The sequence below is a fragment of the Amnibacterium endophyticum genome (assembly GCF_042680685.1).
In the GTDB taxonomy this organism is placed as follows: domain Bacteria; phylum Actinomycetota; class Actinomycetes; order Actinomycetales; family Microbacteriaceae; genus Amnibacterium; species Amnibacterium endophyticum.
In genome coordinates this window covers 1-54,832 of record NZ_JBHUEA010000014.1, presented here as the reverse complement: position 1 = coordinate 54,832, position 54,832 = coordinate 1, and the positions used below count along the sequence as shown (strand labels likewise).

Annotated in this window: 58 protein-coding genes and 1 riboswitch (1 of these 59 cut by a window edge); of the genes, 30 read left to right on the top strand and 28 right to left on the bottom strand. The window is 73.4% G+C overall.

What is annotated here, in order from left to right; genetic code table 11:
- Positions 1-176, top strand: the end of a protein-coding gene (locus ACFSBI_RS10130) for an SDR family oxidoreductase (protein ID WP_377934565.1). The gene continues 718 nt to the left of window position 1, outside the view; 176 of the gene's 894 nt are visible here — the last part of the coding sequence; its start codon lies off the left edge, out of view; its stop codon occupies positions 174-176.
- A 68-nt stretch (positions 177-244) separates the two neighbouring features.
- Here ACFSBI_RS10130 and ACFSBI_RS10125 read toward each other — a convergent pair whose 3' ends face one another.
- Entirely contained in the window at positions 245-589 is a 345-nt protein-coding gene (locus ACFSBI_RS10125) for a hypothetical protein (protein WP_377934563.1), read from the bottom strand.
- Between the two features lie 253 nt (positions 590-842).
- Here ACFSBI_RS10125 and ACFSBI_RS10120 point away from each other — a divergent pair, with 253 nt between their 5' ends.
- Together ACFSBI_RS10120 and ACFSBI_RS10115 are read left to right on the top strand one after the other, a co-directional pair.
- Positions 843-2,870, top strand: coding sequence for an NAD(+) synthase (locus ACFSBI_RS10120; protein ID WP_377934561.1), 2,028 nt, complete (start codon positions 843-845; stop codon positions 2,868-2,870).
- Positions 2,871-3,095: 225 nt separating this feature from the next.
- Positions 3,096-3,950 carry an endonuclease domain-containing protein gene (locus tag ACFSBI_RS10115; protein ID WP_377934559.1) on the top strand — a complete coding sequence of 285 codons (855 nt, stop codon included), beginning with the start codon at positions 3,096-3,098 and terminating at the stop codon, positions 3,948-3,950.
- Positions 3,951-4,053: 103 nt separating this feature from the next.
- Here ACFSBI_RS10115 and ACFSBI_RS10110 read toward each other — a convergent pair whose 3' ends face one another.
- Both ACFSBI_RS10110 and ACFSBI_RS10105 read right to left on the bottom strand, forming a co-directional pair.
- Positions 4,054-6,936: a DEAD/DEAH box helicase gene (locus ACFSBI_RS10110; RefSeq protein WP_377934557.1), complete on the bottom strand. Its 2,883-nt coding sequence runs from the start codon at positions 6,934-6,936 to the stop codon at positions 4,054-4,056.
- Between the two features lie 67 nt (positions 6,937-7,003).
- A complete protein-coding gene (locus ACFSBI_RS10105) occupies positions 7,004-7,822 on the bottom strand; it encodes a hypothetical protein (protein WP_377934555.1) in 819 nt (272 codons plus the stop codon).
- Positions 7,823-7,913: 91 nt separating this feature from the next.
- Here ACFSBI_RS10105 and ACFSBI_RS10100 point away from each other — a divergent pair, with 91 nt between their 5' ends.
- From ACFSBI_RS10100 to ACFSBI_RS10085, 4 genes are all read left to right on the top strand, one after another.
- Positions 7,914-9,413, top strand: coding sequence for a hypothetical protein (locus ACFSBI_RS10100; RefSeq protein WP_377934554.1), 1,500 nt, complete (start codon positions 7,914-7,916; stop codon positions 9,411-9,413).
- 46 nt (positions 9,414-9,459) lie between these two features.
- Positions 9,460-10,611 carry a low temperature requirement protein A gene (locus tag ACFSBI_RS10095; protein ID WP_377934553.1) on the top strand — a complete coding sequence of 384 codons (1,152 nt, stop codon included), beginning with the start codon at positions 9,460-9,462 and terminating at the stop codon, positions 10,609-10,611.
- On the top strand, positions 10,608-11,600 hold the full coding sequence (locus ACFSBI_RS10090) for an acyltransferase family protein (RefSeq protein ID WP_377934551.1): 993 nt from the start codon (positions 10,608-10,610) through the stop codon (positions 11,598-11,600). The genes ACFSBI_RS10095 and ACFSBI_RS10090 overlap by 4 nt, the downstream gene beginning before the upstream one ends.
- A 98-nt stretch (positions 11,601-11,698) precedes the next feature.
- Positions 11,699-11,908, top strand: coding sequence for a hypothetical protein (locus ACFSBI_RS10085; RefSeq protein ID WP_377934549.1), 210 nt, complete (start codon positions 11,699-11,701; stop codon positions 11,906-11,908).
- A 63-nt stretch (positions 11,909-11,971) separates the two neighbouring features.
- Here ACFSBI_RS10085 and ACFSBI_RS10080 read toward each other — a convergent pair whose 3' ends face one another.
- Both ACFSBI_RS10080 and ACFSBI_RS10075 read right to left on the bottom strand, forming a co-directional pair.
- Positions 11,972-13,516: a catalase gene (locus ACFSBI_RS10080; protein ID WP_377934547.1), complete on the bottom strand. Its 1,545-nt coding sequence runs from the start codon at positions 13,514-13,516 to the stop codon at positions 11,972-11,974.
- Positions 13,513-13,953, bottom strand: coding sequence for a Fur family transcriptional regulator (locus tag ACFSBI_RS10075; protein ID WP_377934545.1), 441 nt, complete (start codon positions 13,951-13,953; stop codon positions 13,513-13,515). Before ACFSBI_RS10075 ends, ACFSBI_RS10080 begins: the two co-directional genes overlap by 4 nt.
- Positions 13,954-14,082: 129 nt before the next feature.
- On the opposite strand from ACFSBI_RS10075, the gene ACFSBI_RS10070 reads away from it, so the two are divergent.
- Positions 14,083-15,027, top strand: coding sequence for a hypothetical protein (locus ACFSBI_RS10070; protein ID WP_377934543.1), 945 nt, complete (start codon positions 14,083-14,085; stop codon positions 15,025-15,027).
- A 13-nt stretch (positions 15,028-15,040) separates the two neighbouring features.
- Here the strand turns inward: ACFSBI_RS10070 and ACFSBI_RS10065 are convergent, their stop codons facing one another.
- Complete coding sequence (locus ACFSBI_RS10065) at positions 15,041-15,754, bottom strand: potassium channel family protein (protein ID WP_377934541.1); 714 nt, start codon at positions 15,752-15,754, stop codon at positions 15,041-15,043.
- A gap of 71 nt (positions 15,755-15,825) precedes the next feature.
- The gene (locus tag ACFSBI_RS10060) at positions 15,826-16,629 is read right to left on the bottom strand and encodes a tryptophan-rich sensory protein (RefSeq protein ID WP_377934539.1); all 804 of its coding nucleotides are present in this window, start codon (positions 16,627-16,629) and stop codon (positions 15,826-15,828) included.
- Between the two features lie 73 nt (positions 16,630-16,702).
- On the opposite strand from ACFSBI_RS10060, the gene ACFSBI_RS10055 reads away from it, so the two are divergent.
- The gene (locus ACFSBI_RS10055; protein WP_377934537.1) at positions 16,703-17,107 is read left to right on the top strand and encodes a MarR family winged helix-turn-helix transcriptional regulator; all 405 of its coding nucleotides are present in this window, start codon (positions 16,703-16,705) and stop codon (positions 17,105-17,107) included.
- A gap of 110 nt (positions 17,108-17,217) precedes the next feature.
- On the opposite strand, the gene ACFSBI_RS10050 is transcribed toward ACFSBI_RS10055, so the two are convergent.
- Together ACFSBI_RS10050 and ACFSBI_RS10045 are read right to left on the bottom strand one after the other, a co-directional pair.
- Entirely contained in the window at positions 17,218-18,054 is an 837-nt protein-coding gene (locus ACFSBI_RS10050; RefSeq protein ID WP_377934535.1) for an alpha/beta fold hydrolase, read from the bottom strand.
- A gap of 111 nt (positions 18,055-18,165) precedes the next feature.
- Entirely contained in the window at positions 18,166-19,824 is a 1,659-nt protein-coding gene (locus ACFSBI_RS10045; RefSeq protein WP_377934533.1) for a cation:proton antiporter, read from the bottom strand.
- 78 nt (positions 19,825-19,902) lie between these two features.
- On the opposite strand from ACFSBI_RS10045, the gene ACFSBI_RS10040 reads away from it, so the two are divergent.
- A complete protein-coding gene (locus ACFSBI_RS10040; RefSeq protein WP_377934531.1) occupies positions 19,903-20,613 on the top strand; it encodes a glycosyltransferase family protein in 711 nt (236 codons plus the stop codon).
- A gap of 107 nt (positions 20,614-20,720) precedes the next feature.
- Here ACFSBI_RS10040 and ACFSBI_RS10035 read toward each other — a convergent pair whose 3' ends face one another.
- Both ACFSBI_RS10035 and ACFSBI_RS10030 read right to left on the bottom strand, forming a co-directional pair.
- Positions 20,721-21,194 (bottom strand): HAD domain-containing protein, encoded by a 474-nt coding sequence (locus tag ACFSBI_RS10035; RefSeq protein ID WP_377934529.1) that lies wholly within the window; start codon positions 21,192-21,194, stop codon positions 20,721-20,723.
- Positions 21,191-22,300 carry a spore photoproduct lyase family protein gene (locus ACFSBI_RS10030; protein WP_377934527.1) on the bottom strand — a complete coding sequence of 370 codons (1,110 nt, stop codon included), beginning with the start codon at positions 22,298-22,300 and terminating at the stop codon, positions 21,191-21,193. The genes ACFSBI_RS10035 and ACFSBI_RS10030 overlap by 4 nt, the downstream gene beginning before the upstream one ends.
- A gap of 139 nt (positions 22,301-22,439) precedes the next feature.
- Between ACFSBI_RS10030 and ACFSBI_RS10025 the strand changes: the two genes are divergently transcribed.
- Together ACFSBI_RS10025 and ACFSBI_RS10020 are read left to right on the top strand one after the other, a co-directional pair.
- Entirely contained in the window at positions 22,440-23,168 is a 729-nt protein-coding gene (locus ACFSBI_RS10025; protein ID WP_377934525.1) for an SDR family NAD(P)-dependent oxidoreductase, read from the top strand.
- A 64-nt stretch (positions 23,169-23,232) separates the two neighbouring features.
- Entirely contained in the window at positions 23,233-23,997 is a 765-nt protein-coding gene (locus ACFSBI_RS10020) for a COG4705 family protein (protein WP_377934524.1), read from the top strand.
- Here ACFSBI_RS10020 and ACFSBI_RS10015 read toward each other — a convergent pair.
- The 3 genes from ACFSBI_RS10015 to ACFSBI_RS10005 are packed head-to-tail and all read right to left on the bottom strand — an operon-like array spanning position 23,954 to position 26,931.
- Positions 23,954-24,934, bottom strand: a complete 981-nt coding sequence (locus ACFSBI_RS10015) for a sensor histidine kinase (protein WP_377934522.1) — start codon at positions 24,932-24,934, stop codon at positions 23,954-23,956. The two genes, ACFSBI_RS10020 and ACFSBI_RS10015, sit on opposite strands and share 44 nt — an antisense overlap.
- Positions 24,931-25,593 (bottom strand): response regulator transcription factor, encoded by a 663-nt coding sequence (locus ACFSBI_RS10010; protein WP_377934520.1) that lies wholly within the window; start codon positions 25,591-25,593, stop codon positions 24,931-24,933. Before ACFSBI_RS10010 ends, ACFSBI_RS10015 begins: the two co-directional genes overlap by 4 nt.
- A 21-nt stretch (positions 25,594-25,614) precedes the next feature.
- Complete coding sequence (locus ACFSBI_RS10005) at positions 25,615-26,931, bottom strand: GNAT family N-acetyltransferase (protein ID WP_377934518.1); 1,317 nt, start codon at positions 26,929-26,931, stop codon at positions 25,615-25,617.
- A 61-nt stretch (positions 26,932-26,992) separates the two neighbouring features.
- Here ACFSBI_RS10005 and ACFSBI_RS10000 point away from each other — a divergent pair, with 61 nt between their 5' ends.
- Positions 26,993-28,030 (top strand): histidinol-phosphate transaminase, encoded by a 1,038-nt coding sequence (locus ACFSBI_RS10000; RefSeq protein ID WP_377934647.1) that lies wholly within the window; start codon positions 26,993-26,995, stop codon positions 28,028-28,030.
- Between the two features lie 46 nt (positions 28,031-28,076).
- Here the strand turns inward: ACFSBI_RS10000 and ACFSBI_RS09995 are convergent, their stop codons facing one another.
- Positions 28,077-28,802: an SDR family NAD(P)-dependent oxidoreductase gene (locus ACFSBI_RS09995; protein WP_377934516.1), complete on the bottom strand. Its 726-nt coding sequence runs from the start codon at positions 28,800-28,802 to the stop codon at positions 28,077-28,079.
- A 187-nt stretch (positions 28,803-28,989) separates the two neighbouring features.
- Between ACFSBI_RS09995 and ACFSBI_RS09990 the strand changes: the two genes are divergently transcribed.
- The 5 genes from ACFSBI_RS09990 (at position 28,990) to ribH (ending at position 33,738) form a co-directional block, all read left to right on the top strand.
- Positions 28,990-30,036 (top strand): GAF domain-containing protein, encoded by a 1,047-nt coding sequence (locus tag ACFSBI_RS09990; RefSeq protein ID WP_377934515.1) that lies wholly within the window; start codon positions 28,990-28,992, stop codon positions 30,034-30,036.
- A 74-nt stretch (positions 30,037-30,110) separates the two neighbouring features.
- A riboswitch (FMN riboswitch) is annotated at positions 30,111-30,245 on the top strand.
- A gap of 120 nt (positions 30,246-30,365) precedes the next feature.
- Positions 30,366-31,358, top strand: a complete 993-nt coding sequence (gene ribD, locus ACFSBI_RS09985; protein ID WP_377934645.1) for a bifunctional diaminohydroxyphosphoribosylaminopyrimidine deaminase/5-amino-6-(5-phosphoribosylamino)uracil reductase RibD — start codon at positions 30,366-30,368, stop codon at positions 31,356-31,358.
- A 3-nt stretch (positions 31,359-31,361) separates the two neighbouring features.
- Positions 31,362-31,997, top strand: a complete 636-nt coding sequence (locus ACFSBI_RS09980) for a riboflavin synthase (RefSeq protein ID WP_377934513.1) — start codon at positions 31,362-31,364, stop codon at positions 31,995-31,997.
- Positions 31,997-33,262 (top strand): GTP cyclohydrolase II, encoded by a 1,266-nt coding sequence (gene ribA / locus ACFSBI_RS09975; protein WP_377934511.1) that lies wholly within the window; start codon positions 31,997-31,999, stop codon positions 33,260-33,262. Before ACFSBI_RS09980 ends, ribA begins: the two co-directional genes overlap by 1 nt.
- The gene (ribH, locus tag ACFSBI_RS09970) at positions 33,259-33,738 is read left to right on the top strand and encodes a 6,7-dimethyl-8-ribityllumazine synthase (protein WP_377934509.1); all 480 of its coding nucleotides are present in this window, start codon (positions 33,259-33,261) and stop codon (positions 33,736-33,738) included. The genes ribA and ribH overlap by 4 nt, the downstream gene beginning before the upstream one ends.
- A 43-nt stretch (positions 33,739-33,781) precedes the next feature.
- Here ribH and ACFSBI_RS09965 read toward each other — a convergent pair whose 3' ends face one another.
- Together ACFSBI_RS09965 and ACFSBI_RS09960 are read right to left on the bottom strand one after the other, a co-directional pair.
- On the bottom strand, positions 33,782-35,149 hold the full coding sequence (locus ACFSBI_RS09965) for an NAD-dependent succinate-semialdehyde dehydrogenase (protein WP_377934507.1): 1,368 nt from the start codon (positions 35,147-35,149) through the stop codon (positions 33,782-33,784).
- An 82-nt stretch (positions 35,150-35,231) separates the two neighbouring features.
- Positions 35,232-36,236 carry a LacI family DNA-binding transcriptional regulator gene (locus ACFSBI_RS09960; RefSeq protein WP_377934506.1) on the bottom strand — a complete coding sequence of 335 codons (1,005 nt, stop codon included), beginning with the start codon at positions 36,234-36,236 and terminating at the stop codon, positions 35,232-35,234.
- Between the two features lie 160 nt (positions 36,237-36,396).
- Here ACFSBI_RS09960 and ACFSBI_RS09955 point away from each other — a divergent pair, with 160 nt between their 5' ends.
- Entirely contained in the window at positions 36,397-37,632 is a 1,236-nt protein-coding gene (locus ACFSBI_RS09955) for a multidrug effflux MFS transporter (protein ID WP_377934504.1), read from the top strand.
- 52 nt (positions 37,633-37,684) lie between these two features.
- On the opposite strand, the gene ACFSBI_RS09950 is transcribed toward ACFSBI_RS09955, so the two are convergent.
- The 4 genes from ACFSBI_RS09950 to ACFSBI_RS09935 all read right to left on the bottom strand — a co-directional run bounded on the left by ACFSBI_RS09950 (position 37,685) and on the right by ACFSBI_RS09935 (position 41,263).
- On the bottom strand, positions 37,685-38,659 hold the full coding sequence (locus ACFSBI_RS09950; RefSeq protein WP_377934502.1) for a hypothetical protein: 975 nt from the start codon (positions 38,657-38,659) through the stop codon (positions 37,685-37,687).
- Positions 38,659-39,009: a GntR family transcriptional regulator gene (locus ACFSBI_RS09945; protein WP_377934500.1), complete on the bottom strand. Its 351-nt coding sequence runs from the start codon at positions 39,007-39,009 to the stop codon at positions 38,659-38,661. Before ACFSBI_RS09945 ends, ACFSBI_RS09950 begins: the two co-directional genes overlap by 1 nt.
- A 209-nt stretch (positions 39,010-39,218) precedes the next feature.
- Complete coding sequence (locus tag ACFSBI_RS09940) at positions 39,219-39,950, bottom strand: hypothetical protein (protein ID WP_377934498.1); 732 nt, start codon at positions 39,948-39,950, stop codon at positions 39,219-39,221.
- Between the two features lie 158 nt (positions 39,951-40,108).
- On the bottom strand, positions 40,109-41,263 hold the full coding sequence (locus tag ACFSBI_RS09935) for a hypothetical protein (RefSeq protein WP_377934496.1): 1,155 nt from the start codon (positions 41,261-41,263) through the stop codon (positions 40,109-40,111).
- A 250-nt stretch (positions 41,264-41,513) separates the two neighbouring features.
- Between ACFSBI_RS09935 and ACFSBI_RS09930 the strand changes: the two genes are divergently transcribed.
- Positions 41,514-42,122, top strand: a complete 609-nt coding sequence (locus ACFSBI_RS09930) for a hypothetical protein (protein WP_377934494.1) — start codon at positions 41,514-41,516, stop codon at positions 42,120-42,122.
- 91 nt (positions 42,123-42,213) lie between these two features.
- Here the strand turns inward: ACFSBI_RS09930 and ACFSBI_RS09925 are convergent, their stop codons facing one another.
- The 3 genes from ACFSBI_RS09925 to ACFSBI_RS09915 all read right to left on the bottom strand — a co-directional run bounded on the left by ACFSBI_RS09925 (position 42,214) and on the right by ACFSBI_RS09915 (position 43,666).
- Positions 42,214-42,858, bottom strand: a complete 645-nt coding sequence (locus ACFSBI_RS09925) for a recombinase family protein (RefSeq protein ID WP_377934492.1) — start codon at positions 42,856-42,858, stop codon at positions 42,214-42,216.
- Between the two features lie 114 nt (positions 42,859-42,972).
- Positions 42,973-43,194 (bottom strand): hypothetical protein, encoded by a 222-nt coding sequence (locus ACFSBI_RS09920; RefSeq protein WP_377934490.1) that lies wholly within the window; start codon positions 43,192-43,194, stop codon positions 42,973-42,975.
- 109 nt (positions 43,195-43,303) lie between these two features.
- The gene (locus ACFSBI_RS09915; protein ID WP_377934488.1) at positions 43,304-43,666 is read right to left on the bottom strand and encodes a hypothetical protein; all 363 of its coding nucleotides are present in this window, start codon (positions 43,664-43,666) and stop codon (positions 43,304-43,306) included.
- Between the two features lie 969 nt (positions 43,667-44,635).
- On the opposite strand from ACFSBI_RS09915, the gene ACFSBI_RS09910 reads away from it, so the two are divergent.
- Positions 44,636-45,082, top strand: coding sequence for a GNAT family N-acetyltransferase (locus tag ACFSBI_RS09910; RefSeq protein ID WP_377934486.1), 447 nt, complete (start codon positions 44,636-44,638; stop codon positions 45,080-45,082).
- 45 nt (positions 45,083-45,127) lie between these two features.
- On the opposite strand, the gene ACFSBI_RS09905 is transcribed toward ACFSBI_RS09910, so the two are convergent.
- Positions 45,128-45,688, bottom strand: coding sequence for a histidine phosphatase family protein (locus ACFSBI_RS09905; RefSeq protein WP_377934484.1), 561 nt, complete (start codon positions 45,686-45,688; stop codon positions 45,128-45,130).
- Positions 45,689-45,844: 156 nt separating this feature from the next.
- On the opposite strand from ACFSBI_RS09905, the gene ACFSBI_RS09900 reads away from it, so the two are divergent.
- From ACFSBI_RS09900 to ACFSBI_RS09880, 5 genes are all read left to right on the top strand, one after another.
- Entirely contained in the window at positions 45,845-46,360 is a 516-nt protein-coding gene (locus tag ACFSBI_RS09900; RefSeq protein ID WP_377934482.1) for a GNAT family N-acetyltransferase, read from the top strand.
- 210 nt (positions 46,361-46,570) lie between these two features.
- Positions 46,571-46,888 (top strand): PadR family transcriptional regulator, encoded by a 318-nt coding sequence (locus ACFSBI_RS09895; RefSeq protein ID WP_377934480.1) that lies wholly within the window; start codon positions 46,571-46,573, stop codon positions 46,886-46,888.
- Positions 46,819-48,006: a hypothetical protein gene (locus ACFSBI_RS09890; RefSeq protein ID WP_377934649.1), complete on the top strand. Its 1,188-nt coding sequence runs from the start codon at positions 46,819-46,821 to the stop codon at positions 48,004-48,006. The genes ACFSBI_RS09895 and ACFSBI_RS09890 overlap by 70 nt, the downstream gene beginning before the upstream one ends.
- Before the next feature lie 80 nt (positions 48,007-48,086).
- Complete coding sequence (locus ACFSBI_RS09885; RefSeq protein ID WP_377934478.1) at positions 48,087-48,875, top strand: alpha/beta hydrolase; 789 nt, start codon at positions 48,087-48,089, stop codon at positions 48,873-48,875.
- A gap of 423 nt (positions 48,876-49,298) precedes the next feature.
- The gene (locus tag ACFSBI_RS09880; RefSeq protein WP_377934476.1) at positions 49,299-49,967 is read left to right on the top strand and encodes a hypothetical protein; all 669 of its coding nucleotides are present in this window, start codon (positions 49,299-49,301) and stop codon (positions 49,965-49,967) included.
- Positions 49,968-50,009: 42 nt separating this feature from the next.
- Here ACFSBI_RS09880 and ACFSBI_RS09875 read toward each other — a convergent pair whose 3' ends face one another.
- A complete protein-coding gene (locus tag ACFSBI_RS09875) occupies positions 50,010-50,198 on the bottom strand; it encodes a hypothetical protein (RefSeq protein ID WP_377934474.1) in 189 nt (62 codons plus the stop codon).
- Positions 50,199-50,605: 407 nt separating this feature from the next.
- On the opposite strand from ACFSBI_RS09875, the gene ACFSBI_RS09870 reads away from it, so the two are divergent.
- The 3 genes from ACFSBI_RS09870 (at position 50,606) to ACFSBI_RS09860 (ending at position 52,320) form a co-directional block, all read left to right on the top strand.
- Complete coding sequence (locus tag ACFSBI_RS09870) at positions 50,606-51,424, top strand: hypothetical protein (protein WP_377934472.1); 819 nt, start codon at positions 50,606-50,608, stop codon at positions 51,422-51,424.
- Positions 51,425-51,539: 115 nt separating this feature from the next.
- The gene (locus ACFSBI_RS09865; protein WP_377934470.1) at positions 51,540-51,728 is read left to right on the top strand and encodes a hypothetical protein; all 189 of its coding nucleotides are present in this window, start codon (positions 51,540-51,542) and stop codon (positions 51,726-51,728) included.
- Positions 51,729-51,780: 52 nt separating this feature from the next.
- The gene (locus tag ACFSBI_RS09860; protein WP_377934468.1) at positions 51,781-52,320 is read left to right on the top strand and encodes a P-loop nucleotide/nucleoside kinase family protein; all 540 of its coding nucleotides are present in this window, start codon (positions 51,781-51,783) and stop codon (positions 52,318-52,320) included.
- Here the strand turns inward: ACFSBI_RS09860 and ACFSBI_RS09855 are convergent.
- Positions 52,310-52,957: an NUDIX hydrolase gene (locus ACFSBI_RS09855; RefSeq protein WP_377934467.1), complete on the bottom strand. Its 648-nt coding sequence runs from the start codon at positions 52,955-52,957 to the stop codon at positions 52,310-52,312. The two genes, ACFSBI_RS09860 and ACFSBI_RS09855, sit on opposite strands and share 11 nt — an antisense overlap.
- Positions 52,958-53,088: 131 nt before the next feature.
- Between ACFSBI_RS09855 and ACFSBI_RS09850 the strand changes: the two genes are divergently transcribed.
- Positions 53,089-53,403, top strand: coding sequence for a hypothetical protein (locus ACFSBI_RS09850; RefSeq protein WP_377934465.1), 315 nt, complete (start codon positions 53,089-53,091; stop codon positions 53,401-53,403).
- A 793-nt stretch (positions 53,404-54,196) separates the two neighbouring features.
- Here ACFSBI_RS09850 and ACFSBI_RS09845 read toward each other — a convergent pair.
- Positions 54,197-54,685 (bottom strand): hypothetical protein, encoded by a 489-nt coding sequence (locus ACFSBI_RS09845; protein WP_377934463.1) that lies wholly within the window; start codon positions 54,683-54,685, stop codon positions 54,197-54,199.
- Between the last annotated feature and the right edge of the window lie 147 nt (positions 54,686-54,832).

The window sequence follows — 54,832 nt, the reverse complement described above, 5'->3', positions numbered from 1 at the left end:
AGCCGGCGGGCGGCCAGCCGCCGGAGGCGCTGCCGGACGCGGGCTCGCAGACCCCGGTCGGCCGCTGGGGCCAGCCGGCGGAGCTCGCGGGCGCCTACGTCTACCTGGCGTCCGCCGAGGCGAGCTACGTCGTCGGCGAGACGCTGAACGTGAACGGCGGCATGCCGACGCCGTAGGCCCTTCCGGGTCGCGATCCCGGCCGCTCCGCCGTCACGGCAGCGGCCGGGATCGCGGTGCCGGCGCCTCAGGCGGCGTCGAGCACGTCCGGGGCGACGCGCAGCGCGCTCGCCCCCCAGTGCCGCTCGAGCGCGGCGAGGTCCTCGTCGGACAGGTCGCCGGAGTCCGCGAGGCGCGGCGCCGCCGCCACCTGCTGCCGGGTCGCGGCGACGCGGACCTCCCGGCCGACGAGGTCGGCGGCGCACGCCGGCACGAGGACCTCGCGGAGGTCCAGCAGGCGGCTGCCGACGCCGAGCAGCAGCGCGACGCCGACGCCGTCGGTGAGCACCGCGCAGACGTGGCCCACGACCGCGTCGTCCGCGGTGCGGACCGCCGCGCCGTGCAGCCGGTCGGTGTCCTGGAGAGCGAGCACGACGACTCCTTCGTCGGGAATGGTCCGCGGCGGCGGCGTGGCCCGAGTGTGGCGCCTCGCGGTGGCCGCTTCCAGGCGGCGCGCGGGTGTGGCGGTCTCGATCGCGCAACGGTCGTGAGGCCCGACGGCCGTCGCGGTCGATCCGTCACCGATCCCCGGTGGGCCTCCGGCACCGGCCGGGATCCGCCCGCCCGGACGCGCTCCGGACCCGCGTCGAGCGCGCGGTGCGGCGGACGCGGAAGGATGCCTGTCCATGGGCTTCTTCTCGTCGACCGAGCACGGCTTCGTCCGCGTCGCCGCGGCCAGCGGCGCCGTCGTCCCAGGCGACCCCGCTGCGAACGCGGAGGCGGCGGTCACGCAGGCGCGCCGGCTCGCCGGCGACGGGGTGCACCTCGTCGTGCTGCCGGAGCTCTGCCTCTCCGGCTACGCGATCGACGACCTGCTGCTGCAGGACGCGCTGCTCGACGGCGTGCTCACGGGGCTGGAGCGGGTCCGCTCGGGCACCGAGGACCTCGGCGCGGTCGTCGTGGTCGGCGCCCCGCTGCTGCACCGCAACCGGCTGGTGAACTGCGCGGTCGTCCTGCACCGCGGGCGCGTGCTCGGCGTCGTGCCGAAGTCGTACCTGCCCAACTACCGCGAGTTCTACGAGCGGCGGCACTTCGCGCCGGGCGACGACCTGCGCGGCGGCACGCTCCGCCTGGGCGTCGAGGACGTGCCGTTCGGTCCCGACCTGCTGTTCGACGCCGTCGACGTGCCCGGTCTCGTGCTGCACGTCGAGATCTGCGAGGACATGTGGGTGCCCGTGCCGCCGAGCGCGGAGGCCGCGCTCGCGGGGGCGACGGTGCTCGCGAACCTCTCCGGCAGCCCGATCACCGTGGGCCGGGCGCGCGACCGGCTGCGCCTCGCGGAGAGCGCGTCGGCGCGCTGCATCGCCGCCTACGTCTACGCGGCCGCGGGGCGCGGCGAGTCGACCAACGACCTGTCCTGGGACGGGCAGACGTTCGTGCTCGAGAACGGGACGCTGCTCGCCGCCGGCGAGCGCTTCGCGACCGAGGACCAGGCCGCGGTCGCAGACGTCGACCTCGACCTGCTGCGGCAGGAGCGCGCCCGCACGGGCACGCTCGACGACAACCGGCGCACGCACGCGGCGCGCACGGACGGGTTCCGGCGGATCGCGTTCGAGCTCGCTCCCGCGTCCGCCGACGACGGGCTGCGGCGCGCGGTCCGCCGCTTCCCGTTCGTTCCGCCGAACCGCGCGCTGCTCGACGAGGACTGCTACGAGGCGTACGGGATCCAGGTCGCCGGGCTCGTGCAGCGGCTCGAGGCGATCGGCCGCCCGAAGGTCGTGATCGGCGTCTCCGGCGGGCTCGACTCCACGCAGGCGCTGCTCGTCGCCTGCCGGGCGATGGACCGGACCGGGCGGCCGCGCAGCGACGTGCTCGCGTTCTCGCTGCCGGGGTTCGCGACCGGCGACGAGACCAGCGGCAACGCGCGCGCCCTGATGGCCGCGCTCGGCGTCACCGCGGGCGAGATCGACATCCGGCCGACCGCGCGGACGATGCTCGCCGAGCTCGGTCACCCGTTCGCCGACGGCGAGCCGGTCTACGACGTGACCTTCGAGAACGTGCAGGCGGGCCTCCGCACCGACTACCTGTTCCGCATCGCGAACCAGCGCGGCGGGATCGTGCTCGGCACCGGCGACCTGTCCGAGCTGGCGCTCGGCTGGTCGACCTACGGCGTCGGCGACCAGATGAGCCACTACAACGTGAACGGCGGCGTCTCGAAGACGTTCATCCAGCACCTGATCCGCTGGGTCGCGGCCTCCGGCCAGTTCGAGGCGGACACGAACGACCTGCTGCGGCGCATCCTCGACACCGAGATCAGCCCGGAGCTGGTGCCGGGCGACGAGCTGCAGTCGACGGAGTCGAAGATCGGCCCGTACGCGCTGCACGACTTCTTCCTGTTCCACGTGCTGCGCTACGGCTTCCGGCCGTCGAAGATCCTGTTCCTCGCGTGGCAGGCCTGGCACGACGCGGGCGCGGGCGCATGGCCGGAGGACCTGCCCGAGGGCAAGCGGGTCGCCTACGACCGGGACGAGATCCGCCGCTGGCTCGAGGTGTTCCTGCGCCGCTTCTTCGCGTTCGCGCAGTTCAAGCGCTCCGCGATGCCGAACGGTCCGAAGGTGCTCGCGGGCGGCTCGCTCTCCCCGCGCGGCGACTGGCGCGCCCCCTCCGACGGCACCGCATCGGCCTGGCTCGCCGACCTCGCCCGCTTCGACTGACCCCGCCTCCATCTCCCGAACGACGGAGTTCCTCCCAAACGACGGCGAACTCCCTGATCGACGGAACGACACGCCGGTCTGACCGGCATGACCGGGCGGAACTCCGTCGTTCGGGTGCGGCGAGTCGGGCGGATCGCTCCTCCCCAAGGGCGGATCCGGGCGCTTGCGAGATGCGGGCACCGGGTGCCCCTCCTGCAGCCCTCCGGTGCGGCACGGTGACCGGCCGTGACTCCCTTGCAGCGGCACGTCGAGGAGCTCGGCGGCCTGATCAAGACCGCTGAGCTGCACGCCTACGGATTGAGCCGCGACGGCATCGCCGCCGCCGTTGCACAGCAGGAGATCGAGCGGCGACGGCAGGCCTGGTACAGCAACCCGTGGCTGCCGCTCCTGCAGAAGAAGGCGGCGCGCATCGGCGGGCAGCTGACCTGCTCGAGTGCGGCCAGGGCCTTGGGCCTGTGGGAGCCGCGGTTCGCCACGGTGCACGTCGCAGTCGCTCCTGACGCACGGGCGCTCCGCTCGCCGGACCGCTACCGCGATCGTCTGGCTGAGGGGCAGGCGGTCGTGCACTGGACGGGCATCGACCCGAGGGGCACGCGAACGCTCGTGTCCGTCGCCACCTGCGTTCGACAGATCGCACGCTGCGAGTCGGCGGTCGTCGCCCTCATCGTGGCGGAGTCGGCCCTGCAGCGGGGTCTGATCTCACGAGCGGACTTCGCGATGCTCGTCGGCGAGCTGCCGCGTCATGTGCGACGGATCCTCGAGCAGGCTTCCGACCGCTCGGAGAGCGCGTCGGAGACGGTGTTCGCGCATCGGATGGCGCAGGCCGGGGTCGTCGTGCGGCAGCAGGTGGTGATTCCCGGCGTCGGTCGGGTCGACGCGCTCATCGGCGACCGGCTCGTCGTCGAGCTCGACAGCTGGGCGCACCACCGGAACGCCGCGGCCGATCGGGAACGCGACGCGCGCCTCTCCGCGCTCGGCTACCGCGTCCTGCGCTTCATGTACTCGCAGGTGATGGAGGAGTGGCCCCTGGTGCAGGCCGCGGTCCTCGCCGCGCTCTCCCGCGGCGACCACCTCCTTTGAGCCCGCTGCCCGAACGACGGACTTCCGCCCGCCATGTCCGGTCAACGCGGTGTGGCGTTCCGTCGATCAGGGAGGACTCCGTCGTTCGGAAGGGCGAAGGGCTTCAGGAGAGGAGGGTGCGGATGTCGGACTCCGTCAGGGCGGCCGCGAAGGGCTCGCCGTCGTCGACGACCGCGTCGAACAGGTCCTGCTTGCGCCGCTGCAGGGCGAGCACCTTCTCCTCGATCGTGCCCGCCGCGACGAGGCGGCGGACGGTCACCGGCTTGTCCTGCCCGATGCGGTGCGCCCGGTCGATCGCCTGCTGCTCCGCCTGCGGGTTCCACCACGGGTCGAGCAGGTAGACGAGGTCCGCCTCCGTCAGGTTCAGCCCGAAGCCGCCCGCCTTCAGGCTGATGAGGAACACCGCTGCCTCGCCGCTGCGGAACCGCGCGATGACCGCGTCGCGGTCGCCGGTCCCGCCGTCGAGCTGCGCCCACGGCACGCCCTCGGCCGTGAGCCGCTCGCCGACCAGGCGCAGGTAGGAGGGGAACTGGCTGAACACGAGCGCCCGGCGCCCCTCGGCGACCGCCTCCCCCAGCTCGTCGGCGAGCAGCTCGCGCTTCGCGGCGCGCAGCCCCGCGTGCTCGTCGTCGATCAGCGCGGCGTCGAGCGCGAGCAGCCGCAGCAGCGTCAGCGACCGCAGCACGATGAAGCGGTTGCGGTCGAGGTCCGGCAGCAGCCCGAACAGCTTGCGGCGCTCGCGCTGCAGCGTCACGTCGTACAGCGCGCGGTGGTCGGGCGCGAGGTCGACGTGCACCACCTGCTGCTCGACCGGCGGCAGCTCGGGCGCCACCTGCTCCTTCGTCCGCCGCAGCACGAACGGCCGGATCCGCCGCCGCAGCCGCGTGAGGCGCTCGGCCCGGTGCGCGGCGTTCGCCTCCGGCGCGCTCCCCGCCCCGACGCCCTCGGTGTACCCGGTGCGCAGGCCCTCGATCGGCCGCACGAACTCCTCGCGGAAGCGGCGCAGCGACGGGAACAGCCCGGGCGACGTCAGCGCGAGGACCGCGTGCAGCTCGGTGAGCGAGTTCTCGAGCGGCGTCCCCGTCACCGCGACGGTGCGGAGGCCGAGGTCGCGGGCGGCCCGGTGCGTCACCGCGGCGGCGTTCTTCACCGCCTGCGCCTCGTCGAGCACCAGCGCGGCGAAGCCCGGCGCCGCGCGCCGGAACGCGTCGGCGTCGAGGCGGAGGCGCGGGTAGGTGGTGACGACGAGGTCGACGTCCTCGGTCATCCCCGGCACCTCGGCCGCGTCCCGGACCAGCCGCACCCGGAGGCCCGGCGCGAAGCGCGCCGCCTCCGCCACCCAGTTCGAGGCGACGGAGACGGGCGCGACGACGAGGTGCGGCCGCGTCTCGCCCGCCTCGAGCGCGTGCTGCACGAGCGCCAGGCACTGCAGCGTCTTGCCGAGCCCCATGTCGTCGGCGAGCACCCCGCCGAGCCCGTGCCGGGCGAGGAAGACGAGCCACTCGAACCCCCGCTGCTGGTACGGCCGCAGCGTCGCGGCGATGCCGGTCGGCGGCGGGACGGGCTCGGGCGCGGCGGCGACCGCGTCGCGGAGCGCCCGCCAGGACGCGACCTCGTCGGTCTCGTCGGCGAGGTCCTCGAAGTCGGTCCAGCGCACCGCCCGCGCGGCCGGGAGGGCGAACCCGGACGCCCACTCCGGGATCTCGGCGGACTCCTCGACCAGCGCCACGAGCTCGCGGAGGCGCGGGTGGGCGAGGGACAGGAAGGTCCCGTCGACCAGCTTCAGCCGTCGCTTCCCCGCCGCGATGTGCTGGAACAGCGGGCCGAAGGGGATGTCGCGGCCGTCGATCGTCACCGTCACGCCGAGGTCGAACCAGTCCGTGCGCTCCGTGGGCGCGACCTTCACCTCGATCCGCGGCTCGCCCGTCAGCACCCGCGGGGCCTCCCCGACCTGCTCGACGTCGACCTCCCCGCCGGCCGCGATCGCCGGCAGGACGTCCACGGCGAGGTCGACCGCCGCCTCCGCGTCGAGCACGCGCGTCGCCGGGAGGCCGCGGGCCGGCCACCAGCCCGCCGGGAGCCCGGCGGGTGCGGGCACCTGCGGCGCCGGTGCGCCGCCGAGCCGCTCCCACCGCCAGGACAGCGTCGCCCCGCCGGCGTCCCCGCTCCGCACCGTGAGCACGAGGCGGGGCGGGGACGGCGACGGGATCGGCGTCGAGCCGTCGGTGCTGCGCACCGGGAACCGCTCCTGCAGCGCGGGCAGCCACCGCCCCCGCAGCTCGTCGGCGGCGTCGGCCGGCACCGTGACCGCGTCCCGGCGCAGCAGGTCGGGATCCACCCGGCCCGGCGCGAGCAGCACGTGGGCCGGGGAGGCGCCCGTGGCCCACACGCCGTGGCCGCCGACGGCGTGCGCGGCAGCCGGGTCGATCCCCTCCTCGTCGACGGTGAGGCGCGGCGCGATCCGGAACCCGCCCTCGTCCCGACGGACATCGAGCACCAGCCGCGCCGCTCCCGCGAGGCGCGCCGAGCCGCTGCCGGGCGCCACGAGCGGCACCCCGAGCGCCTCACCCTGCCGCAGCAGGTCCCAGATCAGCGGGTTGGGCGCGTCGTCGAGGAACAGCCAGTCCGGGTCCTGCCCGGCCGCGGCCGGCACGGCGGCGCGGAACACCGCGCCCAGCTCGCACATCCAGCGGTGCTGGGCGGCATCGAGCCCGAGCCGCCCCTGCACGTGCGGGAGCGACTGCCAGGTCAGCCCGCCGCGCGCCCAGCCGGCGCCGCTGTGGGCGACGGGTCGCAGCCCGAGCCGCAGGTCGTGCACCGAGTCCGCGGCCGCGGCCCGGGTCGTCGGCCCGTTCCAGCGGTGCGCGGAACGCGGCAGCGTCTCGCGCGCCTGCACCTGCAGCGCGAGGGTGGCGGGCGCGGCCGGCTCCGCCTCGCGCGGTACGAGGAGGCCGTCGAGCGCACCCCGCCAGTCGTCCGCGCCCACGGCCTCCACCGTGCCACGCGCCTCCGACGCGAGCGGGAGTGCGGCTCACGCGGATCGGCGGAGGGCCTCAGCGCAGCCAGGCGTCGACGAGCAGCGGGCCGCGGATCTCGCGCAGCCGGTCGAGCAGCCGGTCCGCGAGCGCGTTCGACACGGACGCCGCGGTCAGGTCGAACGGCCCGATCGGCGGGAGGGGGTCGAGCCGCACCCGCACGACCTCCCAGCCGACCCGGCGGATCAGCCGGTCCTTGCGCAGGTCGACCGCCTCCCGCTTCCCGGAGTGCTCGAGGCCGTGCCGCCCCACGGTGTCGAGCTCCACCGCGACCCGCAGGTCCGCGAGCAGGATGTCCGGCCACGCCTCGAGGTGGTCGAAGAACGGCTCCCGCAGGCGGATCGCGGTCGGCGCCGGGTCGAACTCGAGGCGCCGCGCGAGCCGCTGCCGCAGCGCCGGCTCGGCGGCGGAGGCCGGCTTCGGCGCGCAGACGCTGACGAACGCCTCGCCCGGCGGGAGGTCGGGGGTCTTCGTGCAGAGGGTCGCCGTCCGCCGCTTCGGCGCCGGTGCGCCCGTGCCGACGGGGCGCCCGAGCGCGCCCTCCGAGCAGCGCGGGCACCACGTCGACCTCCGCCGCCGCCCGGCGCCCGGCTTCATGCGCTGCTCCTCCGGCGTCGCGATGAAGCGGTGCCCCGCGTCGCACTGCCACTGCAGCCAGACGTCCGCGGACAGCGGCACCTGGCTGAGCGCGATCCCCCGGTTGAGGTCGGGGTGGTACTGCCGGGCGAGCACCGGGTAGCGGCTCCACTGCTCGCGGTAGGTGCCGCGGGCGTAGGGCACGTCGCGTCCCGTGGAGGCGCGGCGGCGCTCCCACCAGGCGTCGACCGGCTCGGGCACGCGCGCACCGTACGCCGCCCCTCCGTCACCCGTTCGCGTGTCGCGGCGGGATGGTCGCGACGGAACGCGATGCGGGTGGCACCATCCCCGGGTGACCGCGCTCCCCCTCGACCGGCGCCGACTCCGGCTGCCCCGCCGCGAGGTGCTGCTGCTCGTCGCGATCGGTCTCGTCGCCTTCGCGCTGCGGCTGCAGATGGCCGTGCGCGGCGGCGGGCTGCTCGGCGTCGGCGCCTACGACGACGGCGTCCACTACGCGGCCGCGGCCTCCCTGCTGCACGGCCGGCTGCCCTATCGCGACTTCCTCTTCCTGCAGCCGCCCGGCATGGTGCTCGCCGCGTCGCCGTTCGCGGGGATCGGCGGGCTGCTCGGCGACCCGGTCGGCCTGCGCGCCTTCCGCGTCGCGTTCCAGCTGGTCGGGGCGGCGAACGCGGTGCTCGTCGCGCTCGTCGTGCGCCGGTGGGGCGTGCCCGCGATGCTCGTCGGCGGCATCGGCTACGCCGTGTTCTTCCCCGCCGTCTACGACGAGCGCACCGCGCTGCTCGAGCCGGTCGGCACGACCGGCATCCTCCTCGCGCTGCTGCTGACCCGGCACGGCGCCTCGCACCGCGCGCACCTCGTCGCGGGCCTCGCGCTCGGCGTCGCCTGCGGCTTCAAGATCTGGTACGTCGTGCCCGCCCTCGTCGTGCTCGCCTTCGCGCACGGCGGCCGGCTGCGGGTGCTCGCCGGCGCGGTGGTCGCGGGCCTCGTCGTCTACCTGCCGTTCTTCGCCGCGGCGCCCGCCACCATGTGGGCGCAGGTCGTGCTCGCGCAGGCCGGCCGCGGCCGGTCGGACGCGAGCGGCTTCCTCACGCGGGCCCGGACCCTGCTCGGCGCGGTCGGGGTGCACCGGCACGGGGCGCTGCCGGGCGTCGACGTGCGGGCCCTCACGATCGTGCTGCTGCTGCTCGTCGTGGCGGGGCTCGTGATCGCCGTGCTCACGCCCGGCGCGCGGGTGATCGCGACGATGCTCGTCGCGGACTGGGCGGTCGCGCAGGCGTCCCCGTCGTTCTTCGCGCACTACGCCGGGCTGACCGCGCCGGTGCTGATGCTGCTGCTGGGCGTCGCGGTGGGCCGGGTCGTGCCGCTGCTCAAGCACCGCGGCGCGGCGGCCGGCGCCGTCACGCTGACGCTCGTCGCGGTCGTCGCCCTGAACGCTCGGCACGACCTGGAGCGCGTGGACGTGCGACCGCCGGGCGCCGCGCTGCAGGCGGCCGCCGCCCGCATCCCCGGCTGCATCGCCTCCGACGACCCGACGCTGCTCGCCGTGATGGACGTGCTGAGCCGCGACCTCGACGAGGGGTGCCCGCTGCGGCCGGACACCGGCGGCTACAGCTTCGGACCGGAGCGGCTGGAGGCGGCCGGCGGCGGGCTCGTGGGGCGCCGGCAGAACCCGGGCTACCAGCGCTCGACGACCGACTACCTGCTCGACAGCGCCGCCTTCATCCGCTGGCGCCGCAACACGGCGCTGAACGCCGAGTCGCTCGACCGGCTTCGCGAGCAGCCCGTGCTCGCGAAGCACGGCATCTGGACGATCCGCGCCGGCACCCGCTGAGCCGCCGGTCGCGCGGCGGGCGCGCCCGGAGGGCCAGGATGGCCCCGTGACGTCTCCGCTCGTCCGGGGCGGGCTGCGACCGATGCGCCCCCGCGACCCCACGGAGCCGCACCGCGCCGCCAGCAGCCTCGAGCTGTTCTTCGACCTCACCTTCGTCGTCGGCGTCTCCGTGGCGGCGACGTCGCTGCTCCACGCGGAGGCGGACGGGTTGCGCGGCGGCCTGCTGCCGTTCCTCGTCGCCTTCTTCTCCGTCTGGTGGCCGTGGGTGAACTTCACCTGGTTCGCCTCCGCCTTCGACACCGACGACTGGCTCTACCGCGCGCTGACCGTGCTGCAGATGGGCGGCGTGCTGATCGTGGCCGCGGGCATCCCGCGCTTCGTGGAGTCCGGCGACCTCACCGTGCCGGTGGTCGGGTACGTCGTCATGCGGCTGGCGCTCGTCGTGCAGTGGCTGCGCTCGGCGCGGGCGCCGGAGTACCGGACGACCGCGATCCGCTACGCCGGGGGCGTCGCGCTCGTCCAGAGCTGCTGGGCGCTGCTGCTGGCGGTGCCGCCCGGGCTGCGCACCGCCGGCGTCCTGCTGCTGGTGGCCGCGGAGCTCGCGGTGCCGGTCTGGGCGGAGCACCGCCGCACGACCCCGTTCCACCGCCGGCACATCGCGGAGCGGTACGGCCTGTTCACCCTGATCGTGCTCGGCGAGGGCCTGCTGTCGGTGTGGACGGCGCTGAACGGCGCCCAGGGATCGACGCGCGGCGCGGACCTCGTGCTGCTCGGCGCGACGGCGCTGGTGCTCGTGGCCGGCATGTGGTGGGTCTACTTCAGCCGCCCCTCCCCCGTCGCGGGCGCCGCGATGCGCGGCACCTTCGCCTACGGCTACGGCCACTACGTCGTGTTCGGCTCCGCCGCCGCGCTCGCCGCCGGGCTCGAGCTGGCGATCGAGCACCTCGCCGACGAGCACGACGGCGCCGTCGCGGTGACGGCCGCCGCGACCGTCCCGCTCGCGCTCTTCCTCCTGTCGACCTGGGCGCTCGTGCTGCGGCATGCGCTCGGGCCCGTCGCGCGGGTCGCGCTGCCCGTCGTCGCGGTGCTCTGCGCGCTCGCCGCCCTCGTGCCCGCGGGCCTCCAGGTCGCCGCACTGCTCGTCGTCGCCGCCGTGGTCGTGCTGGAGGTGGACGCGCGGCGCCGCGCGGCGTCGTGAGCGGGGCGCGGTCCGGCGGGCTCGACGCGGTGCGGGTGGCCGCGCTGGTCGCGGTCGTCGCGGGGCACGTCTGGCTGTCCTCGCGCGTGCTGCACGACGCCGTGTTCGCCTGGCACGTGCCGGTCTTCTTCTTCCTGACCGGGCTGCTCGAGCGGCCGGGCCGCACGACCGGCGAGGAGGCGCGGAAGCGCATCCGCTCCATCGGCCTGCCCTACGTCGTGTGGCTGGCCGTGCTGCTCGCGGCGTACGCGACGGTGCAGGGGCCGGGGTCCTGGCCGTCGCTCGGCGGGATCGCGAGCGGGCTCGAGGCGGCGCACCGCCCCTTCCACACCTTCTGGTTCCTGAGCTCGCTGCTGGTGACCGCGGTCCTCGCGCGGCTGCTGTCCCCGCTGGCGCTCCGCTGGCAGCTGGTCGTCGCGCTCGGCGGCGCGATCGCCGGCACGCTGGCCGGGCCGGCGCTCGCGCGGACGCCGCTCGCCGTCGGCACGGCGGTGTTCTGCCTGCCGTTCGTCATCGCCGGCGTCGCGGCGCAGCGCGTGCTGCCGCGGATCCGACGCCGTGCGGCGGTCGGTGCGGCCCTGGTGGCGGCGGGCGCGATCGCGCTGCTGCTCGGCGCCCAGCCGGTGGACCTGAAGGCCGGGGACGTCGGCACACCCGTGCTCGGCTACGCGCTCGGCGTCGCGGTGCCCGCGGGGCTGGTGCTGCTGGCCGAGGCGCTGTTCGACCGCCTGCCCGAGGCGGCGGGACGCGTCGCGACGGCGCTCGCCCTCCCGGCCGTCGTCGTGCTGCTGCTGCACCCCGTCGTCCTGTGGCTGCTGCGGACGCCGAGCTCGGGGCGCGTGCTCGACTTCGCCCTCTGCCTGCTGGTGCCGTGGGCGGTGGGCCTGCTCGTGGTCCGCAGCCCGCTCGCCCCGGTGCTGGCCGGGACCGCCCGAGTCCGCCGGCCACGCCGCGGCGGCGTCGGCCGCTCGAGCCTGTCAAGTCCCTGATAACAGGGGAAGGGGTGTGATATCGCTCTGCGTGTCCAGGACCGCGAAGCCGTAGCGTCCCCCCGTCCGGGGACGGGCCCGGACCCGAGGAGGACAGCGTGAGCAGCACGGATTCCGACACGATCGTCGACCGGGTCGAGCGGGTGAAGCACAGCCTCGGGGCGACGACCGGCGATCCTTCGACCGTCCAGGCCGCGGTCGACGGCCCCTGCCCCGCGGAGGGCTGCGACGGGCGCGTGGTCGCGGTGGTGCACGCGGATTCGTCCGTCGTGCACTGCGACACCTGCGGCGGCGACTTCCGCGTCTGACCGCGGACGGGCTCCGCGGTCGGTGGGGTGTCGCCCCACCGACCGCGGAGAGTCGGCCCGCGGCTACTTCGCGGGAGCGGGCTCGGGCGCGTCCGCGGTGTCGACCGCCCAGTCGCTGGCGGCGGGCGACGGCTTCGCCCACTGCTCGCCGACCGGCTGCGGGTTCTCGATCGGCGGCAGCGCCGCCTCGAGCTTCGCGCCGAGGTCCGCGTCGACGCTGCGCCAGTACTCCACGGCCCGGTCGCGGATCGCGGGGTCCTTCACGCCGCCGACGTGACCGGTGATCGTGACGAGGAAGCGTTCGCGCGCCGCGTCGTCGAAGACGTCGCGGTAGAGGGCGCCGGCCTGGCCGAAGTCGTCGTCGTCCGCGTGCAGCGTGACGGCGCTGCGCACCAGCTCGCCGTCGGAGTGGAACGAGCCGGTGCCCGCCGCCTGCGGGTCGGCCGCGGGGCCGCCGTAGGAGTTCGGCGCGTAGACCGGGTGCGAGGCGGGCGGGAACGAGTAGTTCATCGCGCCCTCCTTCGAGTACGAGTGGATCTCGTTCCGCGGCGCGTTGACCGGCAGCTGCTGGTAGTTGGTGCCGACGCGGTAGCGGTGCGCGTCCGCGTAGCTGAAGATGCGGGCCTGCAGCATCTTGTCCGGCGACGCGTCGATGCCCGGCACGAAGTTCGAGGGCGCGAACGCGACCTGCTCGATCTGCGCGAAGTAGTTCTCCGGGTTCGTGTCGAGCGTCATCCGCCCGACCTCGATCTCGGGGTAGTCGCTGTGCGGCCACACCTTCGTCACGTCGAACGGGTTGAAGCGGTACGACTTGGCGTCCTCGTAGGGCATCACCTGCACCTTGAGCGTCCAGGTCGGGAACTGCCCGTTCTCGATCGCGGTGTACAGGTCGCGGATGTGGTGGTCCGCGTCCGCGCCCGCCATCTGGTCCGCCTGCTCCTGCGTCAGCGTCTGCGCGCCCTGGTCGGTGTGGAACGCGTACTTCACCCAGAAGCGCTCGCCGTCGGCGTTGATCCACTGGTACGTGTGCGAGCTGTAGCCGTTCATGTGGCGCCAGGTCGACGGGATGCCGCGGTCGCCCATCAGCCAGGTCACCTGGTGCGCGCTCTCGGGCGAGAGGGTCCAGAAGTCCCACTGCATCGTGTTGTCGCGCAGGTGGCTGCCCGGCAGGCGCTTCTGCGAGCGGATGAAGTCGGGGAACTTGATGCCGTCGCGGATGAAGAACACGGGGGTGTTGTTGCCCACCATGTCGTAGTTGCCCTCGGCCGTGTAGAACTTGATCGCGAACCCGCGGGGGTCGCGCCACGTGTCCGGGCTGCCCTGCTCCCCCGCCACGGTGGAGAAGCGGATGACGAGCTTCGTGTCCGCGCCCGGCTGGAACAGCGCCGCGCGGGTGTACTGCGAGACGTCCCCGGTGACCTCGAAGTGCCCGAACGCGCCGCCGCCCTTCGCGTGGACGACGCGCTCCGGCACGCGCTCGCGGTTGAACTGGGCCAGCTTCTCGACCAGGTAGTGGTCGGTCAGCGCGATGGAGCCGTTCGCGCCGACGCTCTGCGAGTACTCGTCGCTCTCGACGGGCGCCCCGCTGTTGGTGGTGGTGTGGCTCATGCCGCTCCTCCTTCTTCGTGTGCGCCCGAGGCGCAGTCGGGGCAGGTACCCCAGAACGTGATCTCCGCCGTGGCGACGGAGAAGCCGTGGGTGTCGGCCGGGGTCAGGCAGGGCGCCGAGCCGGTCGCGCAGTCGACGTCGACCACCCGGTCGCACCCGGTGCACACCAGGTGGTGGTGGTTGTCGCCGACCCGCACCTCGTACCGGGCGGGGCCGCCCGCCGGCTCGATCCGGCGCAGCAGCCCGCGGTCGGTCAGCACCGACAGCGCGAGGTAGACGGCGGCGAGCGTCATCGGCACCCCGCCGCCGGCGATGCGGCCGTGCAGCTGCTCGGCGGTCGCGTGCGAGTGCTCGGTCAGCACCTGGAGGGTCGCGACGCGCCCCCGGGTGACCTTCAGCCCGGCGGCACGGAGGCGCTCGGCGGGCTCGACATACATCGATGACAGCCTGCCGAGACTGGAACGGATCAAGAAATCGCAGGCGAGTGCCGGGCGTGTTGCCAGGCGCACCACGCGCCCCCGAACTGGAGCGCGCGGGCGAGGCGGGGAGCACGGGAGCATCGCCGGATGCGGATCCGCCTCGCCGCCCTCGTCACGGCGGTCGCGACCCTCTGCGGCCTGCTCGCCGCGGCCCCGGCGATGGCGACGGCCGGGACGCCGTACACGAACGTGCTGACGTTCCACGGGCTCGCGCTGAACGGCTACGCCGCGAGGGCGCAGACCGCCGGCTCGGGCAGCGTCTTCCGCGTCTCGGCCGGCTGGAGCTCGCGCCACTACCTGCCCTACGAGGCGCCGCGGGTCGTGCTGCAACGCCGCATCGGCGGCGGGGCGTGGCGCGACGTGCGCCGCGCGTCCTTCACCGACTCGGGGATCGCGGCGAGCACCGGCGTCGTGCGGGTGCCGCGCTCGACGGAGCGCCGCGTCGTCCGCTACCGCTTCGTCAGCCTCGCCGGCACGACATCGCAGGGCTTCCGCTGGCAGCGCGCCGTCTCGGCGCCGGTGCGGATCGTCTACGAGAACCAGCAGCGGTACACGGGTCTCGCCCGCACGGCGTACCGGGCGATGCGGCCCTACTGCCCCGCCGCCTCGGTGCACGTCGTCGACCGGATCGCGGGCGACGACGGGTTCGCCGGCGTCTACCGCGAGGGCGGCACCCGCATCGACCTCGCGCGGGCGATCGGGCGCTACCCGGCGGCCGCGATCCGCGGCGTCGCGCTGCACGAGTGCGCGCACCAGCGGCAGTTCCTGAACTGGGGCGCCTCGCCGCAGGGATGGACGCGGATGACCGCCGCGATGGACCGCCGCTTCGTCGACGACGCCGCGCCGGCCGGCACCGCGCCGACGCGGAGCGGGGAGGGCGCCTCCCTGCCCTTCGACCCGGTCGAGCACGCGGCCGACTGCGCCGCCCTCTCGGTCGAGCGCGGCGCCTACCTCGGCTACGGCGGGTGGTGCAGCCCGAAGGAGCTGCGCGCGGGCCGGGCCCTGCTGCAGGGCCGCACCGCGGCGCGGTAGGCGCCGGGGTCGCTCACTCCCGGCCCGCGGCCTCCAGCCGGCGCCGCAGCTCCGCGATCTCCGCATGGAGGTCGGCCTCGGTGCCGCGCGGCGTGCGGGCGGCCGTCTGCTGCGCCACCGCGGCCTGGGCGACCCAGGCCGCGAGCGAGGCGGTGACCGCGCCGATCAGGGCGATGCCGGTGATCATCACGCCCGTCGCGATGATGCGGCCGCCGACCGTCACCGGGGTGTAGTCGCCGTAGCCGACCGTCGTGACGGTCTCGATCGCCCACCACAGGGCGTCGCCGAAGCTGCGGATGCTCGCCCCCGGCGCGTCGTGCTCGGCGCTGTACTCCGCGAGCGCGCCGACGTAGACGACGAGCGCGGCGCCCGATCCCGCGATCGCCAGCGTGCCGCCGCCGACGAGGTTCACCGCCCGCGACTTCGCGAGCGCCATCGCGGAGCGCAGCAGCACGAGCAGCCGTAGCGGCCGGAGCCACGGCAGCGCCACGGTCAGCAGGTCGAAGGGATGCCGCAGGAACCACTGCAGCCGTCGCTCGGCGAGCCAGAGGTTCGCGAGGTAGTCGACGAGGAACACCGCCCATACGACCCACACCACGACGCCGAGCACCGCCTCCAGGCCGCGGTCCGACGGCAGCAGCACCTGGAGCGAGTAGGCGGCGAGGTAGACGAGGGCGGCGCCGAGCAGCGGCCACTCGGAGAGGCGGCGCCAGCGATCCTGATCCATGCGCCCGATCCTGCCCGCCGCGCCGCACCCGCCACCGGATGCCGACCTGCGGGCGGCCGGGACGCGGCGGCTCAGACGAGCGCGGGGCGCCTGCTGCGGGCGGTGGCTCGGCGGAGCCGGAGCACGATCGGCGCGAGCAGGACGACCGCGGCGGCGACCCCCGCGGCGACCGCGACGGGCGCGGACTGCGGCTCGGCCGTGGAGCGGGCGACCGCGATCCAGGCGAGGCCCCAGGCGAGCGCGATCGCCGGTGTGAAGCGGGCGCCGTCGCGCACCGCGGTGCCGACGCCGATCGCGGCGGCGACGAGCAGGACGACGAGCGCCCACGCCTCCGGAGCGAGCCCGAACCCGGCGAAGCCGCGGTACTGCAGCAGCGCGGTGACGTTCGCGACGGTCGCGATCGTGACCCAGCCGAGGTAGAGGCCGAAGGTGCCGTCGCCCACGACCCGGTCGACGATCGAGGCGGGCGGGCCGAGCCGGAGGACGATGACCACCAGCACGGCGAGCAGCAGGGCGATCACCGGCACGGAGAGGGCGAGGAGGCCCGCCTGCACGACGAGGATCCACGCGGCGTTCAGCAGCATCGACGCGGCCGCCCACCACCCGATCCGGCGGTGCCGCTCGCGGGCCGCCTGCCCGGGGAGCGCCTGGTACAGCCCGTAGGCGACGAGGCCCAGGTAGATCACGCCCCAGATCTGGAACGCGCCGCGCCCCGGAGCGAGCAGCGTGGAGTCCGCGTCGAGCGCACCGCCCGCCGCGTCCTGGATCGGCGTGCCGATGAAGGCGCCGGAGCCGATGGCCGCCAGTGCGAGCGCCAGCACCGTCGAGACGGCGACGACCGCCTGCCGCGTCCTGTCCGACATGCGCACGTCCATCCCGGCTCCTTCCCTCAGCCTGCTGAGCATCAGCGTTCCTCAGCAGGCTGAGGATCCGCCGTACGATCGAGGCGTGGACGCACCCGACGAGTGGCCGACCGGCCGGCTGCTGTCGACCGCGGCGCGGCTGGTCGAGCACGCGTGGACGGCGCGGCTGGAGGAGCTGGGGCTGACCCACGCGGGGCTCGTCGCGCTGCACCTGCTGCAGGACGGGCCGCGCAGCCAGACCGCCCTCGCCCGGGCCGGCCGCGTGCAGCAGCAGACGATGGCGCGGACGATCGAGCGGCTCGAGCGGCACGGGCTCGTGACGCGGGACCGCGACGCGGCCGACGCGCGGCGCATGCTCGTGGCGCGCACGGACGCGGGGGCCGCGGCGGTCGAGCAGGCGCAGGACCTCGAGGCGCGGGTCTTCCCCGACGTGGCCGACCCGGCCGCCTTCCGCGCGGCGCTGCTGCAGATCCTCGCCGCCGCCCGCTGACTCCTCGCGGATCCGCAGAAACGACACGACACGCCGCCGCGGAGCGCTCCGCAGCGGCGTGTCGCGCCGGAAATGCGGATCCGCGCAGGAACTGCGGATCCGCGAGGCCGCTAGCGCTGCAAGAAGTCGAGCACGACGCGGTTCCACTCGTCCGCATCGGTCGTGATGACGCCGTGCGGGCCGCCGTGGATCACGTGCAGCTCGCTGCCCGCGATCGTCTCGTGCGTCCGCTCCCCCGACCCCTCGAACGGCACGACGCCGTCGCCGGAGCCGTGGATGACGAGGGTCGGCACGTTCACCTTCTGCAGGTCGCCGCGGAAGTCGGTCGTGGCGAACGCCGCCATGCAGGCCAGCGCCGCCTTCTGGTCCGACTGCTCGCAGAGCGCGACCGCGTCGGCGACCTCCTGCTGCGACGCCTTCAGGTCGTCGCCGACCGAGTAGAACTGCCGCACGAACTGCGGGAAGAACGCGTCGCGGTCGTCCTTCAGCCCGGACGCCATCTGCTCCGCGGTCGCGTCGTCGAGCGGGCCGTCCGGGTTGTCGTCGGTCTTCGCGAGGTACGGCGGCACCGCGGAGGCGAACACGGCGCTGCGGAGGCGCTCCGACCCGTACTTCCCGAAGTAGCGCGCGACCTCGCCGCCGCCCATCGAGAAGCCGATGATCGTCACGTCCTCGAGGTCGAGCGACTCGATGATCGAGTGCAGGTCCTCGGCGAGGGTGTCGTACTCGTAGCCGCGGCCCGGCTTGTCGCTGCGACCGAAGCCCCGGCGGTCGTAGGTGATCACGCGGTAGCCGGCGTCGGCGAGCGCGGGCACCTGCTTGACCCAGGCGGCGCCGCTGAGCGGCCAGCCGTGGATGAGGACCACGGGGCGCCCGGTGCCGCCCGTGTCCTCGACGTGCAGGTCGACGTCGCTGAACAGCCCTCGGTGGACGGTGATCTCTGCCATCGGTGGTTCTCCTTCCGCGCGGAGGCGGATGGCCCCGGCGCGCCGTCGAAGGTAGGGAGACCGCTCGTGCGGTCGCCGTGCGACTCCTGGGCGGGGGCTGGAGGACACGCGCTATCCGGCCGGGCCGCCCTGCATCTCGAGCGTGATCTGGCCCGAGTCGACGGTGGCGAGCACGTGCCCGAGCACGGCCGAGTCGTACACGCCGAGGTCGCGGGCGTCGAGGAGGGCGGCGCGCGAGGCCTGCAGTCGCCGCAGCCGGTCCTGCTTCGGGGACTCCCCCTCCCGCGCCGGCACCGCAGCCGCCGCGTCCTTCGCCAGCTGCAGCACCTTCCGGCGCTCCTGGTCGAGCTGAGCCGGGTCATCGGTCGCCGGCCGCAGCCGCCGGATCAGCACGGCGAGCGTGCCGCCCTGCAGCAGCAGCGACAGCGCGGCGGTGCCGAACGCGACGAGCACGAGCAGGTTCCGCACGTCCTCGGTGAGGCCCGCCGCCGCCTCCGGGATCGTCTGCGCGGCCGCGACGGTGACCGCGCCGCGCATGCCCGCCCACACGATGACGGCGCCCTCCTTGGGGCCGAGCCGCGACGACGCCAGGTAGTCGATGTCGGCGAGCACCTGCGTGATGCGGCGCTGAAAGCCCTGGCGGTCGAACGGGCGCCTGCCCGGGCCGCGCGGCTCGTCGAAGCGGCGCTCGCGCCCGAGCGGGGTGCGCACGACGACCGGCTCGCCGGACTCGAGCTGCCGCTGCATCCGCTCGACCCGCTGCCGCGACTCCGGTCCGCGCCGCGCGTTCACGGCCAGCAGCCCGAGTAGGGGCGCGACGAACGCCGTGCGCACGACCAGGGTGCCGACCACGGCGACGGCCGCGAGCCCGAGCGCGGTGCCGACCGTCGCGGCGCCGCCCGCCGCGTCGACGATCCCGGCGATCTGCAGCCCCATCAGCAGGAAGACCGCGCCCTCCAGCACCAGGGAGACGCTCGACCAGTTGTTCGCGTCGTTCTGCCGGGTGCGCGGGCTGAGCACGCGGGGCGCGCGACGGCCGACGACCAGGCCGGCCGCGACTGCCGCGACCAGGCCGGACGCACGGAGGCCCTCGGCGGGCAGGGAGGCGACGAACGGCACCGTGAACGAGAGCACCGTGCTGACGGTCGGGTCGGTGATCCGCGCGCGCAGCCACAGCGACAGGCGCCCAACGACCGCGCCGATCACCACGGCGCCGAGGACCGCCCAGGCGAACTGCAGCACGACCCCGCCGAAGGACACCGCGCCGGCGGCGCCGGCGATCGCGGCGCGGAGGATCACGAGCGCGGACGCGTCGTTCAGCAGGCTCTCCCCCTCGAGGATCGCCGTGACGCGGTGCGACACCGGGGTGCCCTTCACGATCGAGGTCGCCACCGCGTCGGTGGGGCTGACGACGGCGCCGAGCGCGACGCCCCACGCGTAGGGCAGGCCGGGGATCAGCAGGGTGAACAGCCCGCCGAGCAGCAGCGCGGAAACGACCACGAGCACGACGGAGAGGATGCTGACCGTGCCGAACTCGCGGCGCAGGTCCATGGCGGGCAGCGACACCGAGGACGCGTAGAGCAGGGGCGGCAGGACCCCGGCGAGCACGAGCTCCGGCGGCAGCGCCGTGACGCCCACGCCGAAGAGGCTGACCACCACGCCGAGCACCACGAGGATGAGCGGCGCGGGGATCCCGAGCCGCGGCCCGAGCGCGGCGGCCCCGGCCACCACGAGCATCGCCGCCGCGGCGAGGGCGATCCCGATCTCCATGGCCGCCAGCGTGGCACCGGACGCTCACGCAGCGCTCACGCGGGTCGTGAGCAGGGGCGCCGCGGCAGACTTCGCATCGTGCGTCGCGCCGTGCTGCTGACCGTCCACGACCGCCTCGACGTGCTGCGCGAGGTCGTCGCGAGCTGGGCGGAGGTGCCGGCCGCGGGCTGGCACCTCCGGGTCGCCGTCGAGCCGAGCGAGGTGCAGGACGAGGTGCTCGCCGTCGTCGCCGGGCTGCCGTTCGCGGACGCCGAGGTCGTGGTGAACGAGCGGCGGCTGGGCGTCGCGGAGAACCCCTACCGCCACCTGTCGGCGCTGTTCGACGCCGGCTACGGCTTCGTCGCGCGCACGGAGGACGACCTGCTCGTCGCGGACGACGTGCTGCGGCTGCTGGAGCACTGCGCCGACGCGTACCGCGACGACCCGGCCGTCGCGGTCGTCTGCGCTTTCAGCCGGGCCGCGGCCGGCGCGGACCCGGCGCTGCTGCACCGCACGGAGGCGTTCATCCCGTGGCTCTGGGGCACCTGGGCGCACCGGTGGCACGGGCTGATCGGGCCGACGTGGGACCGCGACTACTCGACCTGGAACGACTCCCCCGGGTTCGAGTCGGGGTGGGACTGGAACCTCAACACCCGCGTGCTGCCGGCGCACCGCCTGACGACGGTCGCGCCGCTGGCGAGCCGGGTGCAGAACATCGGCGTGATCGGCCAGCACGGCACCGCCGAGAACCACGAGACCGCGCCCTCGTTCCGCCCGTCGTTCCCGGCGGTCGCCTTCCACGAGCCCTGACCGCGCCCACCGCTGGTCGAGGTGCGAGCGCAGCGATGGGCCCCACGGCCGGTGTTCCCGGCCGAGGGACTCGAGACCACCCCGGCCCGCCGCTCCTGCGTCCCGACTCAGGCGCCGGCGGCGAGGAACTGCTCGACGAGGTCCACGTGCGCATCCTGGAGCCCCTGCACGGGGTCGGGGCGTACCAGCTGGACGAGGAACGGCTGCTCCCGGGCCCACGCGCGGGCGTCGCCCTCCAGCTCGTCGTCGATCCAGGCGACCGCGCGCCAGCCGCCCGGCGGCTCGTGCACGGTCAGCCAGGCCGAGACCGCCGGCAGGTTCGGGCTGAGGGGCCGGACGAAGGGGTCCTGCGCGGTCGCGGCGCGGAACGCGGGCAGCCCGAAGGTCGCGGTGATGGTGGCGCGGGTGCCCGCGTCCCAGGTCGTCGCCCACACGACCTCCGCGAGCCCGGCGAGGCGCCGCACCCGCGCACCGACCGCGGCGTCGATCCGCATCCGCGTCGCGGCGGCGCCCGGGCGCCACAGCGGGTTCACCACGCCGTCGACGTCGAGGAGGACGACGGCGCCCGTCGACGCGCTCACGTCCAGTAGAGGAGCCGGGCCGCGGGCAGCCGCTCGGGCATCGCGCGCTCGAACCAGCCGCGCAGCTCGGCCATCGTCTCCTTCGGGTAGACGTACTTCACGCCGCCGAACTTGGAGCGCTTGGCCGCGCGCTGCGTCTCGTCCATCTCCAGCTTCGTCCGCGGGTACCAGCCCTCGATGACCTGCTTGCTGCCCGGCGTGAAGCGGTGGGTGATGATCTCGGCGGTCAGGTCGAGGTCCGGCACGTCGGCGACCGCCTCGGCGACGTCGTCGAGCAGGCGGCCGTACTCCTGCCGCCACCCGTCGACGGGCATGACCGGCGCGATGGTGAGGCCGACCGGGTAGCCCGCCCGGGCGAGCGCGCCGAGGGCGGCGATCCGCTGCGGCATGCGGGCGGTGCCGCCCTCGAACCGCTCGACGCCCGCCGCGTTCACCGAGAAGCGGACCCGCGTGCGCCGGCCGTGCGGCAGCGCCAGCAGCGGCTCGACCGCGTCGAACTTCGTGGTGAACCGCAGGGATGCGCCGGCGCCGTGCTCCCCCGTGCCGACCTCGGCGATCGCGGTGGCGAGCGAGCCGGTCAGGTGCTCGATGCCGAGCGGGTCGGTGTAGCAGGAGAGCTCGAAGGTGGTGCCCTCGCCGGCCCGGTGCGCGCTGCCGGTCGTGACCGAGCCGCTGCCGGTGAGCGACCGGATCGGGGCGAGCACCGCCCCGAGGTTCGCGTGCACGCGGGTGACGGGCGGGCCGGAGAGCGAGCCCGCCAGGTAGCAGTACTGGCAGTGCGCCGGGCAGCCGCGCGCCAGGTCGAGCCGCCAGTCGGCCGACGGCGGGATCGGCTGCGGCTTCAGCATCGACGGCGGCGCGACGACGACCGCCATGGTCGCCTTCGCCCGGGCGTACGCCTCGCGCTCCGTCTCCCCCTTCGGCGCGGTGGGCAGGCGGTCGGCCGTGAGCAGGCGGACGTCCTCCACCCCGGCCGCCTCGACGCGGCGCAGGATCTCGGCGGTGTGCGCCTCGTCCTGCGCGCTGCGGGTGACGAGCACGTGCTTCGGCGTCCACAGGCGCGGGGCCGTGGAGCGCGAGGGGCGGTCGAGCAGCTGTGCGGGCATCCCTTTCGACAACGCCCTGCTCGTCGCCGCTCTTCCGTTTCGAAGGTGATCCGGCGCCGCAGGTCGAGCCACCCGCGGGACGCTGCGCCGGATCACCTTCGAAACGGAACGCCCAGGGCGGGAGGCGCAGGGTGGGGGCATGGCACGCGTCTTCGTCACCGGATCCGCCGACGGCCTGGGGCTCGCCGTCGGGCAGCGGCTCATCGAGCAGGGCCACGAGGTCGTCCTCCACGCCCGCAGCGACGCCCGCGCCGCCGACACCCGCGAGGCGGCGCCCGGCGCCGCGGACGTGCTGGTCGGCGACCTCGCGGACGAGCAGCAGGTGCGCGGGCTCGCCGCGGCCGCGAACGACTCGGGCCGCTTCGACGCCGTGATCCACAACGCGGGCGTCGGCGGCGGCGCCGGCGGTGAGGCGCTGCTCGCGGTGAACGTCGTCGCGCCCTACCTGCTCACCGCGCTGATGACCGACCCGGACCGGCTCGTCTACCTCTCGAGCGGCAGCCATCACGGCGGCAAGGCGGACGTCGGGCCGGTCGAGGGACGCGGCTCGCTCTCCTACAGCGACAGCAAGCTGCTCGACGCGGCGCTCTCGGCCGCCGTGGCGCGGCGAAAGCCCGACGTGCTCGTGAACGCGGTGGACCCGGGCTGGATCGCGACGCGGATGGGCGGCTCCTCGGCTCCCGGCGACCTCGATCAGGGCAGCGCGACGCAGATCTGGCTCGCGACCTCGGACGATCCGGCCGCCACGGTGACGGGCCGCTACTTCAAGGACTCCGCGGAGGCGCGGACCGAACCCGCCGTGACCGACGAGGCGTTCCAGGACGAGCTGCTCGCGGCGCTCGAGCGCCGCACCGGCGAGACGATCTGACCCGGTCAGGAGACGCCGCCCGCGTCTTGGCGGAACCTTGGCCGCCGGCCACGACGATCCCGGCATGCCGCCGCTGACCCGTCCCGCCTCCCGCGTCGCCGCGCCCGGCGCGGCCTTCTGGGTGATCAAGGTGCTGACCACGGGCACCGGCGAGACGACGTCCGACTTCCTCGTCCGCCGCTTCGCGCCCGAGGTCGTGGTGCCGCTCGCGCTGCTGGTGCTGGTCGCAGCGCTCGTCGTGCAGCTGCGGGCGCGGCGGTTCCACCCCGTCCGCTACTGGACCGCCGCCTTGGCCGTCGCGGTGTTCGGCACGATGGCGGCGGACGTGCTGCACGTCGGGCTCGGCGTGCCGTACGCGGTGTCGAGCGCCGGGTTCGCCGTCGCCCTCGCGGCCGTCTTCGGGCTCTGGTGGTGGTCCGAGCGCGACCTGTCGGTGCACGACGTCACGACGCTGCGGCGGGAGTGCTGGTACTGGGCCGCCGTGCTCGCGACCTTCGCGCTCGGCACCGCGGTCGGCGACTGGCTCGCCGCGCTCGGGCTCGGCTACCTCGGCTCGGGCGTGCTGCTCGTCGTCCTCTTCGCGGTGCCCGGGATCGTGCACGCTACCACCCGCCGGTACGCCGTCCTCACCTTCTGGACCGCCTACGTGCTGACCCGGCCGCTCGGGGCGTCCTTCGCCGACTGGACGGCGGCGCCCGCGGCGCGCGGCGGGCTCGGTCTCGGCACGGGCACGGTCAGCGCGGTCGGGCTGGTCGCGGTCGCCCTGCTCGTGGGCGCGACGGCCGTCAGGCCCGCGCGGGCCGGGCGACGGGCAGCTCGAGTCGCATGACCGTGCCGGCGGCCGAGGTGCGCTCCACCGCGATCTCGCCGCCGTGCCGCACCGCGAGGTCGCGGACCAGCGCGAGCCCGAGCCCCGAGCCGCGGCGCTGGATCGCCTCGCCGCGCGCGAACCGCTCGAAGAGCCGGTCGACGTCGATCCCGCGGATGCCGTCGCCCTCGTCGCGCACCCGCACGACCGCGCGCCGCCCGACGACCCGGGCCTCGACCTCCACGCGGGCGCCGGCCGGGGAGTGCTGCACCGCGTTGTCGACGAGCACGACGACCGCGCGCTTCAGCGCCGCCTCCGGCAGCCGCAGGCGGGCCTCGTTCCGCACGTCCGCGACGAGCCGCACCCCGTGCTCCGCGGCGAGCGCGGCGAGGTCCGCGGTCGCCCCCTCCACCGCCGGGCGCAGGTCGCACTCCTCGTCGGCCGAGGCCGCCTGCTGCTCCGCGGCGAGCAGCAGGTCGGTGACGAGCGCGGCCATCGCGCCGACGTCGCGGCGCGCGGCCCCCAGGTCGTCGCCGACGGGGTCGCCCCGGTCGAGCGCCGCCTGCACCCCCTGCAGCCGGACGTCGAGCACCGCGAGCGGCGTGCGCAGCTCGTGGCTCGCATCGGCGACGAAGGCGCGCTGCATCCGCAGCACCGCCCCGAGCGGCGCGACGGAGCGGCGGCTGATCCACCAGGCCGCGACGCCCACGACCGCGACGGCGAGCGCGCCGAGCACCGCGAGGGCGAGCAGCATCTCCTTCGAATCGACGTAGATCTTCGTCTCGCCGGGCGCCGCCGGCTCGAGCAGCTCGGACGGGCGGGACTGGTAGACGACGAAGAGGGCCGCGAGCCCGAGGATCCCGACGACGATCGCGGCGGACACCCCGGCGATCGCGATCCCCGTGCGCCGGGCCGCGATCCGCACCGAGCGCGCGTCCGGGTCCTCGACCCGCGTCACGGCTGGCCGAGCCGGTAGCCGCGGCCGCGGACGGTGGTCACGATGTCCCGCTCCGTCTTGCGCCGCAGGTAGTGCACGTAGGTGTCGACCGTGCCGACGCTGTCGCCGGCCGGGAACACCTCGCGGAGGATCCGCTCGCGGGACAGGGTCTCGTCCCGGTGCCGCACGAGCAGCAGCAGCAGCTCGGTCTCGGTGGCGGTCAGCACCTTCCGCCCCTCGTACGGCGAGTTGATCAGCCGGCTCTCGGGCCGGAACTCCCAGTCGCCGATGTAATGCAGGGTCTCGGCGGCGCCGTGCACGCGGCTGAGGGCGCGGAGGCGCGCCGCCAGCTCGTCGACGTCGAACGGCTTGACCAGGTAGTCGTCCGCGCCCGCGTCGAGCCCGTCGATCCGGTCGGCGACGGCGGCGAGCGCGGTGAGCATCAGCACCGGGGTGGCGACGCCCGCGGCGCGGAGCCCCCGCACCACCTCGACCCCGTCCAGGCCGGGCAGCCGGCGGTCCAGCACGATCGCCGCCCAGTCGCCGGACCGGCCGAGCGCGAGGCCGGACTCGCCGTCGCGCACGAGCCGCACCGCCCAGTCCCGCTGCAGCGCGGACACGAGCAGCGGGCCGAGGTCGGGGTCGTCCTCGATCACCAGCAGCGGCGCCGGGCGGGACATGGGGCCTGATCCTGCCAGCCGTCAGAACCAGGTGGCGAGCAGCGGCGGCTCGCTGCCGCGCAGCAGGCGGTCCGCGGCGAGCGCGGCGCCCGGCGTCACCTCCGTGATGCGCCCCGCCCGGGCGAGCGTGACCGCGGACACCCCGCCGAGGTAGAGCGAGCCGAGCAGGTCGACCGGCAGCTCGAGCGTCGGGACGTCGCTGCCCGCACCGGCCCGGGCGACCCGCGGCGCGAAGCCCTCCGTCGCGTGGATCACGAAGGAGCCGTCCGCGTAGCCGGCGGGGTCCGTGACGCGCAGCGCGAGGCGCCCCGACGCGCCGTAGGTGCGGGCGGAGAAGGCCGCGACCGGGTCGAGCACCCGCACCCACAGGTGCTCGCGCAGCTCGGTCGTGCGGATCGCGCGCTGGTCGCGCACGAGCCAGCGCAGCGGCTCGTCCGTGCTGCGCAGCGGCGCGCGGACGGTGCGGACGAGGTCGAGCTCGAGCAGGTAGCGCCAGAGCGCCCGGTAGGCGTCGTCCGTGGTGGTGGCGAGGTGCCGGACCTCGACGACGTGGGAGGTGAAGTCGGCCGGGTCCTCCTCCCCGACGACGTACACGGCGAGCCCGCGCGGCACGCCGTCCTCGTCGTCGTACCGGACGAAGCGGCGGCGGCGCAGCTCCGGCTCGTCCGTCCGCGAGCCGAACAGGCGGTCGAAGCGGTGGCCGACGACCTGCACGTCGCCGGGCGTCGCGCGGCGTGCGGCCGGCAGCAGCTCGCGGGCCGTCTCCATCGCGGTGGCGCGCTCGACCAGCTGCACGCGCCCCGGCGTCTCGGCGCCCAGCCAGCCGGCGCGCTTCGCCTGCACCTCGAGCGCGGCCGTCCACGCCGCGGGACCGAAGCCGTACCGGGTGTAGATCGTCGCCTCGGACACGGTCAGGATCGCGACCGGCAGCTCGGCCGCGACGGCGGCGCGCAGCTCGGCGTCGACCATCGCCCGGGCGATCCCGCGGCGACGGTGCGTGGGCGCGACGGTGACGCCGCTGATCGCCCAGCCGGTCACCTCGCCGCCCGGCACGGTCATCGCGGCCGGCCAGGAGGTGATCGTCCCGACGGGGACGCGCGGGTCGGTCAGCGAGTCGTCGCGGACGGCGACGGTGCGCGAGCCGGCGAAGTCGCCGCTGACGAGCTCGATCGTCGCGTCGTCCGGGGCGGCGTCGTGGAAGCCCCGAGAGTCCGCCTCCATCCAGGCGCGCACCTGCGCGTCGTCGCCGGGGTCGAGCAGCTCCATGCGGAGGCCGTGCGCGGCGAGCGCCGCCTGCGCCTCATCGTCGACGGGCAGGGTGAGCGGATCGGCAGCCACCCCTCGAGCGTAGGGACCCCGCGCTCCGGAGCGACCCGAATAGGGTCGAGCCGTGATCCGCATGCGCCCCGAGATCGCCGCGCTGCCCGCCTACCGCCAGGGCCGCCCGGCCGTGTCGGACGGGTACAAGCTGTCGTCGAACGAGAACCCCTTCGGGCCGCTGGCGGCGATCGTGGAGGCCGCGAGCGCGGCGACCGTGAACCGCTACCCGGACGCGACCGGGCCGGAGCTGCGCGCGCAGCTGGCCGAGCGCTTCGGCGTGACGGCTGAGGAGGTGCACCTCGGCGCGGGCTCGGTCGCGCTGCTCAGCCAGTTCATGCTCGCGGTCTGCGGGCCGGGCGGCGAGGTCGTCTACGCCTGGCGGTCGTTCGAGGCGTACCCGGGGCTCGTGACGGTCGCGGGCGGGCGCAGCGTGCAGGTCCCGCTCGCCGCCGACGGTCGGCACGACCTCGCCGCGATGGCGGACGCGGTGGCGGACGCGACGCGCGCGATCGTGGTCTGCTCCCCCAACAACCCGACGGGGCCGGCGGTGCGCGCCGACGAGTTCGAGGCGCTGATGGAGCGGCTGCCGCCGGACCTGCTCGTGCTGCTCGACGAGGCGTACGCGGAGTTCGTGCGTGACCCGGCCGCGGTCGACGGCGCGCGTCTGCTTCGCCGCTGGCCGAACCTGGTCGTGCTCCGCACCTTCTCGAAGGCGTGGGGGCTCGCCGGGCTGCGGCTCGGCTACGCGATCGGGCCGGAGGCGGTGCTCGACGCGGCCCGCGCGGTCGCGGTGCCCCTGTCCGTCACCGGTCAGGCGCAGCGGGCCGGCGCGGTCGCGCTCGCGCACGAGGACCTGCTGCTCGAGCGCGTCGAGCACATCGTCGACACGCGCAGCCGCGTCGTCGAGGGCCTGCGGGCGCTCGGCCTCGACGTGCCGGACGCGCAGGGCAACTTCGTCTGGCTGCCGCTCGGCGACCGGACGGCGGAGGCGGACGACGTGCTGCACGCGCACGGCATCACCGCCCGGGCGTTCCCGGGCGACGGCATCCGCGTCTCGATCGGCGAGCCCGAGTCGGTCGAGCGCCTGCTCGCCGCCGCTGCCGTTTTCATCTTGTAGGCAGATCTGGCCGGAGCGGCCAGATCTGCCTACAAGATGAAAAGGGTCAGCGGCCGCCGGCGACGCGGAGGGTGGTCGCGGTCGTGTACGACGCGTCCGCGGAGAGCAGCCATGCGACCGCCGCGGCGATCTCGTGCGGCTCGCCCACGCGGCGCATCGGGACGGTCGGAGCGATGCGGGCGGGACGGTCCGGGTCCAGGTGGAAGCCCGTCTCGACGAGCCCGGGCGCGACGGCGTTGACGCGGATGCCGTCCTCCGCGAGCTCGCGACCGAGCCCCAGCACCATCGTGTCGACCGCGGCCTTCGCCGCCGCGTAGTGCACGAACTCGCCGGGGCTGCCGAGCGTCGCCGCGCCGGAGGAGATCGCGACCATCGCCCCGCCGCCCGCGCGGCGCAGCGCCGGCACCCCGCGCCGCAGGGTCAGCAGGGTGCCGAGCACCAGCACGTCGAGGTCGCGGCGCACCGCCTCCACCGGCACGTCCTCGAGCCGCCCGGTGACCGTCGCGGCGCCCGCGTTCGCGACGACGCCGACCACCGGGCCGAAGGACTCCGCCTCGTCGAACAGCGCGTCGACCGAGGCCGGGTCGGCGACGTCGACCTGCAGCACCGCGGCGTGCACGTCCGCCGCCCGGGCGTCGCGGGCGCGCGCCTCCGCGGCCTCGCGGTCGCGGCGGTAGCCGACGACGACGTCCCGGCCGCTCGCGGCGAGCCGCCGCACCACCGCTGCGCCGATCCCCCGGCTGCCGCCCGTCACGACCGTCCAGCCCGCCATCGGCCCTCCCGCCCCGCACCGCCTCCGCGTGCTCGCGGACCGATCCTGCCATCGGCGCGAAGGAGGGGCGGACGCCCGCCCGGAGCCCGCAGGGAGCGCGCCGGGCGGGACCCGATCGGCGGTTTGCCACCCGCTTCACACCCGCTCCGTGCGACGCTACGACCTTTCCGGTCCGGAGGGCGGTGGGGTGGAGCAGGTCGCGCGCTTCGAGATCGCCCGTCTCTCGGGCTCCGACGCCGCCTCCCGCAGGCTGCTCGTGATCGGCGACGCCGCCTATGTGGCCCCGCCCGAGCGCGGCGGCCCCGCACAGGGCGCCCTGCCCGGGGCGCTGCTGCGCGCCCCCGGCGCTGCGCACCGCCGGGATCTCGACGTCGACGTGCTGTGGGACCTCGGCGCTTCCCTCAGCGCGATCGGCGGCGCGCTGTCGTCGTGGCGGCTGTGGCGCTACGACGCGGTCGTGATCGTGGTCGGCGGCCTGCCGACGGGCCTGCGGATGCTGCTGCTGCAGCGGGCACTCGCCCGCGTCGTGTCCGACCTCGGGGACGAGGAGCGGCTCGTCGTCGTGCTGGCGGACCCGGAGGGCCGCGCCCGCGAGCACCGCGTCGCCCGCGCCCGCACCGCGCGGGTGGCCGACCGGCTGGTCGCGCACGGGCTCGACGTGCCGTTCGTGAGCGCGCGGATCGGGCGCTCCGGCGGCCTCCTCGACGCCGAGACGACCGCCGAGGAGGTGCTCGGCCTGCTGCCGGACCGGCCGCGGGAGCCCGACCCGGACGACGAGCAGCAGCGGGAGGCCGTCGTCGACCGGTCGCTCGAGGCCGTCGGCGGGGTCACGACGGACCTGCAGCGCGTCGCGGTGCTGGCCCGCAACTCGTTCGACGTCCCGTACGCGCAGGTGAACCTGGTCAGCCGCGGGCGCCTGCACAGCCTCGCGTTCGCGGGCCGGTCGAGCGATGCGATGCGCAACACCCTCTCCGAGTTCGCGGTGCAGCAGCGCGGCCCGACGCTGGTGCCGGACACCCAGGCGGACCGGCGGTTCGACGGCGTGCCCGAGACGCGCGGCCCCGACGCCATCCGGTTCTACGCCGCGCACCCGATCGAGTCGATGAGCGGCTTCCGGATCGGGGTGCTCTGCGTCTTCGACACCGAGCCGCACCCGATCGAGGACGGGGACGAAGCGCTGCTGCGCGACGTCGCCCAGCTGGCCGAGGCGGAGCTGATCCCGCTGCTGCGCTGACGGCGTCCCGAGCCGTCAGCCGGTTCTCTGGACGTCCGGTGCGAGGCGGCAGGACTATACTCCAGCGCCAGCAGCACGTGCTCCGGGGTCGGTGGAAGTCCGAACCGGCGGTCAAAGTCCGCGAACCCGCGTCGCCCGCAACGGCGGCGCGGGCCGATCCGGTGGAACTCCGGGACCGACAGTCAGAGTCTGGATGGGAGAAGCACGAGGGCCGTCCCGCGCGCCGGGGCGCCCTGCGGAGCCGTTCCGCGAACCCCGGGAGCACCCGATCCGGGAGGGGACGCGTGGACGCCGTCGCGGTCGACACCGACGCGCCCGTCGTGCGCGCGATGCGCCGCGCCCTCGAGCTGGCGCAGCGGGGCCCGGCCGGCGACGCGAACCCCCGCGTCGGCTGCGTGCTGCTCGACCGCCACGGCGACGTGCTCGCCGAGGGCTGGCACCGCGGCGCGGGCACGCCCCACGCGGAGGCCGACGCGCTGTCGAGGGTGCCGGCCGGTGCGGCGGAAGGCGGCACCGCCGTCGTCACGCTCGAGCCCTGCGACCACACGGGCCGGACCGGACCCTGCTCCCTCGCTCTCGTCGAGGCGGGCGTCCGCCGCGTCGTGTTCGCGCAGCCCGACCCGAACCCGCTGGCGGCCGGCGGCGCCGGGCGGCTCCGCGCCGCGGGGGTCGAGGTCCGCACCGGCGTGCTCGCCGAGGAGGCCGCCGCGCTGAACGAGCGGTGGGCCGCGGCGCTCGCGCTCGGCCGGCCGTGGGTGACCGCGAAGTGGGCGTCGAGCCTCGACGGCCGCGTCGCGGCGGACGACGGCTCGAGCCGCTGGATCACCGGGCCCGAGGCGCGCGCCGACGTGCACCGGCGGCGGGCCGAGCACGGGGCGATCCTCGTCGGCACCGGCACCGCGCTCGCCGACGACCCGGCGCTCACCGCCCGCGACGGCGACGCGCTCCTGCCCCGCCAGCCCCGCCCCGTGGTCGTCGGGCTCCGCGACGTGCCGTCCGGCGCGGCCCTCCGCCGGCATCCCGAGCCCCTGCTCGCCGTGCGGTCCCGCGACCCGAGGCAGGCGCTCGCCGCCGTCGAGGACGCGGGCGCCACGAGCGCGTTCCTCGAGGGCGGGCCGACGCTGGTGTCGGCCTTCCTCGCCGCGGGCCTCGTCGACGAGGTGCTCGTCTACCTCGGGCCGACGCTGCTCGGCGGGGGCCGGCTCGCGACCATCGACCTCGGCGTGCGGACGATCGGCGACCAGCGCCGGCTCGCGGTCCGCGACGTCGTCCGGCTCGGCGACGACCTGCTGGTCGTCGCCCGTCCCGCCCAGGAGGAGTGAGCAGTGTTCACCGGCATCATCGAGGAGCTCGGCCGCATCACCGGCTGGACCCGCACCGACGACGGCGGCGCGCGGCTCGTCATCGACGCGCCGCGCGTGACCGAGGACGCCCGGCACGGCGACTCGATCGCGGTCAGCGGCGTCTGCCTGACCGTCGTCGACCAGGGCCCCGGCCGCTTCACCGCCGACGTGATGGGGCAGACCCTCGCGGTCAGCGCCATCGCGGACCTCGGGGAGGGCGACCTCGTCAACCTGGAGCGGGCCGCGAAGGTCGGCGACCGGCTCGGCGGCCACATCGTCCAGGGCCACGTCGACGGCGTCGGGGTCGTGCTCGAGGTGCGGGACGAGGGATCGTGGCGCGTCGTGCGCGTCTCCCTGCCCGACGACCTCGCGCCGCTCGTGGTCGACAAGGGGTCGATCGCCGTCGCCGGCACCTCGCTGACGGTCTCCGCGGTCGGGCAGGGGGCGGGCCACTGGTTCGAGGTGAGCCTGATCCCCGAGACCCTGACCGCGACGACCCTCGGCGCGGTCGCCCCCGGCGACCGCGTCAACCTGGAGACCGACGTGCTCGCCCGGCACGTCGCCCGCATGCTCGGATTCCCGCGCGCCGCCGTGGCCGCGGAGGAAGGGGTGGCGTGATGCCGCTCGCACCGGTGGAGGAGGTCGTCGCGGCGCTCCGCGAGGGCCGCGTCGTGATCGTGGCCGACGACGAGGAGCGCGAGAACGAGGGCGACGCGATCGTCTCCGCCGCGCTCGCGACGCCCGAGACGATCGCGTGGATCGTCGCCCACTCGTCGGGGTTCATCTGCGCCCCGATGCCGAACGCGGTCGCGGACCGCCTCGACCTGCCGCTGATGGTGCGGGACAACCAGGACCCGCGCGGCACCGCCTACACGGTGAGCGTCGACGCGGCGGACCGGCTGTCGACGGGGATCAGCGCCGCGGACCGGGCGCACACGTTGAACGTGCTGGCCGACCCGGGCGCGACACCCGCCGTCGTCACGCGGCCGGGCCACGTCCTGCCGCTGCGCGCGGTCGAGGGCGGGGTGCGGCGGCGCGGCGGCCACACCGAGGCGGCGGTCGATCTGATGCGCCTGGCCGGGCTCGCGCCGGTCGCGGCGATCGCGGAGATCACCTCGCCGGACGGCACCATGACGAGGCTGCCGGGCCTGCTCGAGCTCGGCGAGCGGGAGGGCGTGCCCGTCACGACGGTCGCCGCGATCGCGGCGCACCTCGCCGCGCACCCGGTCGAGGCGGGCGAGGCCGCCGAGCCGGGCACCGCGCCGCGCGTGCGGTTCGAGGTGGAGACGGCGCTGCGGACCGCGCACGGCGTCTTCCGCACCCGCGCCTACCGGGACCTGCTGACCGGCGACGAGCACGTCGCGCTCGTCGCGGACGGCGACGGCACGCTGCCGCCGCTCGTGCGCGTGCACTCGGAGTGCCTGACCGGCGAGGCGTTCGGCTCGGTGCAGTGCGAGTGCGGCCCCCAGCTCGCCACGGCGCTCGACGCGGTGCAGCAGCAGGGCGGTGCCGTCGTCTACCTGCGGGGCCAGGAGGGGCGCGGCATCGGCCTGATCGACAAGCTGCGCGCCTACCGGCTGCAGGAGGACGGGCTCGACACGCTCGACGCGAACCTGGCGCTCGGTCTGCCGGTCGACCGGCGCGAGTACGCGGCGGCCGCCGCGATCCTCGCCGACCTCGGCTTCGACGAGGTGCGGCTGCTGACGAACAACCCCGACAAGATCGCCCAGCTCGAGGCGAACGGGGTGCGGATCGCGGCGCGGGAGCCGCTCGTCGTCGGCGTCGGGGCGGCCAACGAGCGGTACCTGGAGACGAAGCGGGACCGCATGGGGCACCTCATCGGGCGCCCGCACGCGGTCGACACCGGACGGAGGGCGGGATGAGCGGAGCAGGACGGCAGCAGGGCGGCGCGCCGATCGACGGGAGCGGCCTCACCGTCGCGATCGTGCACGGCACCTGGCACCCGGTGATCGCCGGCGGGCTGCTGGAGGGCGCCCGCCGCACGATCGCCGAGGCCGGCGCGACCGCGGTCGAGCACGCGGTGCCGGGCAGCTTCGAGCTGCCCGTGGTCGCGAAGGCGGCGCTCGAGGCCGGCGCGGACGCCGTCGTCGCCCTCGGCGTGATCATCCGCGGCGGCACGCCGCACTTCGACTTCGTGGCGAAGGCCGCGACCGACGGCCTCACGCGGGTCGCGCTCGACACCGGCCGGCCGGTCGGCTTCGGCGTGCTGACCCTCGACGACGAGCAGCAGGGCCTCGACCGAGCCGGGCTGCCCGGCTCGCACGAGGACAAGGGCGCCGAGGCCGCCGACGCCGCGATGCGGACCGCGCTCGTGCTGCGGGCGATCCGCGACGCCTGACGCCCGCCCCGGAAGCGAGGCGGAGGTCGGCGCCGCCGACCCGTCAGGCCGTGCGGATCAGCTTGCGGTTCACGAACTCGTCGGCGGCGAGCATCCCGAGCTCGCGCGAGGTGCCGCTGCGCTTCACCCCGCCGAACGGCAGCTCCGGCGCGTCCGCGAGCACGAGGTTCACGTAGACCATGCCCGCCTCGATGCGGTCCGCGACCCGGTCCGCCTGCGCCGCGTCGGTCGTGAACAGGTACGAGCCGAGGCCGTAGCCCGTGTCGTTCGCGAGCGCGACCGCCGCGTCCTCATCCGCGACCTTGAACACCATCGCGACCGGCCCGAACAGCTCCTGCCCGTACACGTCGGTGCCGGGCTCGACCCCGGTCAGCACCGTCGGCGGGAAGAACGCGCCGTCGCGCCGCCCGCCGGCGACGACCGTCGCGCCCTGCTCGACGGCCCGGTCGACCTGCGCCTGCAGCCGCTCGGCGGCGGCGAGGGAGGACAGCGGCCCGAGCTCCGCGTCGTCGTCGGTCGGGTCGGTCGGGGTCACCGCGGAGAAGACGCTCGTGAATCGCTCGAGGAACGGCTCGTACAGGTCGTCGACGACGATGAAGCGCTTCGGGGCGTTGCAGGACTGCCCGTTGTTGTCGAGCCGGGCGTCGACGCCCGCGCGCACCGTCGCGTCGAGGTCGTCGGTGGACAGCACGATGAAGGGGTCGGAGCCGCCGAGCTCGAGCGCGACCTTCTTCAGGTGCCGCCCCGCGACCGCGGCCACCTCGGCGCCCGCGCGCTCGGACCCGGTCAGCGAGACGCCGCGCACCCGCGGGTCCGCGATGATCGCCGCCGCCTGCTCGTTCGACGCGTACACGTTCACGTAGACGCCCTCGGGAGCGCCCGCGTCGCGGAACACGGCCTCGATCGCAGCGGCGGACTCCGGGCACTGCGGCGCGTGCTTCAGGAGGATCGTGTTGCCGACGACGACGTTCGGGCCGGCGAAGCGGGCGACCTGGTAGTAGGGGAAGTTCCACGGCATGATCCCGAGCAGCGGGCCGAGCGGGCTGCGGCGCACCACCGCGGCGCCCTCGCCGCCGAAGTGCGCCACCGGGGTGTCGCCCGTGACCTCGTCGGCGTGGTCCGCGTAGAAGTCGTAGATGTCGGCCGCGAAGTCGACCTCGCCGAGCGCCTGCGCGCGGGGCTTGCCCATCTCGCGCACGACGAGGTCGGCGAGCGCCTCCCGCCGCTCGCGGTGCAGCCGCGCGACCGCGTGCACGAGCGCGGCGCGGTCCGCCGGCGCCGTGGTCGGCACCCACCGGCGGAAGGCGCCGTCCGCGGCGGCGATCGCCCGCTGCACGTCCTCGTCGCTCGCGCCCGGGTACTCGGCGACCCGCTCGAGCGTCGCCGGGTTCGTCACCGCGTAGTCGGACATGCACCGCTCCCGTCCACCGCGGGCTCGTCCCCGCGCGTGCTCGGACGGTACCGCGCCCGGCCGACCGCGACCGGTCCGCGGCTCAGGCGGGCGGCGCCGTCGACGCGCGCTGCACGAGCTCGAGCGGCGTGGCGGCGGGCACGGCGCCCCGGCCGACCCCGAGGCCGCGCAGCAGCACGAGGGCGGCCCGCTCCCCCTGCTCGCGCGGCGACTGCCGCACCGTCGTCAGGTCGTGCGCCGCGGCGAACGGATGGTCGTCGATCCCGGCGACCGAGACGTCCTCCGGCACCCGCAGCCCGAGCGCCTGCGCGGCGAGCAGCACCCCGAAGGCGCTGATGTCGGACGCGGCGAAGACCGCGGTCGGCCGGTCGGCCGCTCCGAGCATCGCGAGCGCCGCGTCGCGGCTCGCCTCGATCCGGAAGGCGCCCGACCCGAACCACTCGGGCCGCGACTCGAGACCGAGCCGCGCCACCGCGGCGGCCCAGGCGGCCCGCCGGGCCGCGCCGACGGCCGGGTTCATGCCCTCCTCGCGGTCCGCGCCCACGTGCCCGATCCGGCGGTGGCCGAGCGCCGCGAGGTGCTCCACCACCATCTCGGCCGCACGCTCCTCCGGGATGCCGATGCCCGGCACCCCCTCGATCCGCGCGCCGACCGTCACGATCGGCGCCGACGCCTCCCGCAGCAGCGCCTGCTCGGCCGCGTCGAGCTCGAACCCGACGACGACGTGCCCGATCGGGCGGGCGGAGCGCAGCTCCCGCGCCGTCAGCCGGCGGCGCACCCCGTCCGCCTGCGCCAGATCGATCAGGGCGGCGCTGAACCCCGCCGCCCGCAGCGTCGCGTCGACGCCCTCGAGCACGGAGCCGTAGAACCACGAGACGACGCTCGGCACGACGACCGAGACCAGGCGGGTGCGCCCGGTCGCGAGCGCGGCGGCGCTGTCCGACGGCGTGAAGCCGAGCGCGGCCGCGGCCGCCTCGATGCGCTGGGCGGTCGCCGGCGCCACGTGCGGCAGGCGCCGCAGCGCGCGGGAGACGGTCGCCTCGGAGACCCCGGCCGCCCGCGCCACGTCACGGATCGTCGCCGTCACACCCGATGTTCCCACGATGGAACCCGCGCGGCGCGCCGGGTTGCCCCGCAAGCGCTTCCGGAGGGACGCTCCCGCCGACCTCCTGCGCCGCCGCCGGGTCCCCGGCCGCGGCGGACCCGTGTCGGACGCCCGCCACCTCTCGATCCATGAGGGATCCGCCGTGACCTCCGCCGCCCTGCCCGTCGTCTCCCCCGGCGACCTGCTCCGCCCCCGCACCCGCGCCGCCGTCGTGGTGATCCTGGGGCTGCTCGTCGCGCTCGGCCCGTTCACCACCGACCTGTACCTGCCGGCGTTCCCCGCCGTGCAGGCCGCGTTCGGCACCACCGACGTCGCGATCCAGCTGACGCTCTCGGCGACCGTGCTCGGCTTCGCGCTCGGCCAGCTGCTCGTCGGCCCCTGGAGCGACCGCATCGGCCGGCGCATCCCCCTGCTCGCGACCGCGAGCCTCCACGTCGTCAGCTGCCTGGCGGCCGCGTTCGCGCCCGACGTCACCGTGCTCGCGGCGCTCCGGCTGCTGCAGGGCATCGGCGCCGCGGGCGGCGGCGTGGTGGCCGCGGCGATGATCCGCGACCTCTTCCACGGGCACCGGCTCGTGCGCATGCTCGCGAACATGGGCCTCGTCATCGGGGCGGCGCCGGTGCTCGCGCCGCTCGTCGGCTCCCAGCTGCTGCACGTGCTCGACTGGCGCGGGCTCTTCGTCGCGCTCGCGCTGTACGGCGCCGCGGCTCTCGCGCTCGCCGCCTTCGCGATCGGCGAGACCCGCTCCCGCGTGGAGCACGGCGCCGAGCGGATGAGCGCCCGCGAGCGGTTCGGCCGGGTGCTTTCCGACCGCGTCTTCGTGGGCGCCGCGGTCGTCGGCGGCATGCAGTTCGCCGGGATCTTCTCCTACCTGTCGATCTCGCCGTTCCTGCTGCAGCAGGTCTACGGCCTGGACCCGCAGCAGTACGGCTTCGTGTTCGCCGTCAACTCGGTGGGGCTGATCATCGGCGCGCAGACCTCCGCCCGGATCATGCGGCGGGTCGGCCCGCAGTGGATCCTGCTCGGCACCGTCAGCGCCCAGCTCTGCGCGGCGGTCGCGCTGCTGACGATGCCGGGCCACAGCGCGCCGCTGCCGGTGCTGATCGTGCCGCTGTTCGTCTTCATGACCGCCTGCGGCTTCGCCTTCCCGTGCGTGCAGGTGCTCGGGCTGATCCACCACGGCGAGGAGGCCGGCACCGCCGCGAGCCTGCTCGGCGTCGGCAACTTCGGCCTCGCGGCGATCGTCAGCCCGCTCGTCGGCGTGATCGGCTCGCAGTCGGCGTCGTCGATCGGCATCATCGCCGTCGTCGGCGGCACGCTCGCCATGACGGCGCTCTGGGTCCTCATCCGACCGCGGACGGTGCCGCCGATCGCCTGATGGACTCGGAGTCGGCGGGAGGGTCGGGACGTCGGCGTCCTCGGCACCCGGCTCAGCGGCGCTCCGGCGCGCTGCCGCTCGATGCGAGCCGGCTGAGGGTGTTGGCGACCGCGGCGGGGTCCTCCGGTCGGTCGACGGTGATCGCGACCGCGGTGCCGTTGCGGCGCTTGACGACGATGCCCGGGCCTCTGCGTGCGACGTAGGCGATGCCGGCGCCGGAGACGCGGTAGCCCCAGCCGCCCCAGCGCGCCGGCTCGATCGTGTCGGTGACGACCTCGGCGATGTCGCTCAGGCGCACCCGGATCAGCGGGACCCGGAGCAGCGCGGAGCGGAGCCGGACCCCTCGCCGATCGACGGTGAGGCGCACGGGCTCGAGCAGCAGGGCCGCGAGCGTGGCGAGCAGCAGGACGACCGCGCTGATCACGACCGCGGGCTCGCGGCTGATCACCGCCGCGGCCAGCATCGCGGCGAAGAGCAGCGCCACGACCGACACGACGACCGCGAGGACGGGGCTGCCGGTCGTCCCCGACCACGCCAGCCGGTCGCCCGAGCCGGCGGGGAGCGCCGGAACCGTCGCCGCTTCGGTCTCCTGCACCGGGGTGGCTGGCAGGAGGAGGTAGACGCAGACCGCGAGCGCCGCGGGGATCAGCATGATCGCGAGCCGGGCGCCGAGCGCGGCGCGCTGCACGTCGGCCGCATCGGCCGTGGCCCACGCGGCCGCGATCCAGGCGCAGGCGGTGAGGCCCGCCGCCAGGCTCGCAACCGCGGGCCAGACGCGGGACCCCCGACCGCGCGCGACGGCCACCACGCCGACCAGCCCGCCCACCCCGAGGACGGTCGTGATCGCCGCGGAGGTCCAGAACATCGGCTCGGTCGAGGTGAATCCGTCCGGGCGAACCGCGGTCCCCGACCAGTGCGACGCCGTCACCGCGCCCAGCCGGGGCTTCAGCACCACACCGGCGAGCACGATCGCGGCCAGGGGCGCGCCTGCGAGCAGGAGCGCGACCGACGCCTTCAGCGCGCGCATCAGCCGATGCCCTTCACCAGCGTCGACAGCTCGCCCGGCTTGATCCCGAGACGCCCGGCGTCCTCGACGAGCGCGGCGACGGACTCGAGCAGCGTCCGCATCGCCGGCACGTCCCCGCCGACCACGACCGCTCCGCGACCGCGCCGCAGATCGATCACGCCCGCTTCGCGCAGCGAGTCGTACGCGCGAAGGACGGTGTGCATGTTGACCCCGAGCGACTCGGCCAGGTCCTTCGCCGACGGCAGCCGTTCGCCCCGGACGATGTCGCCCCTCGCCGCCCCGATGCGCACCTGCGCGACGATCTGCTCGGCGAACGTCGCAGCCGAGCCCTCCACGAGATGGATGAGCATAGTTTGCATGCTATGCGAACTATAGATCGGCGGCAAGCCCGGATGGCGCGGGCGCGACGACCCGCTCGGACGGCGGAGGCGTCGCCGGTTCCCGAGGGGCTCATCCGCCCGCGCCCCGTGCCGCCGATCGCCCTATCCGCAGGGTCGACCCGTGCGCACCGGTGGAGGGTCCGGCTGGTGCTGCTCGGTTCCGGCGAGCGGCAGGCCCATCAGTCCAGGCGGGCGTCGACCTTGGGCACGTCGTTGCAGTGGCTGCCGCGGGCCTGCTGCACGCGAGGGTCCGAGGGCTTCAGGTTCGACCAGCGCACCTCGGTGCTGCCCTTGCCGCCCTGCCGCTTCGCGGTCCTGCCGTCCGCGCTGACATCGATGACGGTCCGCACGATGTCGTAGTTGCCGTTGCTGCGCTTCCGCGCGGTCGCGCGCTCGAGCAGGACACCGCCGTTCTGGTCGTTGCACGCGACGCCGGTGGCGCCCTTCGCCCGGGCTCCGATCTTCATCACGTACGCGCCGCCGCCGACGTGCTGCGGCTGGATCAGCCGGCAGCCGCGGAAGGCGTAGAGGGTGGCGGTCTCGGTGTCGTCGATGACCGCCACGAACCCCATCCCGTCGGTGCCGGAGAACCAGCCGCCGTGCACGTTCATCCCCGTCATCCGGTCCCGGACCTTGATCACCCCGCCGGCAGCGGTGTGGATGCCGTAGTCGTAGTGCCCGTCGGCGTCGCTCGTGCCGGGGATTGCCGCGTAGAAGGCGGTGTCGTCCTTCCCGTCGTGATCGACGTCGCCGATGTCCACCGTCCGAGCGTGCTTCGGCACGGTCCCCTTGTTGGTGCACCCCTGCGCCGCCGCCGGAGCGGCTGCGGACCCCGGCGCCGCCCAGGCCGGCGCCGCCAGCCCCGTGACCAGCAGCAGCGCCGCCCCGCACGCCCCGACCGTCGTACGCATGCCTCGACCCATGGCGCCATCCCCTCCGTCGGCGGCCGATCCGGACGATCCGGCCGTTCACTGAGGGAGTGTTCGGAAGGCGTCGTTCGGTTCCCTGCGCGCACCCGTGTCGGCAGCCGCCGTGGTTGCGAGGTCCGTCGTGTCGGGTCTCTGGACGGTCAGCTGCCGTCGAGCGAGGCGCGGGCGAGGGTCGCGGCCCAGCGGACGCCGGGGTCGGCGGTGATGTCGACGAAGAAGGGCTCGTCGGGTGCTCCGACGCTCGTGCGCAGGTGGTGGGTGAGGGTGCTGGTGCACTCGAAGCGGTAGTCGGTGTCGCGGAGGGTGACGGTGACGCGTCCGGTCCCTTGGCAGTCGAGGGCGATGTGGACGCCGCTGCTCTTGAACAGGTTCGGGTCGTGCCGGACGGGGCCGTCGGCGCTGTTGTAGCTCGCAGCGGCGGTGCCGGGGCTGCTGGGCTGGGCGAGGCGACCGGTATCGGCGGTGCGGTAGTCCGTGACGGAGCGGGCGATCGCGGTGGCCTCGTCGAGGGTCCACTGCCGCTTCGGACTGTTGGACAGCTGCACGGTGATCGTCTGCTCCCGGTTCGGGGTCCACACGACCTGGGTGGTGCCGTACTCCTTCCCGCCGGTGGCGTAGACGGTGGCGGGGCTGCCGTGGATCTGCCGCTGCCGGACGGTGCGGCCGTAGGGGCCGACGTCGCTGGAGGGGCGCGGCTGCTGGACCTGCAGCGTCAGGGCGCGGCCGTCCGGGTAGGTCCAGCGGCGCTGCACGGGCCCGTCGCCCCAGCCGGGCTGCAGCACTGCCCTGGCCGGAGCGCCGGGCGGGACGGGGATGTCGGGGTAGTCGGTGCCGACCAGCAGCGTCGCCGCCTTGCCCGTGTGGGCGTCCACCAGCCGGCGGTCGCCGAGGGGTGACTCGAGGCGGACCGGGTGCGGGGACGGCACGTAGCCGATGGCCGCGCAGGCGAGGTTCTGCGGCCGGGGCTGCTGGTAGCCGGCGACGAGCACGCGCACGGTCTCGGCGGTCTCCTCGACGTGGAAGCGCAGCACCGCCGGCCCGCACGCGCTGCCGCCCTCGTCCGTGGAGCCGGTGGCGAACACCTGGAGCGTGCGGCTGGACCGCGCCGGGATCGAGGCGACGGTCCACCGCTGCGGTTCCGCGTACGGCACCGTCTTCCCCTCCACCTGGACCGACTCGGGCAGATCGTCCGGAGCGCTTCCCGCGACCGCTGCAGGGACGGCCGAGCAGCCGGTCGACGCCAGGAGCACGATCGCCGCTGCGGCGACGACCCGACCGATCCGCTGCGCTCGCATGGCTGGAAGTGTCCGCTGGACCACGAGCACTCTCAAGAAGGCAGACCGGGACGGCGAGGTCGACCGCGGCGACGGCGCTTCTGTACGGTCGGGCCGTGGCCGCCCCCTCTCCAGCCGAGTCCGGGCGCGGGCCTGCCCGGTCATCGACGTCAGAGCAGAAGGCGGCGCTGCGGCACCACGGGCCGCACATGACCGCGGTAGCGGGACGAGGTCGCGCAGCTGCGAGACCCGGTGCGTCAGGAGCCGCGGGATGACGACTGAGCCGGCCCCCACCGACGACGCGATCTCGAGCCTGCAGCAGCGCCTCCGCCGTGCGCGTCGGGGCGCGGTGGTCGGAGCAGCGGTGGGGCTGCTCGTGGCGGTGACGCTCGGGCTCCTCCTCGCCGGCTCGGACGAGTCGCCGCTGCTCTGGTCCGCGGTGCTCCTCGTCCCGGCAGTGCTACTCGGCGCCGTGATCGGGCACGCGGTGGCGGGTGGTCGACTGCTGAAGGTCGTCTCCGATGCGGCGGGCTACGACATCGCCGCGGAGCGCATCAAGCGCGCTGTCGCCGGCGCACCCGAGGAGCTGACAGCCGGCGAGCGGGCACGCGCGCTCCGCTACGCGGAGCTCGCCGCGTCGGCGCTGCCGGCCGTCGGGCAGCGGTGGGTCCTGCTCGCGGCCGCGCTCGGTCTCGGGCAGGGGGTGCGCCTGATCGTCTTCATCGCGGCAGGCGCACGAGTTCCCGACCTGGTCGCCGGCGTACTCGGCGTGCTCGCCGCCGCCTGCTTCGCGATCCTGGCGCCGCAGCACTTCCGCGCCGCTCGGCAGGCGGCCCGCTACCTCGCCGACCACTCGGCGCAGGAGGAGCGGCTCGGCTGATTCCACTCGAGCCCGGCCCGGTCCAATCGAGCCTTCCCCGCCGACGAGCACAGGCGGTGGAGACGCCGCCGCTGACCAGCTTGCGACCCGGTCAGGTCGCCTCGGTCGCCGCGTCGGCAGGTGCAGGTCGCAGGGCGAGTGCGCGGTAGACCGAGGCACGGCTGATGCCGAGGTCGCCGACGATCTGCTTGACGGAGTAGCCCGCCGCGTGGAGGGCGTGGATGTGGCGGACCTGCTTGTCCGCCAGCGCCGTCTTCGGCCGGCCCGCCGGCTTGCCTGCCGCGAGGCGGGCGGCGCGGGCCTCGGCGACGCGCTCGAGCATCTGCCGCCGCTCCCACTGCGCCATCACCAGCATGATCTGCCGGATCAACTCGCCCGTGGTGCCCTGCAGGTCCTCCCCCGGCTTGGCGCTGCGGACCCGGACGCCGCGCAGTTCGAGCTCCTCCATCGCCTGCAACGTCGCCAGGGTGGAGCGGCCGAGCCGGTCGAGGCCGTCGACCCACACCTCGTCGTTAGCGCGGACGTGCGACAGCAGGCTCAGCCAGCCGGGCCGGTTCATCGTCCGGCCCGACATCGCGTCCTCGAAGATCCGTTCCTCCGGGATCCCGAGATCGTGCAAGGCCTTGGTCTGACGTTCATAGGACTGCTGCAGGCTCGACTTCCGCCGATAGCCCCAGGTGATTGATGGCGAGGTGGGTCCCTCATGGGTAGTAGTCATCGCGCACCGTCTCAGCACTGACTTCGTAGCGCTACAGCTGCACCCCGGTTGTGCGACAGCTTCCGAGAATCACGTCGCGCTTCGCTGTCTCAGACGGCCAGCAGCGAGACAGCCCGTGTATGTCTCGTCTGCCTACTTCTGCGACTGCGCGACAGAAGCGCGTAACTCCTCGGCCAGGGCTCGGCGCCGCTGCTCGAGAGAGGTCCGCGCCTGATCGTCTTCCTGCTGCGCCCGATCACGCCCAAGAGCTCCAGCGCCAGCGCCACTGCCGTGCAACCCCCATCGAACTGACTCTCGGACCCGATCGTCGAGCTCGTTCAACTGCCGATCGATGTCCTTGATCTCGTTCGCCATCGCAGCCTGCTCGCTGCTTAGTCGGACCTCAACCACGTCAACCTCCTGCGCAGCAGTCTCAACTGCCTGCATGCGAGACGTCGCTAAAGCAGGTCCCGCGAAAGCAGCGTCACGCCCAGTTGGGTGCGTCGAGCAGCAGGGTCCAGCGGCGCACGTTCGCCCACTTCTGCAGGAAACCAGCCTCAGACATCGACGAGGCATCTGCCTTCATCAGCTTCAGCAGTCGCCTCCCGCGAAACACCGGCACCTCGCCGCGCAGGAGCTCCTCGCTAGTTCCTCGACGCAGGACCACGATCTCGTGCATCGGAATGAGCTCTGCGAACGGTACCGAGGTCGCCACCGAAAGGGCCACGGAGATCAGCACCAGCACCGTGCTGAGCAGCCAGACGAGGACACGACCCACACCCCGGCCCTCGTCGAAGCGAGACACCAGGCGGACCTCAAGAGTGTCGAAAGCCACCACGTCGGTCACCGGAGCACCATCTCAGCCTTCATCCCCGATGGCTGTAACTGTTGCGTCTCAGCTGCCTGCACGTGAGACGACAGGGTGCCTAACGGAGGCGCGGCGCAGGTTGACGCCGCTGCGAGAGCGCAGTGAAACTTCGAGGGAGTGAGCTCCTCTAGAAAGTAGGCCTCGCGACTCCGAACGAGATCCTCGCCACCACCAGCTTCGGCGGCTTCTTGGCGGTGGTTTCGATCGGCCTCATCTGGCTTCAGCGCGCCAGGCGCGTACACCCGGAATCCACGAAGCGGTCAAGCCTCACGTTCTATGCCCTGATCACGGCATGCGTGTTCCTCAACATGGGCGTTGCGACCTGGATCCTCATGCACTAACCCCTGGACGTCTTCGTGAGAAGCCGGGGCGCCGAGTGACGCCGGATCGCCACGCTCGGGGACCGAGTCCTGGTCTATGACCGGTTGCCTTCCGGCGCGGATTGACAGCGACCGCAGAGACGTCTCAAGTGCCTGCCCGTGAGACATCTCGACTAGCCAGGAGTGGGCTGAGTGGCTATGCGCCGCTCTTGATCGAGGTTCCTGCGCTGTTGCGTACGAGTAGCAGTGCGGCGATGGCCCCGATGGGCATGGTGAGTAGGACCAGCAGGACCCACGTAACCCGAGCCGCACTGCTCAACTCACGGGACCTGAGGACTCTCATCAGCGCGACAACGATGACCAAGACGATGCACGCAGCGATCGCCCACCAGGCCAACTCGTACCCCAGCGGATAGATCGGACCCAGCGAGGTCTCCCCTCCGGCCGGTGCACTCCTCAGCATTGCGCGAGTATCACGCAACCATTCACCTAGTACAACGCCCGCCACCAGCAGTCGGCTCGTCTCGGCACCCTGGTCGTGCGACTCGATCTTGGGTCCAACTCGGCGCAAGAGTCGCATCGACGGCGCCATCGGAGGCGGAGTACGTGCGGCTTGTAGCGTCCACCCGTGGCCGCAAGCACGAGGGACTTCCGGGTGACGACCGATCTGCACGAGATCGATCTCGACACCGTGCACCGATGGTTGTCGACCGACGCGTTCTGGGCACTCGGCCGATCAAGACAGACCGTGCAGCAGGCAGCCGAAGCATCGATGAACTTCGGCGTCCTCGACCGCGAGCGGAAGCTCGTCGGGTACGCCCGCGTCGTGACCGACAGTGCAACCTTCGCCTGGCTCTGCGACGTCTACGTCTCCCCAGGAGCCCGCGGCAAGGGCCTGGGCTTGTTCCTCGCCACGGCAGTCGTCGAGACCCTCCGCCCGCTGGAACTCAATCGCGTGCTGCTGTCCACACTCGACGCCCACGGCCTCTACGAACGCGTCGGCTTCACCGAATTCCCCGACCCCCAGAAGCTCATGATCCTCGCCCCGCCCAAACCAAAAACATGGGACGCCTGACGGCCGTCTCAGATGCCTGCTGGAGAGACGCAGACCGCCCGAGGGTCAAGAGATCGAGTGCCACGGGGAGAGCAGCTTCCAGTTCTGTGCGTCGAACCAGAAGTAGCTCCCGAGCCCAGGCTGATCGAGCGAGCGACTGATCGGCACTGCCGCAAGACTCGCCATGAGAAGGCCTCCAACCCCACCGTGCGCAACGAACGCGATCGCGCGATCGTCGCTCTCGCCCTGGTGACGGCGCACCGCCGCTTCGACGCGAGACTGGGCGTCGACAGCGCGTTCCCAGCCCCGTACCGAGAGCTCTGGGTGCGCGAAGAACGCGTCGGCGGTTTGCTCGAACTCTGCTGGCGGCAAGTAGCCGGTCGCGCTCCTGTCCATCTCCCCGAGGGCGTGGTCGACGACCCTCGGCAGACCTCGTGCCGCCGCCAGCAAATCCGCGGTCTCGACTGCTTTGCGCTCACCACTGCTGACCACGAGCTCGACCCCGGAACCGACCTGGTCGGGAAGCCGAGTTGCGCGGTCCTTGCCGACAGACGACAGCCCCCATTCCACGACAGGCACTCCGGGATCGATGAGCACCTCGGGGTGGGTGATGAAGATGCACGCCACGCGCTGAAGCTACCGAGCAAGCCTGCGCTACGTCGAAGCTCCACCCGTCTCTTTCACCTGCTGCCGGGACGAACCGGGGACGCCTACCCTCTGGCCGTGAGCGAGGCGTACGCGAGTGCAGCTGGAGCGGAGTTAGCCGAGACCGAGCGACTCTCATTGAGCGCGCCTCGGCTTGGCGACGTCCGCGCACTGCACGAGATCCTCCAGGACCCTGCGGTCTGGCAGCACTACCCGAGCCTCCGGCACACCTCCATCGACCAGACGCAGGCCGCTGTCTCCCGCTGGATCGACCAGTGGGAGCGCGAGGGGCTCGGCACCTGGGTGGTTCGCCTGCGCGGTGCGGGAGCCGTTGTCGGGTACGGCGGCTGCAGCGTGCTGCACGACGCCGTATGGAACCTCGGCTACCGGTTCGCGGCCAGCGCGCAGGGCAACGGATACGCCACCGAGCTGGCCAGGGTCGCCCTCACCCATGCACAAACGCACCGACCCAACTTACCCGTCGTCGCCTACCTGCTCGAGCACAACCTCGCCTCGAGCAACGTCGCTCGGAAGGTCGGCCTGTCGCTGGTGCACCGCGGACCCGATCAGGGCAACCCGGACCCCGCAGCGGTACGGCTCATCTACGCCGACCGGCCACTCTCGCGGCTGCAGCTCGACGCCGCATCCCACTGAGCACCCGCTCACCGCACCTCTCACCGAGGTACGCGGCGTCCCGTTCACTCCCCCTGCCTGCGACCCGTCCCACGCCCCTGCTCTGGAGACGCGGCTCGTCACGCGTCGAGGGCTCCGGCGCAGCGCAGCGGTGAACGGGTCGATAGACCGAAGGGATTGCATTGCGCTTCTCTATATAGGTAGCGTGCGGACGTGGAGTCGTTATCTCGGATGACCGCCGCGACGGCGGAGGTGCTGCGGGCCCTGGTCGACGAGGAGGCCGGCGGCGTGTGGGGACTGCAGGTGGTCAAGCGCACCGGACGCCCGGCCGGAAGCGTGTACCCAATCCTGGAGCGGCTCGAGAGCGCCGGTTGGGTGACGTCCGAGTGGGAGACGGAGACCGCCCGCCGCGGCCCGCGCCGCCGCCTCTATGAGCTGACTGCCGACGGTCGTGCCGCGGCGAGAGAAGCCGTCGCCGCATGGAGCGCGCGATCTGCGTCGCCTCGGAAGCCTCTCCGATCTCGCGCAGCGGCAGAGGTCGTCGCGTGAGCCTCGACCTCCCGCTGCGACTCCTGGCACTTCTGCTGCCGCGGCTCGTCCGCCTGCGGTACCTGGAGGAGTGGCGCGCGGACCTGGTCGGTGCGAGTCAGCTGGGGCTGCCGCGTCGTGACGTCGTGCTGGGCGCGTTCTCCTTGGTCGTCCGCATCGATCGCGACCGGCCTGAGCACAGCGGTGAGCCGCGAGGCGCGCTGCCTCGTCGCCTCGCTCGCCGTGGTGGCGGCCTGCTGGTGGCTGCTGCTGGCGTGCTGGCAGGGCTCTACTTGACCGGCGGGAACCTTCCCGACCCGGGCGTGGCGCCGAGCGCGGCACCGCTGTTCCTGATCGCGAGTCGAGGGCTCGCGATCCTCGCCCTCGCGGCAGGCGCTTGCGCCGTGCTCTTCCTCCTCGGGGCGGGGATCGCCGCCCGCACCTGGCTCACCCGCGGCTCGCTCCTGGCGCTCATCACGGGGCCGGCGCTGGTCGCGGCGGGCTTCGCCGATCCTGCCGGCAGGCCTGTCGCGCCGCTAATCGGTCTCATGGTCCTCCTCGCGGGGCTGATTGGCGGGGCTGTCGTCGCTGCAGGGTCACCTGCGCTGCAGCTGCAGCCTCGGACAGCCAGCCGTGCTCGGCGCGTGCCCGTCGCCGTCGGAGGGATGACGCTGCTGCTCGCCGTCGTCGCGCTCGGCGGGGTCGACGCTCTGATCTGGAACCCGCAGTCGAAGGTGCCCGGCCAGACCGTGCAGGCGATCTATGCCGGCATGATTGAGCGGGACGGCTTCGATATCGCCATGCACTTCAGCTCGATCGCCATCTGGGCAGTCCTCTGGACGGCGGCGGGCGTTGCCGTCTTGGTCGGCGCCTGCCGACGGTCGGCCGCGGCACTCACCCCGCGCCGCATCGCGATCCTCATGCTCGGTCTCACCAGCGCCGCGGTGTTCTTCCGCTTCTTCGCGAGCTTCGGAATCGGCATGTCCATCGCCGACTCCTTCAACACCGGTGGTGGCGACGGCTCCGCCATGTCCGCCGTCCTAGCTTTCATCGGGCAACTGACGCTGGCAGGCTCGGCGATCGCCCTCGGCTGGGTGCCCCGCCCGATCCGCGGACCCGGGACGCTATCGACCTCGTGACACGGTGCTGTCGAAGCACCCCACGAGGACGCAACGCAACGGGGTGCCAACGAGACCACAGCAGCCTCCAGGGCGTCCCAGTGCGCTGGTACCGGCCACCGCACTCCGAAGACAGCCCGATCGGCCCGGTGCTGCTCTGGCTGCACGGCGGCGGCTTCTTCAGGGGCAGCCTCGATCAACCCGAGGCGCACGCGGTCGCCGAGTCACTAGCGCAGAACGGAGTGACCGTCGTCACAGCCGACTACCGCCTGTGCCCACCTCCGGGTATGCCGTGGGCCCCTGCCCGCAAGGGACGTGCACGAGGGAGGTATCCGCTCCCCCTCGACGATGTCATGACCGCTTACCACGAGCTCAGATCCCGCTCATCGCGCGGTGTGCTCCTCGGCGGTGCGAGCGCAGGCGCCTGCCTCGCCGCCGCCGCCACGCTCCGTGCGAGCGACGAAGGGGCGCACGCCGCTGGCACGGTGCTCGCCTACGGCTTCTTCCATGCCGTCCATCCGCGGCGAACCGACTCGCGCGCCAGGTCTCGCGGGCTCCGTCGACTAAGCCATGCGACCTGGGCGCTCGACCTTGCGAACCGCAACTACGCCGGCCCAGGCCACATGCTCGCCGACCGGCTGGCATTTCCCGGGGGACACCGAATCGACGGCTTCTCCCGCACGCTGGTCGTGAACGCAGAGCACGACAACATGCGCGTGTCCGGCGACCAGTTCGCCGACGAGCTCGGCGCCATCGGAGTCAATCTGCAGCACCACGTGCTCGCCGGAACCCGCCACGCCTTCCTCAACTCGCCCGACACTCAACCGTTCCGCGACGCCATCGCGCTCATTGCCGCGTGGAGCTTCGGCACGACGACCCGGCCCGTCTAACGACGTTCAGACAGGATGCACGTGCCGACCGCCGCGTCAGGGGCGAGGCGTCTCGCTCCCCTACCGCTGAGACAACACTTCGGCTGGGCCATCTGTCGGCCGCCAGAGACCCACTGCGCGCACGTTGGCACTCCTTTTCAAGGACGCGACTGCGCCAGCCGGACCAACGCCACGAGCACCACGACACCGCTGGCTATCGCGAAGAACAAGGAGAGCGGCACTGGGAGCACTCGTCCTGACGCGGACAGCAACACAGCTGCCACGAGGACGATTCCGTTGAGAGCCGCAAGCGTCAGCCAATAGCGGGTCGTCCTCACAGCGCCATCCTTCCGCTCCGGTACAGAGAATGCTGACTCTCCAGGCGATCACGATGGACGCAATCAAGCAAGGTCTCACCGACCTGCTCCTGAGAGGGTCAGCTTGGTGTCCTCAACCCTCGAGGCCTATTTGCGGAAGGATCAACTCGTGGGCCCAATGAGTGAAGATCGCTGGATAGAAGCCGAGCAGCGCATCTCACGGCAGATCTCGCCGGAACGTCGCCGTGCGAACCGCCGGTCCTGGCTGCTCCTGATCGGTGCCGCGGCCGCCTACGGCGTGGTCGTGGGACTGGTCCGATACTTCACCGACGGCGGGAACAGTTCGGCGCCTGACTCAGCAGCGCCTTTGCCTCCAGCGTTCTGGGTCGGGATCGCTCTGGCAAGCGCGGGCGCGCTGATGATCCTGATCGGTTCGGTCTTCGCGTTCGTCACCAAGCGGCTCCTGCCGACATGGGAGCGCGTCGACGGCGCTTTGAATGGGCGCGAGAGGCGCTCGGCGCGACGGCAGATCCGAGGATCTGAACCGATCGTCGAGCAGCATCAAGCGGTCGTCGCAGCGATCGCCGAGCAGGATCTCCACGCGGCTCGAGCACTCGTCCCCTGCTACCTCGGGGCGGCACTCATGGCAGCGGGTCTGGCACTAACGCTCGACCTACCCGAGACCACAGCAGGAATCGCCGGTCTGCTGGTCCTGCTCGCAGCCGTCGCCGTCTGGCAATACGGCGTCACAGTGCCCGCCAGCCGTAGATACCTCACCCGTGAACGAGCGAGGTGAGGCCGTCTCACCGACCTGCTGCACGCGACACGACGTCGCTCGTCAGTGGTCGTCTGCAGCAGCGGAGCGCGGCTCCCGCTTCCGAGCGTCGCGAATGCCTCCAGCGACAGCCCTGCGAATGACGAAGTACAGGGCCAGCAGTCCGAGCGCCACCGCGATCACTGGAACGACGAGCGCGACTACCCATCCGAAGGCGTAGGCATCCGGGAACAGGGGACCGACGGAGGTCATAGCCGGAATGTACTCATCGGGCACCGCCTCGGACAGGTCCCACTCTCCCCCGCCTGAGACGCGTCACTCCTCCGCGGGAAGACGAGCACTCCGGCTTCCATTCATCCAAGGCTCCGGGCTGTGAAGAGGAACAAGCCGAATCCGATGAGCATCACGATCACGGCGAACCACTGCACGACCGCTGGTAACGGACGCTTCTGCCGCTGTCGCCGCAGCATCCAGCTGATCATGAGGAAGCCGATTGCGGCGACGCCTCCCTCGACCAGGAGGTAGATGACTACCTCTGCCGTCCTGCTGGTCACTCCTCACCTCCCGACGAAGTTTCGCGGCCGTCTCCATCGGCTGCACGTGAGACCAGACTCTTGGCTGGCGCCCATACGATCCAGTCTCGAATTTGGGAGGCGCGGATGGGGCACCTCAAGGACGTGCACTGCTACCCGTACTCGGGTTGGTTCGACATCCCGTGGGGACTTCCCAAGCCCTTGGAGCAGGACCCGACGACAGACGAGCTCGACATCGATGCAGCGGCACGTTCCTCACGCCGGGTCACCGAAGCGATCAGTGCCGAGATCTCGAGCAGCAACCTTCCGGCACCCCGATCAAGCCATCGCATCATGCTCGACGTCTACGACGGCCCCGACATATCCGTCACTGCGTTCGATCAGCGGACTTACGACTTTGGGCGTCTGCAGATCCCGCGCGGCTTCCGACACTTCAACCCGGACACGCGGGCGGAGCTCCTCGCGGACGCCGTGACACAGCACCTTTCCGACCTCGCGACCCTCCGCGACTGGGATCACAGTGTCCTGAGCGCGGCAGTTCGGCGAGCCCGCGACTCCGGGTGGGCCGCCACCTTCGTTGGCTCATGGAAACGAACACCCGATCGTCACAGCCGAGTACGTCTCTTCGGGCAGATCCACGACGACGGCTATGCCAGGTGGCGAATTGGCGTGAGTGACCTCCACACCGAAACTCACCTCACCGAGTCCGACGAAGCCCGAGGCTGGACATGGCTCAAGAACCTGAAGCGCTCGGCCGCCGGGGCACGCTTCCTCGACGACCACCGACTCGAGGTCCCATCAGGCTCGATGTTCCTGACCGAGACACAGGTCGTCGACATCCGCTCCGGCACCGTCACTGCTGATTACGAGGTCCCACCGCTGTCCTATCCCGGCGATGCCACGCTCGAGCCCCCACGACCCGCGATCCACTCCACCATCGAGTAGCCACCCCATCCGCAAGACGAACACAGGTACGCAGCGCGTCCCAATTGCCCTGCTCGCGAGACGTCTCCCCTCTCTCCTCACAAGACAGAGCCCTGTCTGGTCGTACCGTTGGGTCATGTCGAGGAAGAGAGCGATCGCAATCTTCCTCGCCGGCCCAGGCTTCACGTTGCTCGTCGCCCTGTTCACTGTGACAACGACCGAGAGCTCCACCGTCCGCATCGCGTCTACCGTGATCGTCGTCCTAGCTGCCGTCCTCATCGTCGTCGGCGCCCTCCTCATCCGTCGAGGCAGCATCAGTCGCTGAGGTGTCTCAACCGGCTGCCACCGAGCCCCCCGTGTGCAAGGTCGGGTTGGCGATGATCAAGCAGGATGTGCAGGTGCCTGGTGCCGTTGTGCTGCTCATGGGCCGATCGTTCTCGGGTAAGAGCACCGTTGCGGATGAGCTCGCTCAGGCGCTGGACGCACGCGTACTGGGCTATGACGCCATTAACGCTGAGCGAGGACTCCGCGGCGGCGATGGCATCCCCGTCGAGGATTGGCTGCGAACGAACACCGTCGCGCATAGTCGTGCGGCAGTGCTGCTCGACGCCGATCTGACGGTCGTCGTCGATGACACCTCCTCTCCTCGCTTCCTTCGCGACGAGTGGCGTCAGCTCGCAACGGACTCGCGGGCCCGCTTCGTGCTGGTCTTCATCGACGTCGCGACCGAGGTGATTCAGGAGCGGTTGCTCGCCAACCGCGGGGATGCCGCGCGACACGACGTGATCGACAGCGTCATGGCCGACCACCTCGACGCCTTCGACCCGCCCACTTCGGACGAGGCGCACCTGCACTTCGACGACACCGTGCACATCAACACGGTCGTCGCTGCAGTGCGCGCCGCACTCAGCCAATGACCGCAGTCCCCGCAGACGCAGTCCGGCTGGCCGGTCCCGCCTGCTGCAGGGACGAGGTCGGACCCGCGACGGGTGGGAGGAGGCCGGTCGCCGCGGCCATGGTGCGCGCGATGAGGAGGGAGGGATCGACGATTGTGCCGGCGACCACGAGCCTGTCGAGCTCCGCGACGGAGACGTGTGCCAATTCGACCTGTTCGGCTTCGTCAGCGGTCGCGGCTGTGCCGGGGCGAGTCGTGTCCACGAAGAAGAGGTGCACTGGCCAGGCGGCTCGACCAGGGTTGGGGAAGAAGGTGTGCAGTGGCGACATCGTCTGCGGGATGAGCCCCAGCTCCTCCTCGCACTCGCGTCGAGCGGCAGCCTCGGGCGCCTCTCCCACCTCGCCGGCTCCTCCGGGCAGGTCGAAGATCCATCGGTCGATCGGGTAGCGGTATTGGCGGGTCAACAGCAGCGCTTCGGTCGCCCGGTCCTGGAGCAGGACCGCGACGGCGAACGGGATCGACTCGTCCACCTCGAAGGAGTCGTGCGCGCCGGACGGCAGCCGGACCTCGTGGGACACGATCCGGACACGCCCCGAGTACACCGGTCGCCGCCCGACCGCTTGCCAGCGCGATCGGCCGCCGGAGTCGCACTCACTCATCCGCGAAGGGTCTCAGACGACGCCGGTCTCGCACCCCTGCTCCTGATACCGCTCGCGACCGCTCACACCGGTGAACTGGGACCCGACACAGCCGTACTCTGCGGGCCATGGCAAAGCGTCGCGTGCGAACCGTGGGCGAAATGCTCGACGTTGTAGCGCCGGCCCTGCGCGAGATCCTCTCCGTCGAGGAACTCGCAGCCACCAGCACGCGGGTTATTCGGCAGACAGCAGGGCACTCGATGCTGACCCTCGAGGATTGGCCGACGTTGACAGCCGACGACCAGTTGGACGACGAGACGCTGCTGGCCTTTCAGACGTTCGATGACCAAGGCGGCAGCTGGATGCAAGGCCGCGAGACCGCAACACAGATGTACAAGAGGTTCCGAAGCGAGCTGCAGGACTTCGTGGCGGAGAGCAAATTCGGCTGGGGGCAACTGCGTCCCTAGGCACTGATTGCGCGTTCGTCTCGAGCCCCTGCCTTGGAGACGTACTGCCTCGTCGCCCGATGCGGCCCTATCCGACGCTCGCGGCTACGAACATGACTCCTGCCATCACCAAGGCGAGCAGCGCGCTGGGCCAGTTGACGAGACGCCGAGGCCAACGCGCCACCTCAAGCCGCCGCTGTCGACGCAGCACCACGATCACGAGATCTAAGAGCCCGAACAGCGCGAACATCACTCCGAAGAGCACGAACGCACCACTCACAACGACTCCCCTCGCCCGACAAGCGCAACTCGTGTATCGATGGCCAGGGCGATTACCATCCGCATGGGTCGACCGCGAGAAGCCTCGCTCCCCTGCGGTTGAGTCGACCCACACCTCTTAAGAGATACATGGGCCATGTCCTCGGGCGACGTCTTCCGCCTCGTCTGTGCAGGGGGATTCACGATCTGCATGACAACGATGCTGATCTCAGCTCTTCGGTTCCACCGCCGAGCCCAGCCCCCACAGTCGTCCCCTCGAATGAGCAGGCCGACACTCTTTCTCGTGCTCAGCGGAGTCGGCGTCGTCATCGGACTGACACAAGTCGCACTCGCTCTCACGCTCTGAGATGCGGACGGCCTGAACTGCCTCCGGAGCGACGCCTCAATCTCCTGCTCCCGCGACGTCCCACGCCCCTGCTCGTGGGACGTTCCACTTCCCTGCCCGTGAGACCGGTGCTCGAAGGAGCAGCACTCGCCCAGCGCACACCCGTCCTGTTGACGGTGTCACACGGTGGTCGGTTCAAAGCGGCCCGAGCTAAGACGTTGCGTCGGCGCGGAGCCGGAGCAACGCGGTTCCAACCATTGCAACGACAGCCAGCCCTCCAAGCGCCGCCATCGCCCAACAGGACGCGAGCACCGCAGGCCACGAGCCGACCAGCGACGGCGGGACAAGCGCAGCAGCCTGCCCGTACAGGTCGCTGTAGATCGCTTTGATCAAGGCGAGACGACCACGGATGACCCACCAGGCGATGACACCGAACAGCAGGAGCGCAAGCGCCAGCAGCGCGAGCAGTCCAGAGGCCCCGTCTCCGCGCCACTGCCGGCGCACCCCCACCACCATGAGTACGAGCGCGACACCGACGAACGCGAAGCCCAGCACCGCGAGGACAGGGCTGAGCGGCGTCAGCGCCGACGTCACCGTCATCAGCGGAGCTGCCACCGGCGACTGGTCAACACACGCGCGCCCCGGCAGGCAGACCGGCAGATCCTGGACCCACGCCTGGCCGATCACTTCCGCAACCACACACCGACTCTGACTCCCGAGCCGACGCCCTCACATCCCCCTCAAGGCGGAAGTCGCAACGCCTCACTCCCCTGCACGTGAGACGCCTACGCCTATTGTTCGGTCCCGTTTGCCTAGATGTCCCAGATCGGTGCGGGGTAGGTGTGG

Coding starts and splice junctions, on each gene's coding strand:
- ACFSBI_RS09940 (WP_377934498.1), bottom strand. CDS start 39,950: ATGCGTACGACGGTCGGGGCGTGCGGGGCGGCGCTGCTGCTGGTCACG.
- ACFSBI_RS10075 (WP_377934545.1), bottom strand. CDS start 13,953: ATGTATGTCGAGCCCGCCGAGCGCCTCCGTGCCGCCGGGCTGAAGGTC.
- ACFSBI_RS10025 (WP_377934525.1), top strand. CDS start 22,440: ATGGCACGCGTCTTCGTCACCGGATCCGCCGACGGCCTGGGGCTCGCC.
- ACFSBI_RS09875 (WP_377934474.1), bottom strand. CDS start 50,198: ATGACCTCCGTCGGTCCCCTGTTCCCGGATGCCTACGCCTTCGGATGG.
- ACFSBI_RS10045 (WP_377934533.1), bottom strand. CDS start 19,824: ATGGAGATCGGGATCGCCCTCGCCGCGGCGGCGATGCTCGTGGTGGCC.
- ACFSBI_RS10065 (WP_377934541.1), bottom strand. CDS start 15,754: ATGGATCAGGATCGCTGGCGCCGCCTCTCCGAGTGGCCGCTGCTCGGC.
- ACFSBI_RS10030 (WP_377934527.1), bottom strand. CDS start 22,300: ATGCCCGCACAGCTGCTCGACCGCCCCTCGCGCTCCACGGCCCCGCGC.
- ACFSBI_RS10080 (WP_377934547.1), bottom strand. CDS start 13,516: ATGAGCCACACCACCACCAACAGCGGGGCGCCCGTCGAGAGCGACGAG.
- ACFSBI_RS10060 (WP_377934539.1), bottom strand. CDS start 16,629: ATGGACGTGCGCATGTCGGACAGGACGCGGCAGGCGGTCGTCGCCGTC.
- ACFSBI_RS09935 (WP_377934496.1), bottom strand. CDS start 41,263: ATGCGAGCGCAGCGGATCGGTCGGGTCGTCGCCGCAGCGGCGATCGTG.
- ACFSBI_RS10020 (WP_377934524.1), top strand. CDS start 23,233: ATGCCGCCGCTGACCCGTCCCGCCTCCCGCGTCGCCGCGCCCGGCGCG.
- ACFSBI_RS09860 (WP_377934468.1), top strand. CDS start 51,781: ATGATCAAGCAGGATGTGCAGGTGCCTGGTGCCGTTGTGCTGCTCATG.
- ACFSBI_RS09890 (WP_377934649.1), top strand. CDS start 46,819: ATGGAGCGCGCGATCTGCGTCGCCTCGGAAGCCTCTCCGATCTCGCGC.
- ribA (WP_377934511.1), top strand. CDS start 31,997: ATGCCGCTCGCACCGGTGGAGGAGGTCGTCGCGGCGCTCCGCGAGGGC.
- ACFSBI_RS09965 (WP_377934507.1), bottom strand. CDS start 35,149: ATGTCCGACTACGCGGTGACGAACCCGGCGACGCTCGAGCGGGTCGCC.
- ACFSBI_RS10010 (WP_377934520.1), bottom strand. CDS start 25,593: ATGTCCCGCCCGGCGCCGCTGCTGGTGATCGAGGACGACCCCGACCTC.
- ACFSBI_RS09920 (WP_377934490.1), bottom strand. CDS start 43,194: ATGGCGAACGAGATCAAGGACATCGATCGGCAGTTGAACGAGCTCGAC.
- ACFSBI_RS10000 (WP_377934647.1), top strand. CDS start 26,993: ATGCGCCCCGAGATCGCCGCGCTGCCCGCCTACCGCCAGGGCCGCCCG.
- ACFSBI_RS10050 (WP_377934535.1), bottom strand. CDS start 18,054: ATGGCAGAGATCACCGTCCACCGAGGGCTGTTCAGCGACGTCGACCTG.
- ACFSBI_RS09855 (WP_377934467.1), bottom strand. CDS start 52,957: ATGAGTGAGTGCGACTCCGGCGGCCGATCGCGCTGGCAAGCGGTCGGG.
- ribD (WP_377934645.1), top strand. CDS start 30,366: ATGCGCCGCGCCCTCGAGCTGGCGCAGCGGGGCCCGGCCGGCGACGCG.
- ribH (WP_377934509.1), top strand. CDS start 33,259: ATGAGCGGAGCAGGACGGCAGCAGGGCGGCGCGCCGATCGACGGGAGC.
- ACFSBI_RS09945 (WP_377934500.1), bottom strand. CDS start 39,009: ATGCTCATCCATCTCGTGGAGGGCTCGGCTGCGACGTTCGCCGAGCAG.
- ACFSBI_RS09870 (WP_377934472.1), top strand. CDS start 50,606: ATGGGGCACCTCAAGGACGTGCACTGCTACCCGTACTCGGGTTGGTTC.
- ACFSBI_RS09950 (WP_377934502.1), bottom strand. CDS start 38,659: ATGCGCGCGCTGAAGGCGTCGGTCGCGCTCCTGCTCGCAGGCGCGCCC.
- ACFSBI_RS09865 (WP_377934470.1), top strand. CDS start 51,540: ATGTCGAGGAAGAGAGCGATCGCAATCTTCCTCGCCGGCCCAGGCTTC.
- ACFSBI_RS09995 (WP_377934516.1), bottom strand. CDS start 28,802: ATGGCGGGCTGGACGGTCGTGACGGGCGGCAGCCGGGGGATCGGCGCA.
- ACFSBI_RS10120 (WP_377934561.1), top strand. CDS start 843: ATGGGCTTCTTCTCGTCGACCGAGCACGGCTTCGTCCGCGTCGCCGCG.
- ACFSBI_RS09895 (WP_377934480.1), top strand. CDS start 46,571: ATGACCGCCGCGACGGCGGAGGTGCTGCGGGCCCTGGTCGACGAGGAG.
- ACFSBI_RS09930 (WP_377934494.1), top strand. CDS start 41,514: ATGACGACTGAGCCGGCCCCCACCGACGACGCGATCTCGAGCCTGCAG.
- ACFSBI_RS10070 (WP_377934543.1), top strand. CDS start 14,083: ATGCGGATCCGCCTCGCCGCCCTCGTCACGGCGGTCGCGACCCTCTGC.